The sequence below is a fragment of the Salinivibrio sp. IB574 genome, assembly GCF_001996205.1.
In the GTDB taxonomy this organism is placed as follows: Bacteria; Pseudomonadota; Gammaproteobacteria; order Enterobacterales; family Vibrionaceae; genus Salinivibrio; species Salinivibrio proteolyticus.
This window is the reverse complement of sequence record NZ_MUFN01000014.1, coordinates 57,672-115,342: the sequence shown is the minus strand read 5'-3', so window position 1 is coordinate 115,342 and position 57,671 is coordinate 57,672. Positions and strand designations below refer to the sequence as shown.

General features: G+C 50.1%; 51 protein-coding genes, 2 tRNA genes, 1 other RNA gene and 1 pseudogene (1 of these 55 only partly in view). 18 read left to right on the top strand and 37 right to left on the bottom strand.

From position 1 onward, the window contains the following. Window positions 1-661: the end of an HD-GYP domain-containing protein gene (locus BZJ17_RS08790; protein ID WP_077640480.1), read on the top strand. Its footprint begins 725 nt before the window's first position; 661 of the gene's 1,386 nt are visible here — the last part of the coding sequence; the start codon falls outside the window, past its left edge; its stop codon occupies window positions 659-661. Window positions 662-817: 156 nt separating this feature from the next. Then, on the top strand, window positions 818-1,294 hold the full coding sequence (locus tag BZJ17_RS08785) for a Dps family protein (RefSeq protein ID WP_077640467.1): 477 nt from the start codon (window positions 818-820) through the stop codon (window positions 1,292-1,294). 74 nt (window positions 1,295-1,368) lie between these two features. Here the strand turns inward: BZJ17_RS08785 and BZJ17_RS08780 are convergent, their stop codons facing one another. The 7 genes from BZJ17_RS08780 to BZJ17_RS08750 form a co-directional block, all read right to left on the bottom strand. Beyond that, window positions 1,369-3,630: a glycoside hydrolase gene (locus tag BZJ17_RS08780; RefSeq protein ID WP_108743797.1), complete on the bottom strand. Its 2,262-nt coding sequence runs from the start codon at window positions 3,628-3,630 to the stop codon at window positions 1,369-1,371. A 73-nt stretch (window positions 3,631-3,703) separates the two neighbouring features. Then, window positions 3,704-4,582 carry a DUF2861 family protein gene (locus BZJ17_RS08775; protein ID WP_077640465.1) on the bottom strand — a complete coding sequence of 293 codons (879 nt, stop codon included), beginning with the start codon at window positions 4,580-4,582 and terminating at the stop codon, window positions 3,704-3,706. Further along, window positions 4,579-5,223 carry a response regulator transcription factor gene (locus tag BZJ17_RS08770; RefSeq protein WP_069588018.1) on the bottom strand — a complete coding sequence of 215 codons (645 nt, stop codon included), beginning with the start codon at window positions 5,221-5,223 and terminating at the stop codon, window positions 4,579-4,581. The genes BZJ17_RS08775 and BZJ17_RS08770 overlap by 4 nt, the downstream gene beginning before the upstream one ends. Further along, window positions 5,220-6,617, bottom strand: coding sequence for a DUF3404 domain-containing protein (locus BZJ17_RS08765; protein ID WP_077640464.1), 1,398 nt, complete (start codon window positions 6,615-6,617; stop codon window positions 5,220-5,222). The genes BZJ17_RS08770 and BZJ17_RS08765 overlap by 4 nt, the downstream gene beginning before the upstream one ends. Window positions 6,618-6,790: 173 nt before the next feature. Next, an RNA gene (gene ffs, locus BZJ17_RS08760) (signal recognition particle sRNA small type) lies at window positions 6,791-6,887 on the bottom strand. 128 nt (window positions 6,888-7,015) lie between these two features. Beyond that, window positions 7,016-7,744: a hypothetical protein gene (locus BZJ17_RS08755; protein ID WP_069588015.1), complete on the bottom strand. Its 729-nt coding sequence runs from the start codon at window positions 7,742-7,744 to the stop codon at window positions 7,016-7,018. Window positions 7,745-7,785: 41 nt separating this feature from the next. Beyond that, window positions 7,786-8,205, bottom strand: a complete 420-nt coding sequence (locus BZJ17_RS08750; protein ID WP_069588014.1) for a YbaY family lipoprotein — start codon at window positions 8,203-8,205, stop codon at window positions 7,786-7,788. 99 nt (window positions 8,206-8,304) lie between these two features. On the opposite strand from BZJ17_RS08750, the gene tesB reads away from it, so the two are divergent. Continuing rightward, window positions 8,305-9,168 (top strand): acyl-CoA thioesterase II, encoded by an 864-nt coding sequence (gene tesB / locus BZJ17_RS08745; protein ID WP_077457642.1) that lies wholly within the window; start codon window positions 8,305-8,307, stop codon window positions 9,166-9,168. Between the two features lie 89 nt (window positions 9,169-9,257). Here tesB and BZJ17_RS08740 read toward each other — a convergent pair whose 3' ends face one another. From BZJ17_RS08740 to BZJ17_RS08730, 3 genes are read right to left on the bottom strand one after another with little or no spacing between them, the layout of a single operon-like run. Then, window positions 9,258-11,018 carry an ABC transporter transmembrane domain-containing protein gene (locus BZJ17_RS08740; protein WP_046073621.1) on the bottom strand — a complete coding sequence of 587 codons (1,761 nt, stop codon included), beginning with the start codon at window positions 11,016-11,018 and terminating at the stop codon, window positions 9,258-9,260. Further along, a complete protein-coding gene (locus tag BZJ17_RS08735) occupies window positions 11,011-12,771 on the bottom strand; it encodes an ABC transporter transmembrane domain-containing protein (RefSeq protein ID WP_077640463.1) in 1,761 nt (586 codons plus the stop codon). The genes BZJ17_RS08740 and BZJ17_RS08735 overlap by 8 nt, the downstream gene beginning before the upstream one ends. 42 nt (window positions 12,772-12,813) lie before the next feature. After that, window positions 12,814-13,281, bottom strand: a complete 468-nt coding sequence (locus BZJ17_RS08730; protein WP_077457637.1) for an Lrp/AsnC family transcriptional regulator — start codon at window positions 13,279-13,281, stop codon at window positions 12,814-12,816. 130 nt (window positions 13,282-13,411) lie between these two features. Between BZJ17_RS08730 and BZJ17_RS08725 the strand changes: the two genes are divergently transcribed. After that, entirely contained in the window at window positions 13,412-14,476 is a 1,065-nt protein-coding gene (locus BZJ17_RS08725; RefSeq protein ID WP_108743796.1) for a PLP-dependent cysteine synthase family protein, read from the top strand. Between the two features lie 63 nt (window positions 14,477-14,539). On the opposite strand, the gene BZJ17_RS08720 is transcribed toward BZJ17_RS08725, so the two are convergent. From BZJ17_RS08720 to dbpA, 6 genes are all read right to left on the bottom strand, one after another. Further along, window positions 14,540-15,004 (bottom strand): hypothetical protein, encoded by a 465-nt coding sequence (locus BZJ17_RS08720; protein ID WP_077640461.1) that lies wholly within the window; start codon window positions 15,002-15,004, stop codon window positions 14,540-14,542. A gap of 33 nt (window positions 15,005-15,037) precedes the next feature. Further along, window positions 15,038-16,693, bottom strand: a complete 1,656-nt coding sequence (locus BZJ17_RS08715) for an ABC transporter substrate-binding protein (protein ID WP_077640460.1) — start codon at window positions 16,691-16,693, stop codon at window positions 15,038-15,040. Window positions 16,694-16,761: 68 nt separating this feature from the next. After that, complete coding sequence (locus BZJ17_RS08710) at window positions 16,762-17,376, bottom strand: outer membrane beta-barrel protein (RefSeq protein ID WP_077640459.1); 615 nt, start codon at window positions 17,374-17,376, stop codon at window positions 16,762-16,764. Window positions 17,377-17,550: 174 nt separating this feature from the next. After that, entirely contained in the window at window positions 17,551-18,045 is a 495-nt protein-coding gene (locus BZJ17_RS08705; protein WP_077640458.1) for a DUF1003 domain-containing protein, read from the bottom strand. Between the two features lie 111 nt (window positions 18,046-18,156). After that, window positions 18,157-18,573 (bottom strand): nuclear transport factor 2 family protein, encoded by a 417-nt coding sequence (locus BZJ17_RS08700; protein WP_077640457.1) that lies wholly within the window; start codon window positions 18,571-18,573, stop codon window positions 18,157-18,159. 39 nt (window positions 18,574-18,612) lie between these two features. Continuing rightward, window positions 18,613-19,995 (bottom strand): ATP-dependent RNA helicase DbpA, encoded by a 1,383-nt coding sequence (gene dbpA / locus BZJ17_RS08695; RefSeq protein ID WP_077640479.1) that lies wholly within the window; start codon window positions 19,993-19,995, stop codon window positions 18,613-18,615. 243 nt (window positions 19,996-20,238) lie between these two features. Between dbpA and BZJ17_RS08690 the strand changes: the two genes are divergently transcribed. Then, a complete protein-coding gene (locus tag BZJ17_RS08690) occupies window positions 20,239-20,673 on the top strand; it encodes a thioesterase family protein (RefSeq protein ID WP_231637397.1) in 435 nt (144 codons plus the stop codon). Between the two features lie 2 nt (window positions 20,674-20,675). Here the strand turns inward: BZJ17_RS08690 and BZJ17_RS08685 are convergent, their stop codons facing one another. Next, window positions 20,676-21,200, bottom strand: a complete 525-nt coding sequence (locus BZJ17_RS08685; RefSeq protein WP_077640456.1) for an RES family NAD+ phosphorylase — start codon at window positions 21,198-21,200, stop codon at window positions 20,676-20,678. Between the two features lie 181 nt (window positions 21,201-21,381). Here BZJ17_RS08685 and queC point away from each other — a divergent pair, with 181 nt between their 5' ends. Further along, window positions 21,382-22,077 (top strand): 7-cyano-7-deazaguanine synthase QueC, encoded by a 696-nt coding sequence (queC, locus tag BZJ17_RS08680; protein ID WP_077640455.1) that lies wholly within the window; start codon window positions 21,382-21,384, stop codon window positions 22,075-22,077. A gap of 82 nt (window positions 22,078-22,159) precedes the next feature. Here queC and BZJ17_RS08675 read toward each other — a convergent pair whose 3' ends face one another. Together BZJ17_RS08675 and BZJ17_RS08670 are read right to left on the bottom strand one after the other, a co-directional pair. Then, on the bottom strand, window positions 22,160-25,309 hold the full coding sequence (locus tag BZJ17_RS08675) for a multidrug efflux RND transporter permease subunit (RefSeq protein WP_077640454.1): 3,150 nt from the start codon (window positions 25,307-25,309) through the stop codon (window positions 22,160-22,162). Continuing rightward, window positions 25,309-26,430 carry an efflux RND transporter periplasmic adaptor subunit gene (locus BZJ17_RS08670; RefSeq protein ID WP_077640453.1) on the bottom strand — a complete coding sequence of 374 codons (1,122 nt, stop codon included), beginning with the start codon at window positions 26,428-26,430 and terminating at the stop codon, window positions 25,309-25,311. The genes BZJ17_RS08675 and BZJ17_RS08670 overlap by 1 nt, the downstream gene beginning before the upstream one ends. 356 nt (window positions 26,431-26,786) lie before the next feature. On the opposite strand from BZJ17_RS08670, the gene BZJ17_RS08660 reads away from it, so the two are divergent. Then, a tRNA-Tyr gene (locus tag BZJ17_RS08660) sits at window positions 26,787-26,871 on the top strand. Between the two features lie 22 nt (window positions 26,872-26,893). Further along, window positions 26,894-26,978 (top strand) — tRNA-Tyr (locus BZJ17_RS08655). Between the two features lie 57 nt (window positions 26,979-27,035). On the opposite strand, the gene BZJ17_RS08650 is transcribed toward BZJ17_RS08655, so the two are convergent. Continuing rightward, window positions 27,036-28,010, bottom strand: a complete 975-nt coding sequence (locus BZJ17_RS08650) for a glutathione S-transferase family protein (protein ID WP_077640451.1) — start codon at window positions 28,008-28,010, stop codon at window positions 27,036-27,038. A gap of 242 nt (window positions 28,011-28,252) precedes the next feature. On the opposite strand from BZJ17_RS08650, the gene BZJ17_RS08645 reads away from it, so the two are divergent. Beyond that, entirely contained in the window at window positions 28,253-30,181 is a 1,929-nt protein-coding gene (locus tag BZJ17_RS08645; RefSeq protein WP_077640450.1) for a methyl-accepting chemotaxis protein, read from the top strand. 47 nt (window positions 30,182-30,228) lie between these two features. Here the strand turns inward: BZJ17_RS08645 and arsJ are convergent, their stop codons facing one another. The 8 genes from arsJ to BZJ17_RS08605 form a co-directional block, all read right to left on the bottom strand. Then, window positions 30,229-31,458 (bottom strand): organoarsenical effux MFS transporter ArsJ, encoded by a 1,230-nt coding sequence (arsJ, locus tag BZJ17_RS08640; protein ID WP_077640478.1) that lies wholly within the window; start codon window positions 31,456-31,458, stop codon window positions 30,229-30,231. Between the two features lie 73 nt (window positions 31,459-31,531). Then, a complete protein-coding gene (locus BZJ17_RS08635) occupies window positions 31,532-32,539 on the bottom strand; it encodes an ArsJ-associated glyceraldehyde-3-phosphate dehydrogenase (protein ID WP_077640449.1) in 1,008 nt (335 codons plus the stop codon). 11 nt (window positions 32,540-32,550) lie between these two features. Continuing rightward, complete coding sequence (locus BZJ17_RS08630; protein WP_021024015.1) at window positions 32,551-32,892, bottom strand: metalloregulator ArsR/SmtB family transcription factor; 342 nt, start codon at window positions 32,890-32,892, stop codon at window positions 32,551-32,553. A 106-nt stretch (window positions 32,893-32,998) separates the two neighbouring features. After that, window positions 32,999-34,060, bottom strand: coding sequence for an ACR3 family arsenite efflux transporter (arsB, locus tag BZJ17_RS08625; RefSeq protein ID WP_077640448.1), 1,062 nt, complete (start codon window positions 34,058-34,060; stop codon window positions 32,999-33,001). A 15-nt stretch (window positions 34,061-34,075) separates the two neighbouring features. After that, window positions 34,076-34,789 (bottom strand): arsenical resistance protein ArsH, encoded by a 714-nt coding sequence (arsH, locus tag BZJ17_RS08620; RefSeq protein WP_077640447.1) that lies wholly within the window; start codon window positions 34,787-34,789, stop codon window positions 34,076-34,078. Between the two features lies 1 nt (window position 34,790). Next, window positions 34,791-35,126 carry a metalloregulator ArsR/SmtB family transcription factor gene (locus tag BZJ17_RS08615; protein ID WP_077640446.1) on the bottom strand — a complete coding sequence of 112 codons (336 nt, stop codon included), beginning with the start codon at window positions 35,124-35,126 and terminating at the stop codon, window positions 34,791-34,793. 292 nt (window positions 35,127-35,418) lie between these two features. Next, the gene (locus tag BZJ17_RS08610) at window positions 35,419-35,988 is read right to left on the bottom strand and encodes a PIN domain-containing protein (RefSeq protein ID WP_077640445.1); all 570 of its coding nucleotides are present in this window, start codon (window positions 35,986-35,988) and stop codon (window positions 35,419-35,421) included. Further along, window positions 35,988-36,437, bottom strand: a complete 450-nt coding sequence (locus tag BZJ17_RS08605) for a helix-turn-helix domain-containing protein (protein WP_198534131.1) — start codon at window positions 36,435-36,437, stop codon at window positions 35,988-35,990. The genes BZJ17_RS08610 and BZJ17_RS08605 overlap by 1 nt, the downstream gene beginning before the upstream one ends. 570 nt (window positions 36,438-37,007) lie before the next feature. Between BZJ17_RS08605 and BZJ17_RS08600 the strand changes: the two genes are divergently transcribed. Then, complete coding sequence (locus BZJ17_RS08600; protein WP_077456188.1) at window positions 37,008-37,208, top strand: hypothetical protein; 201 nt, start codon at window positions 37,008-37,010, stop codon at window positions 37,206-37,208. A gap of 118 nt (window positions 37,209-37,326) precedes the next feature. Further along, entirely contained in the window at window positions 37,327-38,130 is an 804-nt protein-coding gene (gene xthA / locus BZJ17_RS08595; RefSeq protein WP_077456187.1) for an exodeoxyribonuclease III, read from the top strand. An 83-nt stretch (window positions 38,131-38,213) separates the two neighbouring features. On the opposite strand, the gene BZJ17_RS08590 is transcribed toward xthA, so the two are convergent. The 5 genes from BZJ17_RS08590 to BZJ17_RS08570 form a co-directional block, all read right to left on the bottom strand. Continuing rightward, the gene (locus BZJ17_RS08590) at window positions 38,214-38,891 is read right to left on the bottom strand and encodes an ABC transporter permease (protein ID WP_077640444.1); all 678 of its coding nucleotides are present in this window, start codon (window positions 38,889-38,891) and stop codon (window positions 38,214-38,216) included. A gap of 6 nt (window positions 38,892-38,897) precedes the next feature. Further along, on the bottom strand, window positions 38,898-39,638 hold the full coding sequence (locus tag BZJ17_RS08585; RefSeq protein ID WP_077456185.1) for an ABC transporter permease: 741 nt from the start codon (window positions 39,636-39,638) through the stop codon (window positions 38,898-38,900). Between the two features lie 38 nt (window positions 39,639-39,676). Next, window positions 39,677-40,453, bottom strand: a complete 777-nt coding sequence (locus tag BZJ17_RS08580; protein WP_077640443.1) for an ABC transporter substrate-binding protein — start codon at window positions 40,451-40,453, stop codon at window positions 39,677-39,679. A 76-nt stretch (window positions 40,454-40,529) separates the two neighbouring features. Then, entirely contained in the window at window positions 40,530-41,300 is a 771-nt protein-coding gene (locus tag BZJ17_RS08575; RefSeq protein WP_069589359.1) for an ATP-binding cassette domain-containing protein, read from the bottom strand. A 573-nt stretch (window positions 41,301-41,873) separates the two neighbouring features. Then, window positions 41,874-43,175: a hypothetical protein gene (locus BZJ17_RS08570; protein ID WP_077640442.1), complete on the bottom strand. Its 1,302-nt coding sequence runs from the start codon at window positions 43,173-43,175 to the stop codon at window positions 41,874-41,876. Between the two features lie 353 nt (window positions 43,176-43,528). Between BZJ17_RS08570 and BZJ17_RS08565 the strand changes: the two are divergent. Continuing rightward, a pseudogene (locus BZJ17_RS08565) lies at window positions 43,529-44,845 on the top strand (DUF3360 family protein); the annotation flags it as partial. 148 nt (window positions 44,846-44,993) lie between these two features. Beyond that, complete coding sequence (gene pflB, locus BZJ17_RS08560; RefSeq protein WP_077456182.1) at window positions 44,994-47,270, top strand: formate C-acetyltransferase; 2,277 nt, start codon at window positions 44,994-44,996, stop codon at window positions 47,268-47,270. Between the two features lie 180 nt (window positions 47,271-47,450). Here the strand turns inward: pflB and BZJ17_RS08555 are convergent, their stop codons facing one another. Continuing rightward, window positions 47,451-49,073 (bottom strand): methyl-accepting chemotaxis protein, encoded by a 1,623-nt coding sequence (locus tag BZJ17_RS08555; RefSeq protein ID WP_077456181.1) that lies wholly within the window; start codon window positions 49,071-49,073, stop codon window positions 47,451-47,453. Window positions 49,074-49,406: 333 nt separating this feature from the next. Between BZJ17_RS08555 and pflA the strand changes: the two genes are divergently transcribed. After that, complete coding sequence (gene pflA, locus BZJ17_RS08550) at window positions 49,407-50,147, top strand: pyruvate formate lyase 1-activating protein (RefSeq protein WP_077456180.1); 741 nt, start codon at window positions 49,407-49,409, stop codon at window positions 50,145-50,147. 53 nt (window positions 50,148-50,200) lie between these two features. Here pflA and BZJ17_RS08545 read toward each other — a convergent pair whose 3' ends face one another. Then, a complete protein-coding gene (locus BZJ17_RS08545) occupies window positions 50,201-51,106 on the bottom strand; it encodes a LysR substrate-binding domain-containing protein (protein WP_069589352.1) in 906 nt (301 codons plus the stop codon). 203 nt (window positions 51,107-51,309) lie between these two features. Between BZJ17_RS08545 and focA the strand changes: the two genes are divergently transcribed. Further along, window positions 51,310-52,767, top strand: coding sequence for a formate transporter FocA (gene focA / locus BZJ17_RS08540; RefSeq protein ID WP_077456179.1), 1,458 nt, complete (start codon window positions 51,310-51,312; stop codon window positions 52,765-52,767). Between the two features lie 92 nt (window positions 52,768-52,859). Here focA and BZJ17_RS08535 read toward each other — a convergent pair whose 3' ends face one another. Continuing rightward, window positions 52,860-54,047, bottom strand: coding sequence for an MFS transporter (locus BZJ17_RS08535; RefSeq protein ID WP_077640440.1), 1,188 nt, complete (start codon window positions 54,045-54,047; stop codon window positions 52,860-52,862). A gap of 230 nt (window positions 54,048-54,277) precedes the next feature. After that, complete coding sequence (locus BZJ17_RS08530) at window positions 54,278-54,943, bottom strand: energy-coupling factor ABC transporter permease (protein ID WP_077640439.1); 666 nt, start codon at window positions 54,941-54,943, stop codon at window positions 54,278-54,280. A gap of 172 nt (window positions 54,944-55,115) precedes the next feature. Between BZJ17_RS08530 and BZJ17_RS08525 the strand changes: the two genes are divergently transcribed. From BZJ17_RS08525 to BZJ17_RS08515, 3 genes are all read left to right on the top strand, one after another. After that, entirely contained in the window at window positions 55,116-55,616 is a 501-nt protein-coding gene (locus BZJ17_RS08525) for a YfbU family protein (RefSeq protein WP_069589346.1), read from the top strand. A gap of 143 nt (window positions 55,617-55,759) precedes the next feature. Then, window positions 55,760-56,608 (top strand): 23S rRNA (guanine(745)-N(1))-methyltransferase, encoded by an 849-nt coding sequence (gene rlmA / locus BZJ17_RS08520; RefSeq protein WP_077456176.1) that lies wholly within the window; start codon window positions 55,760-55,762, stop codon window positions 56,606-56,608. Beyond that, the gene (locus BZJ17_RS08515; protein WP_077640438.1) at window positions 56,605-57,555 is read left to right on the top strand and encodes a ChaN family lipoprotein; all 951 of its coding nucleotides are present in this window, start codon (window positions 56,605-56,607) and stop codon (window positions 57,553-57,555) included. The genes rlmA and BZJ17_RS08515 overlap by 4 nt, the downstream gene beginning before the upstream one ends. Window positions 57,556-57,671 lie beyond the last annotated feature (116 nt).

Here is a 57,671-nt window from a genome sequence, read left to right as displayed (position 1 = left end):
CCAACTAAAAGAACAAGTCCTATCGATGGCACCCGCTACCGCAACGATTTGGGTGGATGACGACTATCTCGATGCGATAGCCGCTGCCTTTGGCCGTGTTGTCGATGCCAAAAGCCCGTTTACGTCCGGACATAGTGAACGTGTCGCTGTGTATGCAAGTTTAATCGCAGACGCGCTTGGCGTGAGCGAGCAGGATAAAAAGTGGCTCAAGCGCGGCGCGTTGCTCCATGACATCGGTAAACTGGGTGTTAGCAACGATATTCTTGATAAACCCGGTAAGCTTGACGACGATGAGTGGGAACAGGTCAAGCAACATGCCGCATTGAGTAAAACGATTCTCTCGAAGATCCAGCAATTCGATGATCTCGCCCAATTCGCGAGCGCGCACCATGAGAAGCTCGATGGTACCGGCTATCCCGATGGAATACAGGGCGAGCATATATCGCTTTTAACACGCATCATTACTACCGCGGATATATTCGATGCCATCACTGCAGAGCGGCCGTATCGTGGTCCTATTCCCGTGGATAAGGCGCTGAGTATCATGCGCGAAGAGGTAGATACGGCAATCGACCAACGCTGTTTAGACGCGCTCATTGCCGGACTCGATACCCTGCCCGATCACTTTATGGTCCACGACGCTACGTCGATCACATCATAGGCACGCCCTATCAGCTATATAGGTTTAACCCATTTTCTTTTTTGATATCGGGCAGTTATCCTATTTTCATCATTTGAAGCGACACCGTTTCCAGTGCTTGGCGTTTGCTATCTGTAGACGTCAAACACATTGATTTTGCCACTAAGGAGGCATTAGATGAGTAAACAAGCAGCATTGATTGGACTAGACAGCAGCAAAGCCGCCGATCTGGGCGCGCGTTTGGATACGCTATTGGCGAACTATCAAGTGCTTTACACCAATGTGCGTGGTTTTCACTGGAACATCAAAGGTAACGACTTTTTCGAGTTGCACACTAAATTTGAAGAAATTTATACCGATCTTCAAACCAAGATTGATGAAGTGGCTGAGCGCATTCTCACCATCGGTGGTACCGCTGAGCACCGCTTCAGCGAGTATTTAAAAGTCAGTGAGATCAAAGAGCACGATCCTGAAGCGAATGGTCAAGCCGGCGTGCGCGCACTGGTCGAAGGCTTCAGTGTTCTGATCGCCCTACAGCGCGACATCATGAACCTAGCCGGTGATGCAGGCGATGAAGGGACATCTGCGCTGATGAGCGACTATATCCGCGAACAAGAAAAACTGATGTGGATGCTCAACGCTTATCTCAACTAATCATCAATCAGTAGGATTCAGCAAAAAGCCCGCGCAATGCGGGCTTTCTTATATCCTGTTAGCGCACCTTAATCCTACTCAGACACAGACCAAACCACTTGCGTTCCATCACTCAACTGCGCCACCAAACCTTTTCCGGGCACAGTGATGTCTGACATACCGACTGGTTGGTCGGTAAAGTTGGCGGTTAGCGTCGACCCATCGCTAAATTGGGTCTGCTGTACGCGCCCGCGTTCGTCCAACCAGCGAAAGTCCACCAAGGCTTTGTCCCAAAGGGCTTGATGAATTGGCATAAAGCCCTGTTGGTAATGTTTAATCGCACGAATCCGAGGTTGCGATGGCGACGTTGCTTCATCACGACTTAAATGCACCATGGCGGGCACATTATAAAGCATGGCTATTAAGTCTCTCTCAGCACGCACATTGGTAAACTTTAGGCTATCGCTATGCCAATGGTGGCTATTGATAACCTCATCATGGAACACCGCTTGATAAAGTGGAATACGATATTGCGGATCAAACAAAAGAGCTTGATAAAGCGGCTTCACTTTCGCCGGCTGAAAGAAAAAGGCAGGCTTGTTGTCCGGGTACCAAGGGCCGAGGTAATAGGGCGAAGAGCGATTAGACTTCATGTCTTCATCCCGCCATCCAAAACCAATCGTTTCTAAGCCATGTGCAAAGGCGATACCCTGCGTGGTCAAGCTATTACCATCTTCCGACCCCAACACCACCGCTTGACGATTTACGATCGATTTCATCCGTTGGTTGAACGCCGCGAGCATATCGACTTCGCGCGTATCACGGCGATAATCTTCTCGCGCCATCGCCGTCGCATCCACATCAATGAACAAACTATTAAATTGTCCATATTTAATAATATCGGCGACACGCTGCGCGACATAATCGGCATCACAGGCAGGATTGAGATAGAAGCCGTTGCCACGAAACCCTTTTTTCAAGTTGCCATTGCGCTGTTCAATCGCACACGATGTGCGCATCGCATCCGGTAATTGTGCAGTCAGCCAGCTATCGTTCCCCCCACGTGGGATCGCGGTATTGTAGGAGTCATAGGGACCAATTAAATAGCCCGCTTGCTTGGCTTTTTCGACGACGTGCGGCTGATAAAATGCCGGCATCCAATTGTCCAAGCCTAACCATAATTGACGGATACCCGCTTTTTGTAAGCTGTCGATCATCTCAGTGGAAAGCCCCTGCCCCCACTGTTTAGCCGGTTTAAGGTACTGTCCTGCGCGCGCCGCTAACCACTTTTTACGTTGCTGCGCGGCCTGATACTGCTGTTTGATGGTATTGTCTTTTTCCGTAGGCGCGGTCACCGGAAAGGTCTCTGCCAACGCACGATTAATGCCATTCACTAAGGTGTTTTTATGATATTGGCTAAACCAGTTTTGTTTACCGGAAAGCTCCCCGAGTGCAACTTGGGTCTCATCATCAAGCGGCAAGGATGATGCATTAAGCGCCCAATCTTTCAGCCCCCACCAATCCTTCACATCATCACGAGCAAGCGGTCCTTGACCAAATAAATACACATGGGTCGCACCAATTAGCTTGGCCGTTTCAGGGTTTTGCTTCACTTTTTGGGCCAATGAGGTTGCTTGATGCTGCTCTTGCCGCCACTGGCGATACCATTTAGCCCCATCCAATGGATGCTGACCCAGTTTAACCCTTACCACAAAGGGATCGTGGCGATTTAATGGTGTAAAGGTATGAACCGCGCCCATCGCAAGTTTGTCGTGTTTGCGTGCAAAAGTCAGTCGGTTATTGGTAGCGGTAACCAGATGGTAGCTAACATATTGGCGACCTATCTGAGCCGTCCAAAACGGCATCTTTAAATCTTGCGTGGTATTCGCGCCATCTCGGCTGGCTTGCAAGTAGTCAATCCATTGCGAATGTTCGGTAGGCACCCGCATCCCTTCGCTAAACGGCAATAATAAGGTCTGAGTGTCCTCGACAGGCAAATCAAACCAACGCAATGTAACGGGATGCTGGCGCGTCACTCGGGCGTTTTCATCCAACGACATAGACAAGGTCAAGGCGTCATCCAAGGTGGCAGACACCTCGATATCGGCTGGCTCCCAACGCCAGCGAAATTGATTGGGCGCTAGGTGACGTATATTCACCACCTGCTGGTGCTGCTGACCTACCTTCAAATTAGCATCATTAATGGGCAGGTTGCCCCAACGCATACTCAGATCGCTAGGATTAATAGTGACGTGAGTATCTTGATGGGTCAAAGTGAGAGGCGCTGCGTAGGGAGTTAAACTGAATAGCGTCAAGCTCAACGCAACACAAGAACAATAAAAAGATGATAGGTTCACGCGATGTCTCCTGTTGATATCAGCGCGCTATTAAATGCCAACCTCGTCCCTTATTTGTCACCTCGCTGTCTCTTTATTCGCTATTCACTGCGTCAGTGCGCTCGACAGCATTGGGTAGGGGGAGTGCCAATCGCTCAACATAGCTCACCTTGATCGCGCCTTGGTATTCAAAGTGACTCACGGTTGCACTCAAATGGCTTGCAGTAGCAGGCGGAGACGTCGGCAAATCAACCTTAACGGGTAATGCACCCTCAGCGGTTCGTCCAGAGGCATAAATCGGCGCTTGATCCACCCAACGATAGGCATCGTCCAGCCATAACCAATACGCCGTGGCAGGGGCACAGTTTTGCGGCGTTGTCGGCAAATCAATCACCAGTTGCATATCAGGATGCCCGGTGAGTTGTACCCAAGGACGACGCGGGAGTCCGTAAATCACTAAGCTGTAATGCTGATTACCTAGCTTGAGTTCGTAAACGCCCGGATCCACTTGGGTAAACAATTGACCCGACTCAATCTCTTGATAGCTGGCTTGCGCCGTGAGTGTGGCGCTTAACACCATTTGCCCACTCGGATCCATAAGCGTGACCCGCGTTGTGTTTGCCACCTGCTCCGCCGAGAGCTTGATTTCATAGCCCAGACTCGACGCCCMTGCGCGACGTATAAAAGAGATGGTCAAACCATGAGGGATCCCTTTGCCATTAGGCTCGGTCAAACGCTGTCCGCAATCAGTTTGATTAATAATGGMATGTTTTAGTGTCGCCCAATGCGACTCGTCAACGGGCGCTTGCGTCAGCGCAAACATCAACTCTTGCCAAGCCAATGTGGGCTGTTCGACCAGCAACGCCTGATAAGCCTCGCGCATGGGCGTATCTGTAAACCAAGATTGCTCAGCCTGCGCGCTGATGCTAGTCAAGCCCCACAGGGCTACGATACCGAGACGATGCCACATCATTGTGCTATCAACCTATACCCCACCCCACGGTGAGTCTCGATGGCAAGGTCCGGGAGTTTTTGCCGCAAACGCAAGACATGATTATCCACGGTTCGAGTCGTCGGAAAGGCTTGATAACCCCAGATTTTATTAAGGAGCTCCTCGCGGTGGAACACCCGACCTTGGTTTTGTAAAAGCAACAGTAATAAATCAAACTCTTTGGGTTTTAGCGTGACCGCTTCATTTTGCCAGTATACCGCGCGTGAACCGGGCTCGACCTTGATGCTGCCATACAGCAGTTGACTCTCTCCCAAAGGACGAAGCTGAGCATAAATGCGGGCCAACAGCTCTTGATGTGCAAATGGCTTGACCACATAGTCTTTAGCGCCCGCCATTAAGCCTTCAACCCGTTGTTCAACCTCAATTTTGGCGGTTAATACGATGACAGGTAACGCTTTCAATGCCAGCCAAGTAGGGAGATGCGCCAAGCTATCGCCATCTGCCAATTGGCGATCCAAAATCACTAAGTCCGCGTGATACCAATGCTTCTCAACCTTTGCGCTTTCCATCAACCAAGTACAGTTGAAACCTTGCGTTTCTAAAAACTGACGTAGGCCCTCACCCAATAATTTATCGTCTTCAATCAATAACACGTGGCTCATTGGGGTAACTCCAAAATACAGCAAGTCGGGTGCCGTTTTATCAATAGCTTTCCGCCCATTTGACGCATTAAACGCGCCACCAAAAACAATCCAATGCCCATATTGTGTTCCGAGGTTGGCGCCCGACAGCGCCGCCATAATCGCTGCCACCATGACGGAAACACACCATCATCGTAGACACAAACACGGACACGTTTTCCCACACACACACGAATCCATACGGTTTCCCCACCATGTTGGTGCGCGTTTTTAATCAAGTTTTCCAAGCAAATCGATAACCAATAGAAGGGTAACGTCAGCGTGCGATCGTCCTCGAGGATATAGTCAATATCAAAGGGGTCACATACGTGATCGAGCCAATCAGACAGCGATGCCGTTTGCGTCTTAAACTGTTCACTCTTATCCGTACTCAGATAACCTTTACTGGTTTCAGTCAATTGACTCAACCTTTGATGATCAGCCAACAGTCGCCACAATACATCTTGCGCATCTTCGCTGAGTTGATCGAATTGGTTGCGTAGCATTTCGACGGTTAACCCCAAGCTGGCAATTGGCGTGCGTAACTCATGCGTTAGCAGTTGAAGTATAAACTGTCGTTCACGACGCTGTTGATAACGATCATACACACTACGCGCAAGCCCGATGACTAAGGCAATACAGACCAGCACGAGTATCGCGGTAAATACACCTTGATAAGCCGGATGGAGTTGGTTGCAAATATTGCCATAGCGATAGTCACAGCCAGTCGACTCGGTCGACAAACTGAGTCGATAATGTTCTGCAATCGGCGACCACACAGATTGAGGCAATACCTTCCACCCCAATTCGCCATTCAACCACAGCTGGTGATTATCTAGATAGGCACGATAGCCACTCAGTAACGCGTCACGCCCTTGCGCACTCAGGTCACTCAATGATTGATGTAGGGGGTGCTGTGGGTTATCGAGAGTCAGCCGTTGGAGAATGTCAGATGGTGGTGATGTCATCGGATAGGCGGCAAGATAACGGTCCGCATAGCTGCCTCCCGCTGGGTGCAATAACGGATTTTCCACAAACCATGCTGGCGGTAATGACTGACCATTGSACAAAGCAAGTTCAAAGCGCTGCGCAATCAATAACTGAGGATCGACAATGCGGGGATTGGCTTGACACCGCTGCGTCACCTGATGCAATGCAACCAGATCTTGCCAGTTAAAATGCGTAAAATCGGGGTACTGTGCTTGGCTTTGCAGCAGGTTTTGCGAGTACGCATTGAGCGAAGGCTGAGCCACCACCAAATGACCGGCCTGCCACGCTTCATCATAAAAGCCCTTGAGTTGCGTTTGTAGCTCACTGGCCGCCACTTGACTGCTTAGTAAAGCGAACAGTAACGCGGCTAACGCTCGAAAACCCAATCGATTCTCCCCAGACCTATCATTGCGACTAATGATTAAATCATAGCTAAGCGGTAATGGGCTGTGTCACCCGAGTGTCAACATCAACGTTGTCAATGAAGCGTATCGCATAAATGGATTGAGGGGTACGCGACAAAGAATAAGAGAAAAGCGAAGAGTAGAAAGGGCGGAGGCCTCCCCAGCTACATCCCGGCACACACGTCCCAAGCGCGGGCTGCTTCCTTCCGGACCTGACCCAGTACACAAGATAGTGTTGCGGGAGAACCAAGGAGGCCTCCATCGATATGTCGTTAAGCTTGCTTAACTGCGGGGCATTATGTGGCATGGCTGGATGCAATGCAAGGAGGATTGATAGCTTCGCCGCTTAACTGTTGATCTTATGAGCAATATCCACCCAGTCAGTCGTCCGGCTCTTCCAAAAACAAGTATTCCCCGATCCAAATTGCCGCTAGCATCGTTGCCCACGCGACCAAAAGCGACATGGTAAGTTGTGAGGGTGTCACTAACGTGATCACCAAAAAAGGAACGCAAGGTAATACATGTAAAGCGATGGGACGCGAGGAAGCAAACCTTGGCGTCAGCCCTATCCACTGCAATAACCAGATCACCGCCACAACAGAAACACACCAAAGCGCAGTCGGCCAACCAAGCAGCACGGCAAGCACTGGTAGCAAAAGCCATGCACTTTGCCGAGGTGGCATGTACAAGCACCATTGCTGTAGCGCGCCCCATGCCACGACTAATCCCAGCAGCAAGACAGTGAATACCCAAGGTGAACCGGCGAGTTTTGCCTCCGATTGCAGCGCCATAATACCAGTCAGCATCGCAATCATCACTGAGCCCAGCAATAGTTTGACATGTAGATGCCGCAAGGGGTTCATCAACAATGACAAGGCGGGCAGCATCAGTAAACTGGTTGCACTGAGCAATGCAGGCAGCTGGGGCATGGCATAGGCAAACGCCCCCATCGCCAACACAAGTAACCAACTCGTGAGTGTCTCGGGGTAAAAGAAAAAAACAGCCGGGACGAAAATCGCCCAACTGGATAACGAAAAACCGGAGACCAAACTGGCTGCCGCTGCAATGGCGACAAGCAACGCAGGCCAAAGCAAAGAAGAGATCCGCATGCACACTCCTTGTGCTCCACTCACGCTTCTCAGTGTAGTGATTAGTTGCCGACTCGCACCAGTGTCAGGGTGGGATCAAAGGTATGATTCGTATCCGTGATCACCTTATTGATGGTATTGGTGATAAACAGCGGGCGTTCGTTCACATCAATTTGTGCCGTGACGACGTATGTGTGTGTTGGAGAAATTTGGCTCGGATCGTAATTCAGTGAAAAGTGAATAGGCACTTGCTGGCCTTCGGTTACGAATGATTGTCGGCTAATCTCTTTACCGGGTGAACCCATTTTTTTCATTTCTACCAAACGGACCGTGACGCTGGCATTCTCAGGTAAAGCAAGTCGCTCACGATACACTAAAGTGCCAGAAACACTCGCTAAATCATTAGGTTGACTATTCCCTGAACAGGCAGTAAACACTAGGGCAGTGAATAAGGCGAACAACAGAAACGATAGTTTCTTCATTAAAGAATCCTCACTGGTACGCGTTTGAATGCGGCAAAAACGCTAAGGTTATGATAGCTTGATCAATAACACTGGAAGCATAGCACGTATCAAGGACTTATGAGCCAACCACTGACAGAACTCTTACAATTACTGCAGCTTGAGCGGTTAGATACTGGCCTTTACCGAGGTCAAAGTGAAAACCTTGGACTGCCACAGGTGTATGGTGGACAGGTCATTGGGCAGGCCCTATCAGCCTCTAAAACCTCGGTCGACCCTGATCGCTTCTTGCATTCATTCCACAGTTATTTTCTGCGCCCAGGCGATCCTGAGCAGCCGATCATCTACGACGTTGAGATACTCAGAGACGGAAAAAGTTTCAGTACGCGACGGATAAAAGCGGTGCAAAACGGCAAACCTATCTTCTATTTGACGGCGTCTTATCAAGAAGAGGAAGAAAGCTTTGAGCATCAAAACACCATGCCGACCGACGTGCCAGCGCCCGAGACCTTGCGCTCGGAGCAGTCACTTGTCAATGATATCGCCCACAAACTACCGCCTAAGGTGGTCAAAGCGTTTGGGGGCGACAAGCCGATCGAAGTACGACCTGCCACGGTGATCAACCCACTGAAGCCCCATGCGGCGCCGGCTAAGCAATATTTATGGATCCGCGCCAATGGTGAAGTGGGAGACGATTTTCATGTCCACCAGTATTTACTTGGCTATGCCGCCGATTGGGGCTTTTTGGTCACGGCCTTGCAGCCTCACGCAGTGACGCTGCTTACGCCGGGCATGAAAGTGGCCACCATTGATCACTCCATGTGGTTCCACCGTCCGTTTAGAATGGATGAGTGGCTGTTGTTTGCGATTGAAAGCCCCTCCGCCAGTGGCGCGCGTGGCTTTGTACGCGGCGAACTTTTCAATCAGCAAGGCGATCTTATCGCCTCAGCCACCCAAGAAGGCTTGATGCGTAAGCTCTCCTAACCATCAGCGTCTCAAGCGTGAGCGAATCTGAGCGACACTAAAAAGGGGCGTTACGCCCCTTTTTATCTGTTTCACCTATGACTGAACCGCTACACCTGCGCCTCTTCCTCTAATGCGGCTAAATGCGCGCTAGCTTGCTGAAGTTGATACATCTGCCAGTAGCGGCCTTGCTGACGCAGCAGGCTTTGATGACGCCCTTGCTCAATCACGCGGCCACGATGCAAGACGAGGATGTTATCGGCCTCAGCAATGGTCGATAAGCGGTGCGCAATCACTACCACTGTCATCTGTTGACGTAACCTGTTCAGCGCCTGTTGCACAAGCTCTTCGGTGCCAGAGTCGATATTGGCGGTGGCTTCATCAAGGATCAGAATTTTAGGCTGACGCACTAACACGCGCGCCAGAGCCAACAACTGGCGCTGACCGGCAGAAAAGGTCATTCCGCCCTCACCAAGTAAGGTATCCAGCCCCGCTGGCAATCCTTTCACGTAATCTGCCAACGCCACTTGCTCGAGGGCATGCCAAATTTTTTCATCGTCCAGTGTCTGTCCCAGCGCGATGTTTTCTCGCAAGCTCCCCGTCAACATATGTGGGTCTTGTTGCACCATGGCAACGCCCTCACGCAAGCTTTGATGACTCAAGCTTTCAATTGGTAATCCACCCAGCGTCAGCGTCCCCTCACCTGCGCGATAAAATCCCATCAGTAACGACGCCAAGGTTGATTTACCGCTGCCCGTATGACCGACCAACGCTAGAAAACCGCCGGCAGGGACGTCTACATTCACGTCGGACAATACAGGTGTTTCACCATCATAGGAAAACGATACATTCTGCAGTGCAATGGCACCATCAGGGATCGGCGTGGTGTCATGGCCATATTGCTCAGGCGGCGTATCCATCATTTCAAAAAGCCGCTCACCGGCCGAGATAGCCTGCTGAAGCAGTGACAGTTGCTGCATCATTTCAATCAATGGCTCGGTGATCCGCCCCAAATAGCTTAAAAAGGCGTACAACACCCCAACTCCAATCACTGCCGTGCCGCTAAAACCGAAGATAGCCACCAAAGACAGCAACGCGGCCCCCGCCAATAAATCAATCAAAGGGCGGAGATAGATCCCGTTCAGGCGTTGAATAGTCACCATGGCATCCAAGTGATCCGCGGTCATATCACTGAATCGCGAGGAGAACGCCCGCTCTTGCTGCATTAGCTGGATCAAATTCATGCCGAGCACAGATTCATTCATCACCCCGTTGATATCTGCTAGCCGGTCTCGTGCTCGACGATACGCAGGCGCTGAGCGTTTTTGATAGCGCGCCATCACCAGCACCACACACGGCAGTAGCACCAACACCACCATTGTCAGTTGCACACTGAGCATTAGCATCGCCACCAGCATCACCCCAATCAGCGCAATGTTGCGTAAAAAGGTTGAAAGCACCGACACATACAGCTCTTTCAACGACTCGGTGTCATTGGTCAAGCGCGATACAATTCGTCCCATCGGCACATAATCAAAGGCTGACAGAGGCTGTTTAATCACGTTGGCGAACACCGCTTTACGGATGCGTTGAATGATGGCCACCGCCATAGTGTTAAAACGCAGCTCGTACTGATACTGAAAGCCGGCGGAAACAATGGTCGATACGATATAGCCCACCGCCAGTGCCCACATGATCACTGCCGGATAATGGTCTTTGGCGACATAGTTATCGAGAAAGATTTGTACCAAGTAAGGCCCCGTCACTTCCGCCACAGCCGCCACCAACAAGAAAATCGTGGCAATCACAAATTGACGCCTGTCGCGGCGCATGTAGCTTAGCAATCGAAATAAGATCTCTCGCTTAGTCATGGCGCGGCTCCTCATCGGCTTCCAATGCCGCTTCCAGCTGCTGATATTGGTGCATTTCTTGATACCATCCTGGCTGTTGAATCAATTGGCGATGCTGGCCACGCTCTCGGATTTGCCCATGACTGAGCACCACAATTTCATCGGCATTTTCGAGTGCCGATAAGCGGTGAGCTATCACTATCGTGGTACGAGTATGCTGATGCTGTTGCAGGTTCTGCAAAATGCGGTGCTCGGTGTCGCCATCAACCGCCGACAAGGCATCATCCAAAATCAAACACTCCGCTTCCACCAACAAGGCGCGAGCAATCGAAATACGCTGCTTTTGACCGCCAGATAAGGTGATCCCTTTTTCACCCACCGCAGTTTCATACCCGTGCGGCAGCTGACGAATGTCTTCATCGATGCAAGCAAGTGCCGCCGCCTGCTCGATTTCCGCTTGGGTCGCATCCGGACGACCCAGGGCGATGTTTTCCGCAATCGAGCGCGAAAACAAAAACGGCGTTTGCGTCACCACCGCGAAACGTTGTCGCCATGACGACAAATCAGCTTCCGCTATCGACACATCACCATAGCGAATATCGCCCTTTTCAAGCTGGGTCAGATGAAGTAGCAATTGCAATAAGGTTGATTTGCCACTGCCGACTGGGCCGGCAATCCCCAACATGGCTCCAGGCGGAAGCGTCACATGGATATCTTTAAGGGCAAAACTGTCATCCGGTTGCCACTTAAACTGCTCAATGGCCAGCGTCAACGGCTGCATGGTGTCAGGCAGCGGCGTGTCACCGCCAACAATGTCCGGCTGCTCTTGTAGCAACGCATCAATCCGCGTCCAAGCGGCGCGCCCACGCTCAATAATATTAAATAGCCACGCCACCGCGAGCATCGGCCAAATCATCAAGCCTTGATACAAGGTAAACGCGGTAAGATCCCCAAGCGAAATCTCACCAGTGGCGACCAAGTAGCCGCCGCCAGAGACGGTTAGGAAAAACGAGGCGCCAATGGTGCCTTGGATCACCGGCGAAAACAGCGCATCAACCCGCGCCACCGCGAGGTTTTTCTCCCCAGTGCGATCGGCGACTTGATTAAACTGATTCATTTGATGCTGCTCTAAGCCGAATGCACGTACCATACGCACTGCTGACAGTGAGGACTGACTCACCTCTGACAACTCAGAAAATGCCGCTTGTGATTCGGTGAAGGTATGGTGCAAACGACGGCCAAAGCGATTGACCAGCACCGCCATCACCGGCATCGGTAGCAACGCTAAAAGCGTCAGCTGCCAGCTGATTTGGCTTACCATCACAATGAGCACGGCCGCACCTGTGATAATAGAATCCCCCGCGGTCAGAACCCCTTCACCGGCAGTCATTACCACCGCTTTCACATCATTGGTAGAGCGCGCCATGATATCGCCACTCGGGTAGCGACGGAAAAAATGCGGGGATTGGCGAGTAAAATGATCATAAAGCCGGTTGCGCAGCACAGTACCCAGCTCGGCCGCGGCACCAAATAGCCACACTCGCCACACAATGCGTAGCACATACACCACCACCCAAATGGCCAGCATACCCGCGAGTAGCCACATCAGTAGCTCAGTCGAAATCTCTCCCGCGACCACGCCATCAACCACATGGCCCACGGCCATCGGTGGAATGAGCTCGAAGACAGAGACAAATACCAAAATAATCATGGCGCCGACATAACGACGCCATTCACGTTTAAAAAACCAGCCTAACTGCCAAAACACCTTCATGAGGTCTCCTTTTTATCCCCGCCTTTTTATCATCAGAACGACCTATCGGATCGGTAAGGCGGTGGTGTACTTAAGCGCTTCCATGGCGAATGTTGATGTCACATTATTCAGACTTGGCACAGAATTGACCAGCTTTTTATAAAAATGATCAAATCGAGTCATATCAGCTACCTGCACCTTCATCATGTAATCATACTCGCCTGCCATGCGGTAGAATTCCATCACCTCAGGGAACTCGGTCACCACCTCGGTAAAGGTCTTGTACCACTGCTCACTGTGATCATTGGTTTTGATATGGACGAAGGCGGTAAATGCGAGGCCAACGGTTTCGGGGTCAAGCAATGCCACCCGCCCGCGGATCACCCCTTGTGATTCCAGCCGTTTCAGCCGCTTCCAACAGGGGGTTGTGGTTAGATTCACCCGTTCTGCCAGCGCGGACACAGACCAGTTGGCATCTTCCTGCAGCGCCGCGAGTAAAGTGCGATCTATCTCATCTAAAGTGACAGTCATGAAAATTTATTTCCATTAAGTGTTATATGGGAGTTTATTTTTCTATTTTAGCGTCATTATAGAGCAAAAATAGCAAGGTTTTTATCCCACTCTTTACGTAAACTGGTGCTAATTACGTATTCGGAGATGCATGATGACAACCTCACATCCTTGCCATACTTGGGTCGGTAACGCGATTCGCCTGATTGAAGCCGACTTTAAACGCTCTGCAGATACCCATTTAATTAAGCTCGATCTCCCTAGCTTTACGGACATTGATATCTATTTAAAAGACGAGAGCACCCACCCGACCGGTAGCTTGAAGCACCGCTTGGCGCGTTCTTTGTTTTTGTACGGCTTGTGTAATGGTTGGATTGATGAGCACACCACCATCATTGAAAGCTCATCAGGTAGTACTGCTATTTCCGAAGCGTATTTTGCCCGTCTGCTTGGTTTGCGTTTTATTGCCGTAGTGCCCAAAAACACTGCGTGTAAGAAGATTGAACAAATCCGTTTTTATGGCGGCGAAGCGCACTTTGTCGAGCGGTCAGATCAGATCTATGCCGAGTCTCGCCGCCTTGCCAAAGAGCTAAACGGCCACTACATGGATCAGTTTACCTATGCCGAGCGCGCGACCGACTGGCGTAGCAATAACAACATTGCCAACCGCATTTTTGATCAAATGCAGTACGAGCGCTTCCCTATCCCTCGCTGGATTGTGATGAGTCCGGGCACCGGTGGCACCTCAGCGACCATTGGCCGCTACATTCGTTATCGTTGCCAACCGACTCAGCTGATGGTGGCAGATGCTGAGCACTCGGTGTTTCACGATTACTACCTCACTGGCGACAGTGCACTGACCACCGATAAAAGCAGCCGCATTGAAGGGATTGGACGGCCACGTGTCGAGCCCAGCTTTATTCCCGGCGTGATTGATAGAATGACCACAGTGCCGGACACTCACAGTATCGCCACCATTCATTGGCTAGAAAGCCAGCTTGGCCGCAAAGCCGGCGCATCCACCGGTACCAACCTATACGGCGTCTTGATGCTGGCCAATGAAATGCGCGCCAACGGCGAGAAAGGCTCTATTGTCACCTTGCTGTGTGACAGCGGCGAGCGCTACCTAGACACCTATTACAACCCTGATTGGGTACGCGAGCACATTGGGGCGCTCGACCAAGCAACCCATGATTTGCAGACCTTGTTGGGGTAACGCCAAAAGCAAAAAGGCTCTCATACTCGGAGAGCCTTTCGCATTCTTGTTATAACCACTCGTTCAGTACGTTGTGCAGATTTCGGAGTGAGTAATATCAGATTCAGTACAATAAGTGGTCTGAATGCGATTTTGACGATTTTGTTGTGTGATCGCTTCGAGACGTCGCTGCTGATGACGAAGGTTTTCCACGGCCGCTGTGTTCTGCTGGTCATAGTCTTCCAGCTCATGGCGCCATTGGCTCATAGTCACCAGCAGCTGCTGACAATCTTGCTTATCGTATTCATAACGACGCTTTGCCTTTACATACTGATGGTCTAGCTCACCTTGATCATATTGCCAGGTGTTTTTAACACGCCCTGCTAGATGATAAAACTCACCAAGAGTTTCTGGTCCAATCTCATCTCGACATTGTTCGGCTATCACATATACGCGAGCAAACTCACCGTACAGCGTTTCTGGCATGGTATTGGTCGTACAACCGGCAAGGCTTAACATCAGCATGCCAACGACACCTAATCGTTTCATTGTTACCTCTACGTTCCTAATTGATGGCTTTTATTAATTTTGCGGTTTTTCAACCCAAAGTTTTTTAAAATCGCTATACCCAGTGGCATTGATCCCAATGCCTTGCACTTGAGTGAGACAGCTTAGCTCCTCGACACCATTAAATAGCGCCACGCAAGTGAACTGGTCATAGAGTCGGTTCTCTATCTGCCTGAGCGCGGCTAAGGGTCTTTCTCGACCAGCACACTGCGCAACCTGATGACGATGTAAACTCAGCTGCTCGCGGTTAAGCGCAAACCTGAGCCCAGTTGAGATCATCAACCACTCATACACGCCATACTCCAACGGAAACTCAATCACCTCTTCAACCAGCAAAAGATCTGCACGACCTTGCCAATACTCTGGATTATTAATTTCAGTATATTCATGTACTTCAAGCTCTACGCCTGTAGCACGAATGCACTCATGTAACCAATTGGCTAAACGGCGCAATTGAGGAAGTGTCCATTGCGGCTCCGCTAACACGACTTTTCCCTGTAATGATAGGGGACGGGCCGGAATTAATCGTCGTTCGTAGTGACACGCTCCTTCAACCACATTTTCCGGGTCATAGTGGTATTTGCAGGCACGAATGTAGTCAGCAATTTGATACCACTGAGAAGGTGTGATCCCAGCGTTAGGCCGCGGACGATACGATAAATAGGAGTACGCGTTTATGCTGCTGACACTTTTCTCGCCCGACTCTTGATTAAAACTCATTGCACTGGTGATCTCTTCACCGGCATGCGAGAGAGTAACCTGGTCCAGCAATGCATTTTTTTGAAAGTATTGGGTATGCCGTTGTAATGTCAGTTTTTCGCTGTCCCATTCACTGACCTTAAAAGCACCAGTTCCAATATGCACATGGTGCTTCTTACTGAATGGGGTTTTCTCAGGACACAGAATGCTGGCATGCGGGGTAGCAAGCGCATACAGAAACAGAGGGTTTTTCTCGGCCAACTTGACAGACAAACTATGTTCCCCAAGTACCGTCACGGAGAGAATGCTCTGAAAAATAGGGGAAACGGGACATTGGGCATGCTTGAGCCGTTCAAGACTCCACGCAACATCAGTCACACTGAGATATAAACCATCGTGGCGCTGCACACGGTCGCGTAAATAAAAGATAATCTCTTGTTCTACCACCCGCCATTCATGCGCAACCCCCGCAACAATATTGCCGAACGAATCTTGCTGCACCAAGGTATCGTAAAGGCTGCTGATGATATGTAGCTCCGCGCGTCGAATTGTGACTGCCGGATCGAGTTCATCCACCCAAGGATAACGAGCAACCAATAAACGATTGTTACTCTTATTCACCGTATTTTGCTCTTCCACTGCACTGGCCAAAATCCGTGCGGCCAAGTCACCATACGCGGTGAGTAGCTTACTGATTAAGTCAAAACGCCCTTCATTAAGCTGCCGTTTGATCACATCAAATAAGGTGCTAGCAAATGTCACTCGAATAAAAAGCTCACTTGGTTTCCCCCTACCCACAGCAGGTGTCCAGTCAATCCAACCAAGACTATCGAGTTCTCTCAACACGTTGCTGGTATTACGGCGAGAAGTCGAAAAGGCCGACTCAAGTTCCTCGATTGTTACTTGATGAGCGTGCTGTACGGTATAGCGAGAGATTAACTGGTAGAGACGTCTGAGATTGTTTTCTTGCACGAAAAAATACTCGCTCTCAGCTAGGAGAAGAAACAGGGGCCCAGAGTCCCAAGCCCCACTTTTAGACTTCAGAAATGATAGCTCATCCCAACGGATAAAGTATTGATATCAACATCCGCAGAAACTGTCGCTTGTGCACCTTGATATAAGTCTAACTCAGGACGCATATAGTCCCACGAGGCGCGTACACTCAACTGATCTGTCATATAAAACTCAGCACCTGCGCTTAGCATGCCACCGACGGTATCATCCGAGACGGTACTGTTGCCTGATAAGCCGAAGATAGCATTAGAAACCGCCACTTCAGCCTCAAAATATGCTAAACCCGCTTTGGCGAATAAATTAAAACGGTCATTTAAAGGAAGGGTAAATTTGGGCTGTACCGCAAAGTACATCATGTCGCCAATGGAGTAGTAATCACCATTCAGCGCATCATAACCACCAAGGCTGACTTCTGCGCCTAAGTAATCATTAAAGGCATAACCGGCATAGATAGCACCGGCAGTACTGCTGGTATCATCTAGCTCCACATCTTGGGAAGCGCTGATACCAAAGGCCTCGGCATTTATAAAGGCATCATCAAAATTGCTTTGACCCACTGAAACACCAATATACGGCCCCGTCGCATGGGCCACAGACAAGGGTGCGAGCACCAGCGTCGCTAATAGAAACTGCTTTTTCATGTTTACATCCTGAGTGTCGTATTCTAAACGAGTGTTATCCGTCCCCCCTTGAGACTAAATAAGACCGGATCGTCCTTGTGGTGATAACGTGCTCAATTATGTTTATTCAATGAATAATTAAACAGGAAAACAGCAAGCCTCTTTTTACCTGGATTTAATAAAAAACATTCATTTTCAATGATTTTTTTCATCTACCCGCGCCTGCAGAGCATCAAACTTGTCGTGCAGGCGCATTAGTTCAAGCTCGAGTTTTAGATTGATTTCGTAGGTGGCTTTTTGCTCCATCCTATCTTTTGCCGCTTGGCGGTTTTGCGACATCATGATGATCGGCGCTTGGAAAGCCGCCAGACTGGATAACCCAAGGTTCAGCAAAATAAAGGGATAGGGATCGAATGACGCGTCTCCCACTAACCAAACCGTATTCACGACAATCCAGCCAATGATGAATGCGAAGAAAAGCCCGATAAATGACCAAGAGCCACCAAATGAGGCAATTTTGTCCGCCACCATTTGCCCAGTGGTCAGACTTTCGTGGAAGGACTTGTTGACGTTCTCAGACACTGCCGTGTTATTGGCAATGCTTTCAATGACTTTCTGTTCTCCCGAACTAAGGCTACCAAATGGCTGGCCGAGCAAAGCTTTGGCTAAGTTCTCAAAATATTTTTTCATCTATAACTCCATGCCAACGCGCACAATACCAACGGGGTATTATGTAGCGCTTATCATTAAGCGATTGAAATAGAGTAGATTAACGTAGGGACTCCGCAAGTGATGCCCTTCTTATCGCGATTGCGATCCGTGCTTAGAAAGATTCAGCCCATTGCCAACACGCCTCACCCAATTGGATCGCCATTCAGGTGCTGGCATGTCGTCAGGCCAAAACTCTTGTTGATACGCGATACGACCAGCCTTCAGTGTATGAAAAGTGATGACTCGATCGTTTACGACACCATCAGTCACTCCAACATCTGTCACCACCCTATCGCCTTCAGCGACGCAAGAGTAAACAGAGAATTGCCATAGACCATTTGCAGGATAGGCCGTGTTTAGTGCGACAAAGTCATCGCGCCCAACGATCAATTCTCCTGACTGAGGCCAGAAGCATTGATAGTCATCACTGAAGTACTCACTCGCTTTTGAGAAGTCATTTCGTTGCATGGCTTCCCAAAACGCGAGAACAACATCCTTGTTCGTCATGCTTATTCCTTGGTTATATCTTTGATATGTCCTTACAAACTAAATCCGGCGGGCGCGAATAGTGCGACCTTTAACTTTTCCATCATTGAGTTTACGCAATGCGGCTTTAACGCAAGATTGTGACACGGCAATAAACGCCACATTGTCGAGTACATTGATTTTGCCGACCTGCTTACCATCAATGCCCGCTTGGCCAGTCAGCGCACCTAAAATATCACCCGCACGTACTTTTTGCTTTTTACCTGAGTCAATCATCAAGGTTGCCATCTCAGGCTGGTAAGGCGCAGTGTCGAGCAAATGCTGCGGCGGCAGAGCTTCGGGGAGAAAATCACGATCATACTGATCGCCAATCATCGCCAGCTTATAGTGCTCGGCATCGTTATATAACGAACACGCCACCCCTTTTTTGCCAGCGCGACCGGTACGGCCGACGCGGTGTACATGAGTTTGCGGATCGTGGGCGAGTTGATAGTTGATCACCATATCCATGTCATCAATGTCTAAGCCTCGCGCGGCCACATCAGTGGCCACCAGCACGGACGCACTTTTGTTGGCAAATTTTACCAAGGTGCGCTCACGGCCACGCTGTTCAATATCACCATGCAAGGCAACGGCGCTAAAACCATCATCTTCTAGGTTATCGCAGACTTGTTGTGTTTGAGCTTTGGTTGTACAAAACACCACGCAGCTTTGCGGCTGAAAGTGCAATAAAAGTAACTTTAACGCTTGATAACGCTGCTTGTTGTCATCGACTTTATAAACGTGTTGCGTGATTGTGCTTTGCGTTTGCACCTCATCCACTTTAACGGAGACAGGGTGGCTAAGCACTCGCTGGGCAATCGCATTGATCGAGCGCGGGAAGGTAGCGCTGAATAACAAAGTTTGGCGATGAACAGGAACACGCGCAATGATAGCATCCAAGGTATCTTGGAAGCCCATATCCAGCATCTGGTCGGCTTCATCCAACACCAAAGTCTCAACGTCATCGAGACGCAAGGTGCCCTTACGTAAATGGTCATCCACACGCCCCGGAGTGCCGACAATAATGTGTGCACCATGCTCCAGTGAGCCAATTTGTGGGCCAATCGATACTCCACCGCACAGCGTCAGTACTTTGACATTATGACGACCACGCGCCAACTTACGCATCTCAACCGCCACTTGCTCGGCCAGCTCACGGGTTGGACACAGCACCAAAGATTGCACGCGAAAGCGTTTTACGTTCAGTTTGGCTAACACGCCCAGGCTAAACGCCGCCGTTTTCCCCGAGCCGGTTTTTGCTTGGGCAATAATATCTTTCCCACTAAGCACAGACGGTAAGCTCTGCGCCTGAATGGGCGTCATGTGCGTATAACCCAAGGTTGCTAAGTTATCGAGTAAATCAGCGGGTAACGCAAGCGAGGAAAAAGCGGTATCAGTCAAAGTCGTATCCACAACAAAAGTAAATCATGCCGCGCCCAAGCACGGCCAAAGGGGGCGTATCATACCAGAATCTGATTGCTGCCACATTAACCGATTAGCGCCACCCGCATTGAGAACCGCTTTGTCGAGTCATGTATTTTGTTACGTCATTGTTAGACAAAGCTCCGTATTTATACCTGCTCGACTTGTCTTGTCATTGGGCTTGGTGTGCAATCAAGGCACACAATTAAGGAGGATTGTCTTGTGGCAAATATCCCAGTAGAAAACTACCCGCTCTCTCATACGCAGGCGATTGTTTGGAATGACATGGATGCCCTGCAACATATCAATAACACCGTGTATTTTCGCTACTTTGAAGATGTACGCGTGGTAATGCTTGAAAAATTGGAAGTGTTCGAGCTAGCCAAACGACTGCATGTTGGCCCCGTAGTCGCCTCAACCCGCTGCGATTATCGCGCCCCTTTGGTGTATCCAGATACCATCACCACCGTCGCTTGGGTGGAGGATATTCAAGAAAAGCGCTATGCGATGAAGTATGAAATCTACAGCCACAATCAAGAACGCTGTGTGGCCGAGGGCGAGGCTTTGATTGTCTACTGCGATTTTAAAACCGGTAAAAGCTGCCCTATCCCAGCCGAGACGCTCGAAGGGTTAAAAGCCTTTGTGGCGAAACAGTAACTTTATTCCAAACTAATCTCTTCAGGCTCGCCCACTCTAGTCACAGCCGGCGCGCCTGGGGCGTTCCAGCGAAACAAGGTGATATGCCAAGTGCTGGGATCTTTTCGCGACGGGTCAATCAAGCCAATTTCATTACCACTTCTCAGTTTATCGGCCACCCACCAACTGGATGGAGATTCGCCTTTTGCTAAGGCCGCTTGCCAATCAACGCTGGATAAGGTTTTGTATTGCTGGAGTTCAGGATGACGCAAATCTACCAGCTCACAGGGGTCAACCTGATACCGCACAAGCAGGCGTGGCGTTGTGATCTGGCTGGCGTACTTTTGCATGGCTACGCGCGCACTCTCTGCACTCTCGGTTAAATACAGCGCGCTTTCACCCTGACGATTATACCGACCGTTCGGTCTGTCTTTACTTTCTCGCATCAAGACAGCGTCGATGTGCTCAGGGTGACATACTCTGACAAAAATACCCGAGATAGGCGTACGGCACAGGCTGGGGATAGCTTGCGGTTCAAGTCCGTCCATGACTTGTGAATGTCCTTTATAAATCAACCATCAAGGCGTAGCTTAGCAAACAAAGAGGGAACAAATTGCGTGCTGACTAACGGATTGCATCATCGCATCTGGCTTGCTGTCGATACCACACAGGGGTACCATCCGTGCTCTGTGTAACACTGGGTAAGTAGCACCGCCAAAGGACAAACCAATGAAAAAAGCCGTTGTGGTATTTAGCGGAGGACAGGATTCAACCACCTGTTTGATTCAAGCGCAAGCAGAGTACGACGAAGTGCATTGCCTCACTTTCGACTATAACCAGCGCCACAAGCAAGAAATTGATGTTGCTCGTGAGATTGCTGCAAACCGCAAAGTCAGTGCGCATAAGGTATTGGATGTTGGTTTGCTCAATGAATTGGCGATTAGCTCGCTCACACGCGACAACATTCCTGTTTCCAATGCACTGAACGAAAACGGCCTACCCAATTCCTTTGTGCCGGGACGTAATATCTTGTTTTTGACTTTGGCGGGTATTTACGCCTATCAAATTGGCGCTGAGGCAGTGATCACCGGTGTCTGCGAAACCGACTTTTCTGGCTATCCCGATTGTCGTAACGATTTTATTCAATCAATGCAGCAGGCCCTTGAGCGCGGCATGGACAGAAAACTCGCCTTAGTCACACCATTGATGTGGCTTAATAAAGCTGAAACGTGGGCACTGGCCGACCAGTATCACGCTCTCGATTTTGTGCGCGACCACACCCTAACCTGTTATAACGGCATTAAAGGCACTGGCTGTGGTGAATGTCCAGCCTGCCACTTGCGTCAGCGTGGCTTAGATGACTACCTCGCCAACCAAGCGGACGTACAAGCCGCACTGCAACGCAAACAAGCCGAGAACGCGTAACTGCGCGCATCTACTGGCAGCGACAAAACATAAAAAACCGCCTCGGAATGAGGCGGTTTTTGTATCGAGAATACAACAGCGGTTATTTATGCGGCTCATCATGCGGATGGGTATCAAACTCACCATGACTGGCCCGATGCACAGTTTCCACCGCGAGCGCTTTATCCAACTGCTGTGCCACATACTCAGGCGAGTGAGTATGAATAGAGAGCAGACGATACATCGCTGGGATCACCAGCAAGGTAACAAAGGTCGCAAAGGCCATGCCAGTGAAGATCACCGTCCCAACCGCGATACGACTTTCAGCCCCCGCGCCAGTGGAGAGGATCAGTGGGATCATCCCTGCCAAGGTGGTAAACGCCGTCATCAGAATCGGTCGCAAGCGACGGACTGACGCATCGATAATCGCTTTTTCAAATGCAATGCCGCGGTCACGCAATTGGTTGGCAAACTCCACGATCAAGATACCGTTTTTCGTCACCATCCCAATCAGCATAATCAGACCAATTTGGCTGTAAATATTGATCCCTTGGTTGGTAAGCCATAGGCCTAAAAAGCCGCCCAGCATCCCCATGGGCACCGTCAACATCACCACCAAGGGGTTGATAAAGCTTTCAAATTGCGCCGCTAACACCAAGTACGACACCAAAAGCGCCAAACCAAACACCACCAGCACACTGGTTTGGTTGTCACGAAAATCTTTCGACTCCCCTGAATAGCCCACCGAAATATCGGCTGGCAAATTCTCAGCCGCGACCTTATCCAGATAATCGAGTGCTTGTCCCAGCGTCACTCCCTCACCTAAGTGTGCTGATAGGGTAATCGATTTTTGCTTGTTGGTATGGCTTAAACGCTGCGCGGACGCTGTTTCTTCCACCGTGGTCACTGCATCGAGCGAAACCAACTTGCCGCTGCGGCTGCGCATATAAATACGACTGAGATCGCCTTTACTGCTAAAGGCCTTTTCATCGCCGCGTACATACACATCGTATTCTTCACCACGATCCACATAGCTGGTCTGTGCCCGGCCACCAAGCATCACCTCTAACGTATCGGACACATCCCGCACCGAAATGCCGAGTTCAGAGGCGCGACGACGATCCACTTTAACCACTAGCTCAGGGGTAGTTTGGTTGTAGTCATAATCTGGGCTATCAATCATGCCCGCCTCACGACCTATTTCTCCCAGTTTTTCCGCCCAGCGGTGAAGCTCAGGATAGTCTGGGCCACTCAATACAAACTGCACGGGCTCTGAGCTCCCCCCACCAAAGCCAGGCGCAAACGGAAACACTTGCACGTCTGGCACACCATTTAACACCTGACGGACTTCCGCCAAGATATCTTGAGCGGAGCGATCGCGCTCATCCCAGTCCGGCAATAGCATGATCACAAAGCCCGTTTGATCTCCCGCTCGACCGCCAAACGCTGGCGTCTGCAAGCTCACCGAACTCAAAGTGCCCGCTTCAACTAAGGGCATCAAGCGCTGCTCAATTTGCTCAATGTTGCCCACCATGCGGTTATAGGCGGTGCCTTCCGCACCACGGACAAACGCCAGCAACACCCCACGATCTTCTTGTGGCACTAATTGCGATGGTAAGTGCTGCATCAACACACCACTGCCACCAATACAAAGCAGAATGACCACAGGTGCCACCCAACGCCAGCGCAGTACATGCCCCAACGCACGGCGATAGTAGCCTTCAAGCACATCAAACCCACGAGTGATAACACGGTTTACGGGAGTCGATGCCACATTTAAGCGCAGTAATTTACTGCCAAGCACCGGCGTGAGCGTTAACGCAATGAGGGACGAACAGAGCACAGTGACGGCAAGCATCACGGCAAACTCGGTGAACAGCTTACCAATCATGCCATCCATGTAGGTAATGGGGAGGAACACCATCACCAACACCGCCGTGGTGGCAATCACCGCAAAACCCACCTCCCGTGCGCCACGGTAAGCGGCCACCAAAGGTGGATCGCCTTGCTGTAAGTGGTGGAAAATATTTTCGACCACCACAATGGCATCATCCACCACCAGACCAATCGCGAGAATGAGCGCCATTAAAGTCAGCAGGTTGATGGAAAAGCCCATCGCCGAGGCAACGATAAAGGCGGATATCAAGGACACAGGCACAGTCACTGCTGGGATCAAGGTGGCGCGCGCTTGGCCAATAAAGATATACAGCACTAACACCACCAATGCCCCAGTGATAAACAGGGTGCTGTACACCTCTTCAATCGAGCGATCAATAAACACCGTGGTGTCGTAATCGACCCAAAGGCGCGTGCCTTCGGGCAGGAAGGCCTGCATTTCATCGACAAGCTTGTGAGCGCGGTCAGAAATATAAAGCGGGTTGGCATCGGACTGTGGGATCAGCGCCAAACTTAAGTTATTGATACCGTTGTTTTTGTAGGTAGCATCTTCATTGCGTGAACCAATTGCCACCTCCGCCACATCCGACAGATAAATCGCAGTGCCATTCGCCGTAGTGCGCACCACCAGTTGTTTAAAGTCCTCCGCATCACGGTATAACCGATCACTACGCACTGGCATGGTCATCACGTCATTGCGGATTTCCCCGCCCGGACTTTCTAAGTTTTCATCCCGCAATGCATCAAGAATATCTTGGGTGGTAACACCGTGCCCCGCCATTTGGGTTGGATTCAGTTTCACATACATCACTTTATACAGCGCGCCGTATAAATCGACCGAGCTCACGCCTGAGATCAAACTGAATCTGTCTTCGAGAGTACGTTGGGCATATTCCGTCAGTTGGTTGCGGTCCATTTCTGACGAGGCCAGGTTGATATAAACCGCCGCTTCGCCGGTGCCGTTGTCTTTGTACACAATCGGATCATTGGCATCATCGGGCAGTCCTCCTTGTGCGCGTGCCACGGCATCACGCACATCACTCACCCCTTCGGTCAGCGGATGATCGAGTTTGAACTCCACCGTGATCCGTGATGAGCCATTGCGACTAACCGAGGTGATCTCTTCAATACCGCTAATGCCGGAGAGCTCATCTTCAATCAATTGCGTGACTTGGCTTTCCATAATACTCGCCGACGCGCCTGAGTAGCGCGTGGAAATACTCACCACAGGGCTATCAATATCCGGCATCTCACGCACTGATAAGGTCGAGAAAGAAACCGCCCCGAAAACACATAACAGCAAACTCAACACAATCGCCATCACTGGCCGTTTTACCGAGACATCAGACAACCACATTAGCTGGCCTCCGTCTCAGAAACGGTCTCAGTCACACGACTTTGATCATCAGCTTGGTTTTTACGCGCTTCCGCATTCAATACCGACACTTGTGCACCATCGCGCATATTCACCAGGCCTTGTACGACGATGTTTTGGCCCGGTTCAAGTCCTTTACTTACCACCACTTGGTTATCAATCCGCGCGCCAAGGGTGATTTCAGTACGATGAGCAATGCCTTCATCATCAATCCGGAAAACATAACGTCGTGTGCCGGAATATTGCAGAGCTTGCACAGGCACTATCACCGCTTGCTGCTCAGGCAAAGTCAGTTTTGCCTCCATCAGCATACCGGGCTGCAATTGGCGTTCAGGATTATCTAGCGCGACGCGCACACTGACTGATAGCGCGTCTTTATCCACCCGAGAGTCCACCACACTCACCGTGCCGGTAAAGGCCTCATCGGGATAGGCTTGCGACGTGACCGCCACTGGCATATTGGGGTACAGCAACCCGATATATTGTTCTGGTACTTGAATATCAAGGTTCATCTGCGAAAGATTATCGAGACTAAAGAGCGACTCGCCCACATCGACGCGCTGCCCGACACTTAAATCAAACAAACCAATGCGACCCGAAAAAGGCGCAATTAAACGGTGATCATCTAAATCAGATTGCGCCGATTGCAAACGCGCCTTGGCGATATTGACACTCGCTTGCTGTGCATCCAACTCGGTTTGCGTTAACGCACCACGCTGCGCCAGCTTGGTATACTCTTTTAGCTTGCGCTGCTCGTCATTGAGGTAAGCCGACGCTTCCAGCACCGCGGCTTGAGCTTTGGCGCGATTAAAGGTTACCAACGGCGCCCCTTTTTGCACGGTTTCGCCCGGCTTAACGTGAACAGTTTCAATGCGCGCCGACACTTCCGATTCGATATTAATCTGTTGGTGGGCTTTGACATTCCCCACCAAAGATAACGACGGCGCAATCGGTCTGGTTTCCACTTCCGCTGTCATCACATCCACAGCGCGCGCGCTTGGAGCGGAGGTTGCCGCATCTTCGTTCGTGGGCCCCGACCCACTCCATAACCAGAACGCAACGCCAGCCAATATCACGGCGCCCAGTAGCATCCCTTTTTTCATTGCATCACACCTTATAATTTGAATAGCACCAGTGTACTGATCTGCTTTGTTTTGTCCTTAAAGAATTGTAAAGACGCTATTTTTTATACTTATTACATCCAAATATGAGATTCGATCAGAACGTATAATTCCTTTTTGATTTATCTATCAGCGATATGCAGGATTATGATCTCCCACACATCATCGAAACTGGGCATAAGACTGCGGCAATAAGCAACGGTTTCAAAAAACGCATAAAATTCGATGTTGGCGGTCAAAAACGCCGTAAAGCGTTGAAAAAAACATCAACCGCTACACGGGATCAAGAAAATCCTTTACAGCACCAGTCGGTTTGATAATATTCGCCCCGTTCGCGTGGTGGGATTCCCGAGCGGTCAAAGGGATCAGACTGTAAATCTGACGGCTCAGCCTTCGAAGGTTCGAATCCTTCYYCCACCACCACTTTTACAAAGYAASACYCCGTGGTGGRRTTCCCGAGCGGTCAAAGGGATCAGACTGTAAATCTGACGGCTCAGCCTTCGAAGGTTCGAATCCTTCCTCCACCACCATCTTTAAGGGCCAGCATCTGCTGGCCCTTTTTCGTTGTTGTGTCGTTAACTGCCCTATCATTTCCCACTTGTTAGTGATGCCCGCCCATGCGGCGACCATAAATCTTGCTCCGGTCCTTTCGGTACAATTCGGGTTGGATTGATATTCCCGTGGCTGTAATAGTAATGGGTTTTGATGTGCTGCATATCGACGGTCTCAGCCACCCCTGGCACTTGAAACAGCTCTTTCATGTAGCAGAACAAATTGCAGTAATCGGCAATACGTTGCTTGTTACATTTAAAGTGGCCCACGTAGACAGGATCAAAACGAATTAAGGTGGTGAACAAACGCCAATCGGCTTCTGTGATCTGATTTCCGGCAAGGTAACGGTGACGACTTAAATGATCGTCCAATACCGTCAAGGCAGTAAATAACTTATCAAAAGCGTCTTCATAGGCCGCTTGCTCAGTGGCAAAGCCGCATTTATACACGCCATTGTTCACATTGGGATAAACAAACTCGTTCCACTGATCAATCGCTGCACGTAGGTTTTCTGGGTAATAATCGTCATGATTGCCCGTAATACCATCAAATGCCGAATTGAACATTCGAATTATGTCGGCGGATTCATTACTGACAATGGTCTCGGTTTGCTTGTCCCATAAAATTGGCACAGTGACCCGTCCGGTGTAGTCAGGTTTGGCTTTGGTATACAACTGGTGCGCGTAGTCAAACCCATATAAGGGCTCTGGCTTCGAAAACGTCCAGCCATGTTCTAGCATCTCAGGCGCCACCACAGTGACAGCAATATGAGGCTCAAGTCCTTTCAAATGACGCATAATCAGGGTGCGATGCGCCCAAGGGCATGCCAAAGAGACATAGAGATGATAACGTCCTGATTCTGCTTTAAAGCCCGCGCTCCCGCTGGGCCCTGCATCTCCATCAGGCGTTATCCAATGACGAAACCCAGCGTCTTCACGGATAAATCGGCCGCCGGATGATTGGGTGTCATACCACACATCGTGCCACACACCATCGATCAGTTTTCCCATACGTCCTCCTTTTTCTCTTTGCAGTATAAAAAGCCACAACGAGAAAGTCGGCCGTTCAGCTTGTTGGAGTTATTCGAAAAAGCTGTTCAAGTCGCTGATCGTCGCAGAATGGAAGGAGTACGAGGCCACCGAAAAATCATACGCCAAGGCGCACACCATAGTGTCCCCTTAGAGTGAAAACATGTCAGTTAGTAAAATTCCACTATATTGAATAGGTCCCACCTCAACTGAATAGGCGCCCAATGAAATGGATGTATAACCTTAAAGTGCGGCTTAAGCTGATGATCGCATTTGGTATTTTGGTGTTATTAACCGCATTAGTGACGCTGAACGCTGTCACCGGCGTGGCTCAGCTCAATAATGAAGTCTCGGCAGCTGATGATCTCAATCGAATAGTAAAATACATAAAAGAAGTACGGATTACCGAAAAGAATTTTATTTTGCGCCGCGACAACAGCTATGTGGCGGAAATTAAACAACTCACCGATACCATCAATCAGCAAGCGACCACTACAACTGCCAAAGTCAGTGATCAACAAACGAAAACGCTGCTCTCGCAAATCATGACTGAAAATAAAGCGTACCAAGCGGCGATGGATCAGTATGTGGCCCAGTATGATAAACTCGCGCAAGCGGAAACGGGGATGCGCGATCAAGCTCGGCGGATTGAGCAAGCGCTTATAGGCATTCGTCAAACGCAAAAGGATCGCGTCAATCGTTATCTTGCCCAAGGGCGCTCGCCGGAAGTGATCATTGATACGTTAAAAATTGCCGATGAAGCGAATCGCTTAATTAAATGGATGCTAGAGTCTCGTCGCGCCGAGAAGAATTATATACTATCCAGCGATGCGCAATTCACGGAAGCCGTTAACCAAAAGCTAGCCGACATGGACAAGCTGATCGATACCCTTCCAGATGAAATAGACACGTCAGCCGTTCGACAAGGCATCGCATCCTATCGAAACGCATTCCAAACCTACGTCAGTGCATATCAACAACGTCGAGCGATTAACGACACCATGTTAACCAAAGCGAGAGCGGTGGAAGATCTCGCTGAGAAAGGCCGTGACATGGGTAAACAAAAACTCGCTAAAAATGAGCAAAGCATGCTGATCACTAATATCGTACTTGCTGGCGTCGCCATTGCAATCGGTATCGGCGTCTCTTGGCTGATGACCGCCATGATCGTGCCGCCTTTACAGCGCGCAGTGGCAGCAAGTCAGAAAATTGCCAATGGCGATTTAAGCGTCAACATGGCGACCGATAGGAAAGATGAAATTGGTGAGCTGCTCGGATCCATTTCCACTATGTCGACCCGCCTAAAAACCATGATTGGCGATTTGTCGGACAACATTACCCGCATCGCCAATTCGTCAGAGGAATTGTCTTCGCTGACCAACGAAACCTCCCACGGCGTGAAGACACAGAAGCAGGATATTGAACAAGTGGCCGCAGCAGCAACACAAATGAGCGCCTCAGCACAAGAAGTGGCGCATAAAGCAGAGGCAACTTCGGACTCCGCCCATCAGGCGAACGATCAAGCACAACGCGGAAACGCGTTAGTGGGCACCACAGTCGCCGGTATTTCGACCTTAGCGGAAGCCATTGGACAGTCCGAGTCAGTCATTAACACAGTAAAAGATGACAGTGAGAACATCGCGTCTATCTTGGATGTGATCAAGGGGATTTCGGATCAAACCAACTTACTCGCACTCAATGCCGCCATCGAAGCCGCCCGCGCGGGTGAGCAAGGTCGTGGCTTTGCAGTAGTGGCGGATGAAGTCCGTTCACTGGCACAGAAGACCCAAGAATCGACCGTCGAGATCGAAAAAATGATCGAGACCCTTAAAGCAGGTGCCGAATCCGCCGTGAGTGAAATGGTGAAAAGTAAGCAACAAGTCGAAGAAGTGGTCGAGCAAACCGAACAAGTTCGTGAAGCGCTTGAGTCTATTTCAGCAGAAATTAGCAATATCACGGAAATGAACACCCAAATCGCACAAGCCGTCAAAGAGCAAGGGCACGCGGCGGAAGATGTCAGTCAACGCATGAATACCATTCAAGATGTGGCCGACCAAACTTCACAAGCCTCTGAGCAGACCTCGGTAGCCAGCCAGGACTTGGCATCCGTCGGTGAAGAGCTGCGTCGCCTCAGTACCGTGTTTAAATGGTAATCAAAATGCCACCCAGCCTGCTGGGTGGCATTTATCTCACTCTGCGCTTATGACGAAGGCTGCAGCGGTTGTGGTTGACGGTTCGGTAACCCCAGCGAAATGACCGTGGTTACGGTGAGAAACCCAAACGATACCCAAAGGCATGCCGCCAATCCCCATACTTGGAAAACCCAACCGGATAACACGGTGCCAATTAAGCGCCCCATGGCGTTCGCCATATAATAAAATCCTACATCCAGCGACACGCCGTCGCCTTTGGCGTAGCTGACAATCAAGTAGGAATGCAGTGACGAGTTAATCGCAAATATCGCCCCAAATACCATGAGTCCAACAATAATCACCCCTTGCGGATACCACTGTTCGCCAATCGCGTAAGCAATAATACCCGTCACCACCGCCAATAAACCTGCCCAACCTAACGCCGCTTTACCGCCCGGCGAATGGCCAGCTTGGCGCCCGGTAATTTTCGGCGCAATCCCTTGCACCACGCCGTAAGCGATCACCCATAGCGCAAGAAAGCCGCCCACCGCACTGTGGCTCCAACCAAATGTGGTGCCAAGATAAATTGGCAACGCCACCACAAACCACACATCTCTTGCCCCGAAAAGAAATAAACGTGCTGCCGAGAGGATATTCACGCTGCGAGACTTGGAAAAGATTTCCGAAAACTTAGGCTTACTCTTCGCTTTCCCCAACTCCGCATTGAGCGATACCACACTGCCGATAAACACCAAACTCAACACACCCGCCATCGCCGCCACCGCATACTGAAAGCCAATCAATGAGAGCAAGGCGCCACCGACAAAAAAGCCTACGCCTTTGAGTGCATTCTTCGAACCGGTCAAGATTGCAATCCACTTAAACAGCGCTCCCTGTGCGTTGTCAGGCACTAAGGTTTTAATCGCGCTTTTAGCGCTCATCTTGTTCAGATCCTTTGCAATTCCAGACAAGGCTTGAGCCGCCATCACCCAAGGAATGGTGAGCCAACCGGCTGGCACGGCTAACATGGCAAGCGCGATAATTTGCATGCCAAGGCCAATATTCATGGTGCGATTAAGGCCTAAACGCGCACCGAGCCATCCACCGATAAGGTTAGTGACCACCCCGAAAAATTCGTAAAACAAAAACAGCGAGGCGATTTCTAACGTGCCGTAGCCCAACTCATAAAAATACAGCACCACCAGCATCCGCAGTGCACCGTCGGTGATGGTGAAATTCCAATAATTAAAGGTGACCAGCATATACTGGCGCACAGATTGGCTTAATTGAGCAAACATAGTGGTCATCGATTCACATACCCAAAAGGGCGATGCGGCACTGGGCACACATCGCTACCCTATAAAAAAGCGATTACTGATCAACGCCGCCGACGTTGCGCACTAACTCAGCGGTGCGCGTGGCATACCCCATTTCGTTGTCATACCACGCATAGATTTTGACCATACGCTTACCCACCACCATGGTGGATAAACCATCGACAATGGTGGAGCGCTGATCACCACGGTAATCTATCGAGACTAAAGGACGCGCCTCAAAGCCAAGAATGCCCTTGAGCTCGCCATCCGCGGCTTCTTGCAACAGTGCGTTCACCTCGTCGGCGGTGGTATCGGTTTCCACATCAAAGATCACATCCGTTAGCGACGCATTGGCAAGGGGGACACGCACTGCATGGCCGTTAATCTTGCCTTTTAGATCCGGGAAAATTTCTACGATAGCGGTCGCCGACCCTGTAGTAGTCGGGATCAAACTCATGCCGCAGGCGCGGGCACGACGTAAGTCTTTATGCGGCGCATCTAAAATCGTTTGGGTATTGGTTAAATCATGAATGGTAGTGAAGGTCGACTGCGCAATCCCCAGATTTTCATGGATCACTTTCACAATCGGAGCCAAGCAGTTCGTGGTACACGACGCTGCGGTAACGATCCGATGTTTGCTCGGATCAAAAATCGCGTCATTCACCCCCACTACGATATTCGCCACACGCTCATCTTTGACCGGCGCAGAGACCACCACGCGCTTTACGCCTTGGTCCAAATATTGTTGCAGCAGATCCGCGTCACGGTGTTTTCCGGTTGCCTCAATCACCACATCGCAGCCTGACCAATCGACGGCATCAATCGCTTTTTCTTGGCTTGTCGTCAGTGTTTGGCCGTTAATCTGTACGCGGTTGCCTTCTACACTCACCGCGTGATGCCAGCGTCCTTGCACCGAATCAAACTCCAGCAAATGCGCCAGCGTTTCGGTATCTCCCGCCACATCGTTAATATGCACAAACTCGAGCTCTGGCCAATCAAATGCTGCCCTTAATGCCAAACGACCAATACGGCCAAACCCATTGATTCCGACTTTAATTGTCATTGCTTTCTCCTTTACACGCAGCAGGTGGGGCGTGACGCCATTTTGGCCAGCCGCGTGATATCTTCTTGATAAGTGTCTTTTAGGCAGTTGGAATCAACTAACCCCTGAATTTGTTTGCGCATCCAGCCGGGTAAGTCAGCGGCTAAGCGATAAAACACCCATTGCCCTTGGCGCGTATCAACCAACACACCACTGGCCCGCAGTTGCGCCAAATGACGTGAGATCTTCGGCTGCGAGGTGTCCAGCGCTTCGGTGAGCTCGCACACACATAACTGCCCTTCACGGGCAATAAGCAGTAAACATCGCACGCGCGTTTCATCGGCCAATAATTTAAAAAACTGATGAGGCAACATAGGCTCTCTCACTACACTCCGCTAAATGCATATATGGATATACGCATATTAATAAACCTAAGCCGGCATGCAACCCTCACAGACAGGGATTCATAAAAGCTTCATATTAAGTCGTATAGCGTCGCTTCATTCTTAGCGCGACATTCACCAAGGCAATCAACACAGGCACTTCCACCAGCGGCCCAATCACCCCTGCAAAGGCTTGATCTGAGTGAATACCAAACACCGCTATCGCCACCGCAATGGCTAACTCAAAGTTATTGCCGGATGAGGTAAACGCAATTGACGCATTGCGGTCATACGGGATCCCCAGTTTTTTGCCCACAAAAAAGCTAATAAAGAACATCAGCACAAAGTAGCTTACTAGCGGCACGGCAATGCGTAACACATCAAGTGGCAGCGCAATAATCGCTTCCCCTTTGAGGCTAAACATCAACACAATGGTAGCCAACAGCGCGATTAACGTCATCGGGGAAATACGTGGCAAAAAGACGTCTTCGTACCATTGTTCACCTTTTTTAGCGACCAGCACGGTACGTGATAGATAGCCCGCCAAAAAAGGGATACCCAGATAAATCAGCACACTTTGTGCGATATCCCCCATGGTCACATCCACCACAAAACTTTGTAAGCCCAGCATGGGGGGTAAAACGGTGATAAATAGCCATGCCATCACACTGTAGGTCAGGATCTGAAATAAGCTATTCATGGCCACCAGTGCCGCGCCATACTCTTTATTACCGCCACTGATATCGTTCCACACCAAGACCATAGCGATACAACGGGCAAGGCCAATCAATATCACTCCCGCCATGTAGCCTGGCTCATCACGTAAAAACAGCACCGCCAGCGCGAACATAAGAATGGGACCCACGACCCAGTTCATAATAAGCGACAGCGTGATGGCTTTTTTGTCGCGCGTAACCGAGCCCAGTAAGCGATAATTTACTTTCGCCAGTGGCGGATACATCATTAAAATCAAGCCAATCGCCAGCGGCACATTGGTGCTCCCGACCGATAAGCGCTCACTGAGGGTCGCCACTTCTGGATAAATCCACCCTATACTGACCCCAATGGCCATAGCGAGGAAAATCCACACGGTTAAATACCGATCGAGCCATCCCATTTTTTGCGCGGCCGACGGTGCACAGGTATCAGATTGAGTCATCGCGATATTTCCTTTTTATATCTGACGTTGATTGACACGTGCTGATAGTTCATCGGCACTCTCAACGCGCTCAGAGTAGCGATCAACGAGATAGTCTTTGTTGTCACGAAGTAAGAGCGTAAATTTCATAAGCTCTTCCACCACATCAACAATGCGTTGATAAAAAGGCGATGGCAGCATCCGGCCTTGTTCATCAAACTCTAAATAGGCTTTGGGCACTGATGATTGGTTCGGAATGGTAAACATACGCATCCAGCGGCCGAGAACACGGAGCTGATTAACCGTATTGAATGATTGGGAGCCCCCACATACTTGCATCACTGCGAGCACTTTGCCTTGGGTTGGTCTCACGGCCCCAAGACTTAGAGGCACCCAGTCGATTTGGCTTTTCATGATACTGGTCATCGAACCGTGTCGTTCAGGCGAACACCAAATCTGCCCTTCAGACCACATCATCAGCTCGCGCAATTCCGCCACTTTCTCATGTGAAGGATCTACACTATCGGCCGCCGGCAATGCGCTAGGATCATAAATCCTCGCCTCGGCCCCCATCGCCGTCAGTAGGCGCGCCGCTTCCTCAACCACCAGTCGGCTGTATGAACGCGCCCGCAAGGAACCATATAGCAGCAAGATACGAGGGCAGTGGCTCGAGCGCTGAACAGCAAACTTATCAACCGACGGAATATCAAACGCATCGGCCGTGATATTTGGGAGTTCGTTATCATTCATATTATTGTTTTTCCTCACAACAAGTCTGGTTTAAGGCCGTTGGTTCAACAGGTGGCAACATGGCAGGATTGTGTTTTACCGTGGTCAGTAAAATACCGCGCATCCACTCCGGTAAAGCTGGATGCAACCGGTAATAGACCCACTTACCACGACGCTCTCCTATCACAAAATCATGTTTACGTAGCTCCGCCAAATGTCGAGAAATCTTGGGTTGACTCAGGGCTAACGCCTCCATCAGATCGCATACGCATAACTCACCATGCTGTGAGAGTAGCAATAGGGAGGTCAGCCGAGTGGGCTCGGATAAGGCTTTGTAAAAAGTGAGTGTGTGACACATCTGCATTTTCTCTTTTCGACATATACGATAAATCATATATGTGAAAAAACATATGTCAATTAAAATACTGAGCCATGATAACCATATGAAAATAATAGCTTCGTCAAATTTTTGATTGTTTGCTCATGAAAAAGTGAACGCGAATTCAACCGCGAAGTACAACACCCTCGTCTGCAGCCTGGCATAACTTTTTAAAGACAACTCGGCTTTACCAAGCAACCTTCGCTGAGCGTTGCGTGGTAGGTATAACGCTAGGCAAGCACTGACGCTTAATATTGATGTACGAACTCGACTAAAGCATGCAGCTGAAGCTTCTTAGTTTTGAGACAAAGCTAGGCAGTTTTTGCCGTTGCAAACAGGCTAAAAAGTCATCTGAAGTCATGGGAGGCTTCTTCAGGCCATGCCTTTGTTGTTGAGCAGCCTTAACGCAAGCGCTGCTATCTAGTTCAAACATGTCGCATAGGAATTCGTCTGGATGTATGGCAGATAAACCAAGTGGATCAAGTGCCTCTGAAGGGAAGTCTTTTAAATTGAAGGTGATGATAGACTCTGCTTGCCCTTTAATGGCAGCGGCAACAACATGTCTATCATCTACATCAGGTAACGTTAACCCGTCTATTAGTGGCTCATATCCTTCAATCAAGCAGTCAGGAACATGCGCATTCATCAACTGTTTGGTTCTCTCTAATCGTTCTGGGTCGATATCTGGATTATTTTTGAGAAGATTTCTGATCCATTCATCATGTATTTGTTCTGTCCATCGTGCTCTAAATAACCCCGTGTTGGACAAATACATCAAATAGCTACGAAGCGGCGCGGGGTACATAACACATGCGTCTAAAATTACCGTATAGGATGTCATCAATACCCCATATCCATTTCTTGATCTAATGCTGATAGTTCAGCAAGTGCTGCTAGCCGTTTATCTTCTAAGCGATTCTTATATGCCATCAAATCGGCATAGGCCACCTTCCTACGGTTACCTTTACGACTATATGGGATCTCATTAGCATCAAGCAGCTTGATAAATGTCGGACGAGACATATTGAGCATGTCAGCCCCTTCTTGCGTGGTAAGCTCAGCATGAATAGGGGTAATACTCACTGAGTTACCATGGCCTAATTGCGTCAGCACCTCAATCATCATGTTTAGTGCACTTGATGGAATAGTGACTTCATGACTCTGACCAGACTTATCGACGACATGAATTTTTTGCGCTTCACCATTGGTTTCTATAACGGCTGATAACGCTTGGCTACTAAGCTTAGCCAGTGTGATTTCTTCGGCACTTGGCAGTGTTGTCATATTCATCGTATTTTTCTCGGCTTCGATTTCAGGCGGTATAAGCCTATGTACTGTTCAGTATCTGAAATATTCGAAAATTTGTCAACATTCGAAATTTTCGAAAGACATTCAAACGCTCATTGCCGATTGAGTCGAACACGAAACATGAAGGCACCGGGTTTCTAAAAAGCCCTTTACATCCGCATAAAATGCTGTAGTGTRACTAAAGCTCTAGWTACGGAGCATCAAAAGACATCAAGTCAAAGTCGAGACAGACCACGCTATTTCCCGCATAGACTCTCTGCAGTAATCCACTTTCGCTTTTTTCCTAGATTGATAACCCGTTAACCACCCCTTTTGCTATCACTCATTGGTGGGTATCACTGTATTGATGGTGTTCGCTCATTCCAAAGGGACCGACGCATTTGCGCGGCTCATGATGGATAACCACTGAGGGGGCAGAGCAATAATCATTTAACTCACGGAGATAAAATATGGCCGCTACTAACGGCAGACTGCGTCACTGGTATCATTTACGCCGTGCGCAAACACAAACGAAAACCGCTAGCAACACAAATAAAACAGTAAGGAACGCCATTGATAGTTAACTTTTCACTTCCTAGCCTCGCCAACTGGCAGGTCGCGATTCATCAATTTAATGGGGATATTATCCTCAAGCACTTGCTCCATCGCCTACCGACATTATCCCAACCGACGCTACAGTTTGATCCTTGCACCGAGCTTGGCACCATTTTTAGCCAAGGCGAATGCTTGGGTGAGTTTTCTCTCGCACACTAACGCTTAGCGCATATCGCACGTTTCCATAACCGGTAGAAATAGAGGCCGCCTTTCCGTTCATTGAACGAAGCTGGTAAAGTGTCTTGCTATTAACAAGACAACAAAGGCAGCCTCACACGTGAAAATCATTTCATTCAATATCAATGGTATTCGTGCTCGTTTGCATCAATTGCAAGCCTTAATTGAAAAACATCAACCTGACGTGATCGGATTACAAGAAACCAAAGTCCATGATGACGCCTTCCCGCTCGCGGATGTCGAAGCGATGGGTTATGAAGTGCACTTTCATGGCCAAAAAGCCCATTATGGCGTGGCAATGCTATGCAAAAAGTCCCCTATCAGCGTGCAAAAAGGCTTTCCCACTGATGACGAAGACGCCCAACGCCGGATGATCATGGCGACCTTTGAAGACGAAAACGGCAAGCCAATTACTGTGCTCAACGGTTACTTCCCGCAAGGGGAAAACCGTAGCCATGAAACCAAATTCCCCGCCAAGCGTAAGTTTTATCAAGACTTAATGACCTATTTAGCTGGCCGTGATCCCAGTGAACAGTTGGTGGTGATGGGCGATATCAATATCAGCCCGAAAGACGATGACATCGGCATTGGTGAGCAAAACGCCAAACGCTGGCTACGCACCGGTAAGTGCTCTTTCTTACCCGAAGAGCGTGAGTGGCTGGGCACTCTGATGGATTGGGGGTTTGTTGACACTTTCCGTGCCCTGCATCCAACCGTGAACGATCAGTTCTCGTGGTTTGACTACCGCTCACGCGGCTTTGACGATAATCGCGGCCTGCGTATTGACGTGATTTTGGCCACCCCAGATCTAGCTAGCCAATGTATTGATGCCGGCATTGACTACGAGCTCCGAGCGATTGAAAAGCCATCAGATCACGCACCGATTTGGGCAACCTTTAAGTAGGCCCCAAGGCACACGCGCTGGTTAAAAAAACGCCGCAGATGATCAGGTGATCACTGCGGCGTTTTTATTGCAGATTGAGCCGATTAGCTAAGCGGCCTTAAATGACGTAGGAAGCGGCGCTCTGCTAGGCGGAACATCCAAAGAATGCTAAAAGTCAGCGCCATATAGAACACACCCGCAGTCAAAAACGACTCGAACGGCGCATAGTAGCGAGAGTTAACAATCCGAGCGGCACCGGTTAAATCGACAATGGTGATAATCCCAGCCACCGCTGAGCCGTGTAGCATAAACACCACTTCGTTACTGTACGCGGGTAACGCACGACGCATCGCACTCGGCAATACAATGCGCGAAAAGGCTTTATAAGGGCTCATGCCATAAGCGATCGCCGCCTCGACTTCCCCTTTAGGAAGGCCATTAATCGCGCCACGAATGATTTCCGCTGTATAAGCGGCTGTGTTGAGCACAAAGGCCACCAAGGCGCAGAACCAAGCATGCTGCCACAAGGTATCTTCAACATTTACTACCTGACTTAAGCCGTAGTAAATCAGATACAACTGAATTAACAGCGGTGTACCCCGGAAAAAATAAATAAACGCCCACGCGGGATAGCGCCATAAAGGAAATTGCGCGTTGCGTGCTACCGCTACCGGCACCGCCACTACTAAACCAATTACCAATGCCAGTGATACCAGCCATACAGTGGTCCACAATCCCTCGAGGTAGATGGGCCACGTTTCCAGAACAAGTGAAAAATCCATAAGCACCTACCGCGTGTGAATACTAAAGCGACGCTCCATCCAACGCAGTCCCGTGGTCGATATACTGGTGAAGAGCAAAAAAATCAGCGCGACAGTAAAATAGAAGGTAAATGGCATTTGGGTGGATCCGGCCGCCAACGCGCCTTTTCGCACCATGTCATCAAGGCCAATAATCGACACCAGCGCGGTGGTTTTAAGTAGCACCAGCCAATTGTTACCGAAGCCGGGTAACGCGTGACGGATCATCTGCGGCAAAAGAATACGGCGAAACGCTAAACTGCTGCTCATGCCATAGGCACGTGCCGCTTCCATCTCTCCTGAATCCACCGCCATAATCGCGCCACGGAAGGTTTCCGCCATGTAAGCGCCAAAGATAAACCCGATGGTTAGGATCCCGGCGATAAATGGGCTGACATCGACGTAATCCGGCAAATAAGACGTCCACTCATGGCTGGGGTTCTGGCCTGCCATATACTCATTAATCCACTCATTCATCCCATACAGGCTGTTATTGAGTAGCATTTGTCCGCCATAAAAAATCAGCATCATCAAGACAAGGTCAGGGATACCGCGGATCACTGTCGTATAAAGGGTGGCCACACCACGCAACGTTGAAAATTTTGACAGTTTTGCCAACGCCCCGAGCATACCCAGCAACATGGCAAGACCTAACGAGAGCAGCGCAACCTGAAGGGTCACCCATGCACCTTCGAGCAGGGACCACTCGTAACCTTTCAAATCAATCATATGATTCGGGCAGCACTTTCATGCTGCCCGCCTGCCTATTACTCGCCGTATACGTCGTAGTCGAAGTACTTGGCTGCAATCTCGTCATACACGCCTTTTTCGCGTAACGAATCGATCGCTTGGTTAAGCTTCTCAGTCAGCGCTTTATCTTGCTTGCGTGTCGCAATGCCAAAACCTTCACCAAACCACTCAGGATCGGTTAATGACGGACCAATAAACTCAAATGCATCACCGCCTTCTTTATCAAGCAGGCCTTGTTGCAGTGCTGACGCATCGCCAAGAATCGATTCGATACGACCTGCTTTCAAATCAAGGTAAGCTTCATCGAAAGTGCCATAGCGAACGATATCGACCGCATCGCCATAGTTATCCGTCAGGTATTTATCATGGGTGGTTGCGCGCTGAACACCGATTTTAACGCCATCTAACCCCTCTTTGGTAAAGGTCAGATCCGTGCCTTTTTCGGCCACAAATTTGTTCGGGATGAGGGCGTACTTGTTGGTGAAATCGACTTTCTTTTTACGCTCTTCGGTGATAGACATCGCCGCGATGATCGCATCGTATTTACGCGCCAGCAGTGACGGAATGATCCCGTCCCAATCTTGCGCGACGATCTTACACTTGGCCTGCATTTCCTCACACAGCGCATTGGCCATATCGACATCAAAACCTTTGAGATCACCTTCGTTTGTGGTCCAGCTAAAAGGAGGGTAGGCGCCTTCAATACCAAAACGTACGACCTTCCAATCCTTGGCTGCAACGGAGGTTGACCCAACCGCGGCCATCACGGCGGCGGCAACTAGCCATTTTTTCATTTTCCTTTCTCCTGTCGTTATTACGATGTTGTGCGGGCTACGCCCATTTGCATGGTTATGCTATTGATATATTTAATTAATAGATGGATGAGATAAACTGCTTCAGGCGTTCTGATTCCGGGGCATTAAACAACTCTTTCGGGTCACCCTGCTCCTCAACCAACCCTTGATGTAAAAACATCACATGATTCGAGACATCACGTGCAAAGCTCATCTCGTGGGTAACCACCAGCATGGTGCGTCCTTCTTCAGCCAGTGAACGCATCACTCCCAGCACCTCACCGACTAACTCAGGATCCAGCGCGGAGGTTGGCTCATCAAACAGCAAAACTTCTGGCTCGACGGCGAGTGCACGCGCAATCGCGGCACGCTGTTGCTGACCACCGGATAAATGGCCTGGGTAGTAGTCGCGCCGCTCATACAATCCAACGCGATGCAACAAGGCCTCAGCTTGTTCAATGGCTTCAGCCTTGGGCACCCCCAATACATGAACAGGCGCTTCAATGACGTTTTGCATCACCGTCATGTGTGACCAAAGATTGAACCCTTGAAAGACCATGGCAAGACGCGAGCGAATGCGTTGCACTTGTTTGTCACTGACGGGAACAGGCTCACCAGCGCGATTGTTTTTCATTTTGATCAACTCACCATTGACCCAAATTTCGCCACCGGTAGGCGTCTCAAGTAAATTGATACAACGCAGAAAGGTGCTTTTCCCGGATCCGGAAGAGCCAATAATAGAGATAACGTCGCCACGGTGGGCGTCGAGAGAAATGCCTTTGAGCACTTGGTGCTGCCCAAAGCTTTTTTTGAGTGACTTAACCTGTAGCGCTACAGCTTCCGTCATGCGCTAGCTCCTATCATCCATGAAATCTGTTGTGTTTACGTACTGCCCACATCAAATGCGCGCTTATTATTACTCACTGCTGGGTGAGTGCCTGGCTCCTCACCATCGTTGGTGATTAATTCGACATCTTGCAATCGAAAATATCACCCCTCCACCTGATGAGCAACATTTTGTTAACCTTGAAAAGGGAATTATTATAGTCAATATTATTGCATAAAAAGTCAAATGCAAAATTTACTGCTGAAAAAATAACCAGAACATTCGCCACATCGATATCGTCGACATACCAACACAGTTACAACTGTCATCTTTCTCTACCCCGCTCCCAACAGCCAACCGTCGGCAGTATGTGCGAGATACACAAGGGCGAACGTGCGATATCGTTTAACAATAAGCATAGCGCAGCGCATTGTTTTTAAGGAAATAAAGTCGGCACTGAATAGAAACCCATACTCTCACGCACGGGTTGTGAAAGCTTTTCAGTGTTAATGCGCACCAAGAAGTAACAAAACTGTGAAGGGGCGAACGCTAAGACCATGATGGCAGACAAAAGCGCCCGCATTGTAAGACAGGTTAGGAGATAGATAGATCAGACAAGCTCGCGCGACCTGCTTTAAGTAATTCCAATGTTTCTCGCCATCGTTCTGCCAAGCCTGAGGTATCCCTTGCCTGCCACTCATTTAAGGCAAAGTCAGCCAACGCATAATCTCCCGCTTTGATGGCGCTAATAGATAGCCACTGCCAAAGCATCCTATCTTCTTTTAGACCATGAGAAAGCGCCACTTGGGACGTATCAATCACCTCTTGCCAGCGCTTGAGCTGATACGCCAACATCACTTGCAGCTTAAGGGTTTGTTTATCAGGCGCGCTTAGGTTGATCTCGCTGACCCGATTAAGTGCCGCGACACGCTGGTTGTCTTGTAGCAGACACTGCACCAACAGCAGTTGCTCATCTCGTGTAGGAACGCGATCCAGTTGGCTTAACCCTTGCTGCCAATAAGCCAGGGCTTCTTGAGGTTGGGTTTGTTCGAGTTGCTCTAACGTCAACGTGCGATATAAAGCAATATCGGCTCTCGCTCTCGCTAAGTATTGACGGGCTTGAGAGTGCGATCCGACATGGGCATGTGCTCGCGCAGCCTGAGCCAACCATTTCGGCGCAACATCGTCTTGCTGAGCCAATACATCAAAGGTACGTGCCGCGGCGGAAAACTGCGACAAGGCCATTTCGCTCAACCCTTTGGTTTGCAGAGTAAACGCATCCGCATTACCGCTCTTTTGTAGTCGCGACGCATAGTCTATCGCCACATCATAGCGAGATAATGCGTAAGCAGACTGCATCGCCAAGCGGCTGGCATGCGGCAGTAATTCATGGTGGTCGGCCATTTGCCGCGCATAACGGAGCACTTCATCATATTGCTTAACGCGGTAGGCTAAGGTAATCACTGCTGATAAGGCGTCCGCTTCGCTGTCTTTACTTAATGCGTTGAGCGCGAGTGCCTGACGATAACTGCGATACGCCTCTGCCCGTTGCTGTAAATACAAATGCGCTACGCCTTGCAGGCGCAACAGCTCGGCACGCGCCGAACTATCCAGTGCTGCATCATCCTCCGCGGTCAGCAACGTTTGGCTATTTTGCAACGCCTGCTGATACGCCCCTTGTTGAATCAGACCACTGACTGCGTCCACACTGGCGGCTTGTTGTCCGTACGCGGGTGCCAACACCAACATACTTGCCAGCATACAAGCGTGAATCCCCTTACTCGAAAAAGCACTTCCTAAGCTCGAAATCAGTCGCCGCACCAAACTTATCCATTGTTCAACCATGATGGGATGACTATAACGTAATTTTTCTTTGTCAGCAGCGCTTGCCGTCATGCTGTCTACATTCCTTGGCGTATGATCGCGTTCCTCGCGTCAGTCATCCACTTTCATCCACGATATTCGCCTGTTTTGTAGCACATTTTAGGCGTGATTTTTGGTAAAAAAATTACAAAACTCCGACATGGGTGGCTTTTTAGGCACATTTGGCGCGCTAAAAAGCGCCGATAACCGGCCGTGGCACGTAAAAAAATTACACGGTAATGATCTAAGTCAACATTCAGAAAATCCTCTATTGTTAGCATGCTGATAACGAAACAGAACACGGCCACAAGGCCAGCGTACAAACACTATAAAGACTGGCTAAGCCACTGTTTCGAAAGCTTTTGCTTTCTGTAGACGAGGAAATTATGGCAACACATGCTCAAGACCGCAGTGTGAGTCACGAAGAAAAAAGCGAATATCAAAAGAAGCACAAGCCGGCTTCATCGTTCGCCTCCCGCGCTGACTACCTGAATCACGAACTACAAATCATGCGTCCGCGCCGCTGGGGGCTAAACCTGCCCGGCCGTGACTTCCGTTTTGAACTTGAAGATCTTGTTCCCGCGCTAGCAGGTACCATCGGCATCATCGCAATGTATTCTGCGGTAATGATGTCATGGGCTGAGGGGCTTACCGCAGCGTGGGATCACATCACACTTGGTAAAGCATTTGCTGTCGAGGTTGCTCGCGTAGAAATGTTGATACCGGCTTTATTGTTTTGTGTGTTACTGTGCGGCTTTATCAACCCCCGCGCGAACTTAGCCGGTAACCACGGTCCGATGATCCCATTGGTAGGAACCATCGCCTTGGCCGGTGCTCACCCACTTGCTCTTGGTATTCTGATCGGTGTATTTGGCCTGACCTTAAGCTACCTCAAAGGCGGATCCAAACTGGTGAACCTCACCAGTCAGGGTGTGGCCGGTGGTTTGCTGATTTTCCTCGGCTTTGGTGGCGCAAAAGGGCAAATTGAGAGCCTGTTAGCATGGGGCGCAGAGATCAACATGGGCTATGTCTCCATCTTGATCCTTGCCGTGTCGATTGTGATTTATGCCTTCTTGGCACGGATTGGTAAGCGCTGGCTGGCGATCCCGGTGTGTGCCATTACTGGCGGTTTAATTGCTACCGCGCTAGGTGCGGGCTCGTCGTTAGAGTTCGTCACCCAACCCGGTATCCCGAACCTCAACCCTGTGTACTGGTGGGGATCGACTGAACAAGGTTGGCAGCTAGGGTTGCCTAATGTATCGCACTTCTTAGCGTCATTGCCATTTGCTTTGCTCGCGGTTGCGATGTGGTCGCCAGACTTCCTTGGTCACCGTATTTTCCAGGAACTAAACTATCCTAAGAAAGCCGAAAAAGTACTGATGGATGTGGATGACACCATGACAGGCTGCTCAATTCGCCAAATGGTCGGCGCCTCTGTGGGTGGCGGTAACATCACCTCATCATGGGGCACCTATATGATCCCGGCCGCGATTGCTCGCCGCCCTATCCCAGGTGGTGCCATTATTCTCGGTTTACTGTGTATCGGTGTGGCTTTGATTGGTTACCCAATGGACGTTGCCACTTGGCCTCCAGTGATGACTATTGCACTGCTTTCAGGGGTATTCCTGCCCTTGCTTGAAGCTGGTATGCAGATGGTCAAAGACGCCAAGTCAAGTCAGTCAGCCGGTATTTGTATTTTCGCCTCCATGGCTGTAATAACTCAGCCCCGCTACGGGCGGGGTAATCCGGATTTAAATCGATGGGTCGCAGGCGTCAGCCATACTGACAAACACTATGACTGAACCTGGTCCCGATAAACTTCTTTTTGAAAAGAGTACAGGTAGGTGCAACATGTCTGAGCACGTTTCTAATGCATGGGAAGGATTTGTTGAAGGTAACTGGAGCAAAGCCGTTGATGTTCGCGACTTTATCCAAAAAAACTATACCCCTTACGAGGGCGACGAATCATTCCTAGTCTCTGAGCCAACTAACGCGACTAGCCAGCTTTGGGCTCGCGTGATGGAAGGCATCAAGCAAGAGAACGCGACGCATGCACCGGTTGACTTTGATACGTCTGTGGTTTCTACCCTGACTTCTCATGACGCCGGCTACATCGAAAAAGATCTGGAAAAGATTGTTGGTCTACAGACTGACGCGCCGCTAAAACGCGCCATGCTGCCTTACGGCGGTATCCGCATGGTAGAAGGTTCTTGCCACGCTTATGGCCGTGAGCTTGACCCACAAGTGAAGAAAGTTTTCACCGAGTATCGTAAAACCCATAACCAAGGCGTTTTCGATATCTACACCCCTGAAATCATGAAGTGTCGTAAGTCTGGCGTATTGACTGGTCTTCCTGATGCCTACGGCCGTGGTCGTATCATCGGTGACTACCGTCGCGTCGCGCTATACGGTATCGACTTCTTGATGAAAGACAAAAAAGCGCAGTTCGATTCTCTGCAAGAGAAATTCGAAAACGGCGAAGATCTGCAAATGACCATGCAACTGCGTGAAGAAATTGCAGAGCAGTACCGTGCACTGGGCCAACTTAAAGAAATGGCAGCGAAATACGGCTGTGATATTTCTCGCCCAGCAGAAAACGCGCAAGAAGCCATTCAGTGGACTTACTTTGGCTACCTCGGTGCAGTGAAAACCCAGAACGGTGCAGCAATGTCACTGGGCCGTACGTCAACCTTCCTAGATATTTATCTAGAGCGCGACATGGCCGCTGGCAAACTGACTGAAGAACAAGCGCAAGAGCTGATCGACCACTTCGTGATGAAACTGCGTATGGTTCGTTTCCTGCGTACGCCTGAGTATGATGATCTCTTCTCTGGCGACCCAATTTGGGCAACTGAATCAGTAGCCGGTATGGGTCTGGACGGACGTACTCTGGTATCTCGTACCAGCTTCCGTTTCCTTAACAGCCTATACACCATGGGCCCAAGCCCAGAGCCAAACATCACTGTGCTTTGGTCTGAAAAACTGCCTGAAGGCTTCAAAAAATTCTGTGCCAAAGTGTCTATCGATACCTCGTCTATCCAGTACGAGAACGATGATCTGATGCGCCCAGACTTCGAGTCAGACGACTATGCCATTGCATGTTGTGTATCACCAATGGTGGTTGGTAAGCATATGCAGTTCTTCGGTGCTCGTGCCAACTTGGCGAAAACCCTGCTTTATACCATCAACGGTGGTATCGATGAGAAGCTGAAAATCCAAGTTGCGCCTGAACACGCACCAATGACTGACGAAGTGTTGGACTATGACAAAGTCATGGACCGCATGGATCACCTGATGGACTGGCTGGCGAAGCAATATGTGACTGCCCTGAACAGCATCCACTTCATGCACGACAAATACAGCTACGAAGCGGCGCTGATGGCACTGCACGATCGTGACGTACGTCGTACTATGGCGTGTGGTATTGCAGGTCTATCCGTTGCGGCTGACTCACTGTCTGCGATCAAATACGCAAAAGTGAAACCTGTTCGTGACGAAGACGGTATTGCAATCGACTTTGAAATCGAAGGCGAATACCCAACGTTCGGTAACAACGATGAGCGTGTTGACCAAATCGCTTGTGACCTGGTTGAGCGTTTCATGAACAAAATCCGTTCACTGAAAACATACCGTGACGCTGTCCCAACACAGTCTATCCTGACTATCACCTCGAACGTGGTATACGGTAAGAAAACCGGTAACACACCAGATGGTCGTAAAGCGGGTATGCCTTTCGCACCAGGTGCTAACCCAATGCACGGCCGTGACGAAAAAGGCGCAGTTGCGTCGCTGACTTCTGTTGGTAAGCTGCCATTTGCCCACGCCAAAGACGGTATCTCTTATACCTTCTCTATCGTGCCAAATGCTCTGGGTAAAGATGAAAACACCCAGCGCGCTAACCTTGCCGGTCTAATGGATGGTTACTTCCACCATGAAAGCGGTCAAGAAGGCGGCCAACACTTGAACGTGAACGTGATGAACCGTGAAATGCTACTCGACGCGATGGAACATCCTGAGAACTATCCTCAGCTGACTATCCGTGTTTCTGGTTACGCGGTACGTTTTAACTCGCTGACCAAAGAGCAGCAGCAAGACGTCATCACTCGTACCTTCACCTCTTCACTGTAAGAGATGATCAAAAGCCCTTCGCGCAAGAAGGGCTTTTGAAAAGAAAAAACCGCCGGCAATGCTGGCGGTTTTTGTTTATCACCTGTTACCCTTTAACGATTTAGTCAGCAACGCATCTGTAACCCATCTAAGTTCCAACCAAGGCACACCCGTTGCCAGACTCGCTCGTTTACTCAGGAGCTAGGCCACCTCAAAGTGATCGAGTTTGCTATCCAACTCTCGCGCGGAATCAGCCAATAGCTGGCTTTGTTCGGCAAGGTGAGTGGCCGCACCGCTCACTTCATTGGCCGAGTTATGAATGTTACTCACATTCTGGTTCATTTCTTCCGAGACAGTGCCTTGCTGCTCTGCGGCCGCCGCAATTTGCACCACTCGATCGTTAGACTGATACAAGGCCGCTACCATGTCTTTAAGCTGCTGCTGAGTTTCGAGCGCTGTCGCCACACTTGCTTCACTGGATTGATGGCTCGAAGTCATCGCTTCGGCTGCTTCAATCGCGTTATTGGTCAGCTCCTCAATGGTGCCTTGAATTTCAGTGGTCGACTTCTGGGTGCCTTGCGCCAACGAGCGCACCTCATCGGCAACCACCGCAAAGCCACGGCCTTGCTCACCCGCTCGCGCCGCTTCAATCGCCGCATTCAATGCCAACAGGTTGGTTTGCTCAGAGATGCCTTGGATCACTCCCGCCACATCACTGATTTGCATCACACCTTGTTTCACTTGGTTCACTAGCTTATCGGCACTGGCAATACGCTCCGCCACCTCGCGAATACTCGCCACCGTACTGTCTAATTTGTGGTTACCCACTTCGGCCATATCGGCAATTTCATTGGTCGCTTGAGCCGTTTGCTCTGCATGGTCAGCCACATCCGCCACCGTTGCCGTCATTTCGTTCATCGCTGCTGCCAGTTGCTCCAGTTCAGCACGCTGCGATTGGATACTTTGCGCACTTTGCTCGCTGGCCGAGGCAATCGACGACGCCATAGTGGACGATTGTTTGGCTTCATCATGCGCGATACGTAACGCTTCACGGACGCTGGTCATCGCCGTATCCATTCGACGTGCCAATTTGCCGATTTCATCCTCGCGTGTGTAGCCACATTGTACGCGCAAATCACCACCGGCAATTCGGTCAAATTTCTCCACCAGCTCATCAAGCGGCATCACGATATCACGGCTCACAAACGCGCCCGCCACCAATAAGATCACCGCCGCGATCAACGTCATACCCGCGATCTGCCACGCTGAGGTAATAAACTGCTCTTCAATATCGCTGACGTGCACGCCTGAACCAATGATCCAATTCCAGCCATTTACGCGCTTCACGTAAGAGATTTTGGGTTTTAACTCTCCTTCTGGCGAGCGCCACGTATAATCCAGCACGCCACCCTCCGGCGGCTGACTCACTTTTACCATTTCACGCCAATGAAAGCGGCCATCACCGTCGGTGATCGCACTCGCACTGGTCCCGTTCAAATTCGGCTTGATGGGATGCGTTACTATGGTGAGATCAGGCTTCAACACCCAAAAATAGTTATCGCCGTCGTAACGCAGTTTATTTAACTGAGCAATCGCCTGCGCCTTGGCGGTTTCTTCACCCAATTGCGCCGCTTGCTGGCGATAGTAGTTCACCACACTTTCAGCAACCTCCACGTTATTACGTAACGAGGCAGTCCGCTCGGTATACGCTTGGTCTTTTTCTTTTGAAATGGTGTAAGCACTGATTGCGCCAAGTAATGCAATGGCGACTAACATAAGTGCAATTAGCTTGTTCTTTACCCTTAAATCACTAATTTTTTTCATTATTGATTCCCAACTTTTTCGGCTTCAACACGTCAACGCAGCAAGCCCTCGACGTATTCACACACATCCTTACCCGTCCATGTCAGTTTTCTCGACGTGTTGCACGTTAGTTTGGGCAGACATAAGAGTTACCTCAATATCGATATGGTTTTTTCCTCGGTGTGATCTCATTGTGATAAGACCAAAAAATGGAACTGTGATCTAAGTTGGTAGGCACTGCAAACGGTGATTCAGACAACTTACAAAATCGCGAAAAAGACGCGAATTCCCTTACGTTGAGGCGGGGTTTTGTAATAAAATAACGACATAGCAATTCGCAGTCTGGAGACACTTATGTCGGCAGTTGGTCGCATCCACTCGTTTGAATCCTGTGGCACCGTAGATGGCCCCGGAATCCGTTTCATTGTCTTTATGCAAGGCTGCTTAATGCGGTGCAAATACTGTCACAACCGTGATACATGGGACACGCATGGCGGCAAAGAAGTCACCGTCGATGAAATCATGAAAGATGTGCGTGCCTACCGCCACTTCATTACGGCATCGGGCGGCGGTGTGACCGCCTCAGGGGGAGAAGCCATGCTTCAACCTGAGTTTGTGCGTGACTTTTTCCAAGCCGCGAAAGCGGAAGGGATCCACACCTGTTTAGATACCAATGGGTACGTGCGTAAACACACTCCAGTGATTGATGAAGTGTTAGACGCCACTGACTTGGTGATGTTAGATCTCAAACAACTGAATGATGAGATCCATGAGAATTTAGTTGGCGTATCAAACCGCCGCACGCTCGACTTTGCCAACTACCTCCATAAAATTGGCCAAAAAACCTGGATTCGTTACGTGGTTGTCCCGGGTTACACCGACGATGATGACTCCGCCCACCGTCTCGGCCAGTTTATTAAAGAGATGGATAACATCGAGAAAGTGGAATTACTGCCCTACCACCAGTTGGGGGCGCATAAATGGGAAGCACTCGGCTACGATTACGAGCTGCAGGACGTTGCTCCACCATCTAAAGAAGTGATGGATAACGTCAAAAACATCATTAGTAGTTATGGGCATACGGTCACCTACTAATTAAACCGTGGATAGACCACGAATAGCCGGCCATTTTGGGCCGGCTTTTTGTATTACATATCACGGCGACGCGCTTTGGTCATCCGTGTCGCTTCGCGAATAATGCAGTCGCGTAACGGGTTCGCTGCCGCATCCGCGCGCCAAATAAACGAAAGCGTCCGCCGCATATTCAGCTCAGGTACATTCAAAGCCACCAGCTCGTCGCGCTCGATCCATTTCTCTACGTCCAAGTAAGGTAAGCAGCTGAGATAACTCGAGTTTGCGACCAAGGTTCTTAGCACAGGCACTTGCTCATACTCGCGGCGCACATCTAGATCTTCAATCACACCGTGAATCGCACTATCAAAGCTATGTCGCGTCCCTGCGCCGGGTTCACGTAACACCCATTGCGCCTGCTCGAGTTGCGCCAAGCTAACGTGATCAAGCTGCGCATAAGGGTGATGCTTTGCCGCAACCACGACAAGATGGTCATGGCACCAAACTTGTTGCTTTAAGCGGCTATCGTCACAACGCCCCTCGATGATCCCCAAATCATGTTGATACTGGCGCACACTGTCGATCACCTTCTGGGTGTTTTTCACCGTAAAGTCGATTCTAAGCTCTGGAAAGTCACTATCAATAATACTGATAAGGTCAGGAATAAGATGCTCGGCCGCCGTTTGACTGGCAATTAAGGCAATATCGCCACTGACCACATGCTGGCCGTCAAACCCTGCTTCAATTTGCTGCGCATCAAACAGTAACTGGCGCGCCTTCGGACGTAGCCACGCTCCCCAGTAGGTCAGCTGCATTTGCTTTCCCTGCCGTTCAAACAGCGGCCGACCCAATAATTTTTCCAACTGTGACAAAGCCATACTGGTTGCTGATTGCGTCAGTGCCAATTGGTCGGCGGCTCGACTCACACTGCCACTGGCTGCAACCGCTTCAAAAACGGCTAATTGCTTCAGTGAGTAGCGCATGTTTTTTACCCTTCTACGATGCCTGATTTCAATGACACCACACTATCAACTTTTGTGATTATTACCCTAAGCAATATCAATTTTACTCCTTATATCGCGCCGTTTAGTCTGGATGCATTCACAATCCGTCTAAAAAGGAGTACAACCTGTATGTTGATATGTCTTAGCCCTCGGGCAGAGTGTGCCGCCAGAGGAGACAGCCAATGGTGAGTGCAACTCAAATCAAAAAGCCCGAAGGACCCGCGGCGTTACTCGCTCAAGCTGAAGAGTATGCGGTGAGTAAAACCCGCAAATCCACCCGGATGGCGATTGGGCTTGCCATGATGGCCGGTTTGTTTATCGGGTTGGCATTTGTGTTTTATCTCACGGTTACCACTGGCAGCAACGCTGGCTGGGGGATCACCCGCTTGTTGGGTGGATTAGCATTCAGTATGGGCTTGATTCTGGTGGTACTGGGCGGCGCAGAATTGTTTACCAGTACCGTGCTCTCCATGCTGGCGCGTGCCAACGGCAAAATCTCAACCGCGGGCTTACTGCATACTTGGGCGAGAGTCTATCTCGGCAACTTACTCGGCGCCTTGTTGCTGGTGTTGATCGTGATGACGGCGGGGTTATATCAGCTTGATGATGGCCAATGGGGACTCAACGCGCTGCACGTTGCCCAACACAAGCTCCATCACACGTGGATCCAAGCTTTTGCACTGGGTGTGCTTTGTAACTTGCTGGTTTGTCTTGCGATTTGGATGACGTTTACCTCGCAAAACCCACTCACCAAAGCGGTGATGGTGATCTTGCCCGTGGCCATGTTTGTCAGTACCGGCTTTGAGCACAGCGTCGCCAACATGTTTATGGTGCCGCTGGGCATGAGTATTGCCACCTTTGCCCCTGACAGTTTTTGGCAGGCGGTGGGAGCCAGCCCAGACGCATTTAGCGATTTAAATTTGGCCCGATTTATCAGCGCCAATCTGATCCCTGTCACCCTTGGCAATATCCTTGGGGGCGCAGGACTGGTCGGCATGGGCTACTGGCTAATTATTAACCCTGAAAGAGAAAAGAAAACAGCGCAGATTGCTTCACTCGCTCTGCCTTCGGCTTCCTATTCTGAGAGTGCGATTATGACCCAAGAAACATTAACCATCGAAAAACACATGAAACCCGCTCAGTGCGCATTGAACGCACGCCAGTATGTTGCCGATGCACTAGAAAAGCTTAACCAATATCAGTTATCCGGCGCACCGGTTCTCGACGATGACGGTGATCTGGTAGGCTTTTTCTCGGTACAAGATGTTCTCGTCGACCTGTGGTGGAACGATTATCAGCCGGATATGGATGCCAAAGTTGAATCCCTGATGCGCACCGAGGTACAAACCGTGGATGCCGAGCAATCAGTGATTGAACTGGCGCAATATATGAGCATTGATAACAAAGTAGTTTATCCGGTCAGCGATACCGGGATCGCCACCCACTTTACCAATCAATCCGCGCTAGAGCGTGCGAAAACACAGACGGTCTCGCGCCCTTACATCTATCCAGTGATGCGCGATAATCAGCTGGTTGGCGTGATTACCCGTGCCGATGTGGTCCGAGCGCTAGCGCCCTTATATGGTAATGCCATGGATATCTTGCCAGCAGACGCCAAAGAAGGACTCGTCACCGCGTAACAGACAGAGACGCTAAGCCTCATACAACAACGCCCCAGCCAATGACTGGGGCGTTTCTTTATCGTTTGTTGCCTTATCGGTTCTGAGCGATGTTAAGCCGCACTGAGGTCGGGCATTTGACGACGCTCTTTTACATACATTACCAACATATAAACCGCCGTACTTAACAAACAAACGGCTAAATAGGTCATCAAACCATTGGTGCCAGAAAACGCGTTATCTGCCAGCAACGGGCCTGATACGGAGCCGACGCTATACGCGAGCAGCATTACTTCGGTGGCCGCCACGATTTTCTCAGCGGCCAGCCCGACACAGGCATAGGTAATCGCCACAGGATAAATCGCAAACACAGCGGCACCCAACACAACTAGTCCGATACCCATTTGCCATTGACTGCCCGCCAAAGCAATTAAGGCGACAGCCGCAGTGCCAATCACACATAGCCATGTCATCAGCAGCACTTTACTCATTCTTGCCGATACCAGACCAATAACGGGCTGTACGGCCATCCCGCCGACAATGACGAGCGCCATCATAGCGCCCACTTGTTGGTGATCACTGACTCGCTCAGCCAAATACAGTGGTAATAGGCCATAAACGGCACCGAGTGTCAGTCCAGACACCAAGCAACCAATATAGGCCGCTTTACGCAAAGATTTGAGCGAGCCTAAACGTGCACTATGGCCTTCCTCACGGCGAGGTTCCCCATGACGTGCAAACAAAGGCACCATGATCGCAAGCGTAATCAGTCCACCAATAAGCCAATAAGGCTGATTGCCAGTCACGCCGACATAGCCCACGCCGAGCTGCCCTAGAGCATTACCACCGTACAAAGCCGCCATGTAAAAACCTAATCGCTTCGCACGCTGGCGATCAGAATCGGCCATCAGTAACCAAGACTCAACCACCACAAAGACACCGGCAATGGCAACACCGGCCACAAAGCGCGCAAGCAACCAGACGCCCTGCCCTTTAATCGCCGCCATGGCGGTAATGGAGAGCAGCACAATACCCAAAAACATCACCAGCGCACGGCGATGCCCCAGCGTCGCAACAATACGTGCACTGAACGTCGCACCCAATAACAAACCGGCGTAAAACGCACTGGCTAGCCATGCGGCTAGATGCGGCGCCAACCCCAAAGGTGCAAGGGCAAGCGGAATCAAGCTCATCAAATAGCCACTGGCAATCGCAAAGCCGGTTAAACTCACCAACGGCACCCAAGGGAAAGCCGACGGAGTCACGCAACCACCATGAGACACAGAGGAAGTCTTGTTCATTTAAGTACGCTCATTATATTGGAGAAATCAGGCACGAACGGGCCGAGACGCGCGCACTATGACGCCGCTTTTCGCCAAGGTAAAGCGAGTAATTTCTTTGCTGATGATAAAAAATTTTGATGGAAGGATTCACGGGCGCCTATAGATAAAAACGCCATAAAGTCAGAGAGATAAACGTAACACCTGCCCGCTTTTTTTAACGACTTTGTCAGCAGGTGTCACGTCTTTTTTTATCGCTCAGGCGATAAATACTCGCGATCATAAAAGGTGCGTAACCAATGCGGCCGATACACCGCCATCACGGTCACCGCCATCCCATTTAGTAGCGCTTCAGGGAACCACATCAGCAACGCAATTTGCAGATAATTGTGCACAATTTCTTGCCAGCTATAACGGTCCGCCGCCCAATACCATAGCGAACTCACCGACAGCTGAAACACAATGGTCAGCGCAGCGCCCAAAAAAGCGGCAATAAAAATGTAGATAAATAAATGGCGCGTTAAGTAATGATAACTCAGCGCAAAAATGGCATAGCTAAACAGAATGGGGAGCACGGCTGTGGTCAAGGCCGTCATACCAATATCGCCAAGGGGCACAAACCCAAACACCGCCATAAGCGTCAAAGGCACCGTGGTAATCCAAATGGCGATTCGCCAGCCGTGGCACAGAGCCAGTGTCGTGACACCTAAAAAGTGGATATCGAGCCCTTCTTTGATCCCTGCTTGCAAGGCCCAAAGCACAAACAGTACAACCGCGGACGAAAACGCCAAATGCTGGTAGCCAACTTCCTGACGGAGTTTAGGGAAAAGCTCCCGTGGGTAAGTGACATAAAGCACCGCCACAAACACAATCCAACCCAGCCATTGCCAGCCACTTAGCGCGGCTAAATCACTCATATCGCATCCTTACTAAAGGCAAAATCAACAATTGCACATGAGCGGGTGAAAAACGTGCTACGGACATGGTCCAGATCAAGATTTGCCCATCGCGCAACTGATAATCTTCTCTTATTGTTTGTCATCTTTGATAGACGCTATTTTACCTTTATTAGTGAAGAGGCCAACCGCGATGGATATGACCCCTGCTCAACGTCTTATTTTATCTAACCAATACCAATTGATGTGCCACCTCGATCCCTCAAACAGTGAAAAATATCGCCGTTTGCAGACCATTATCGAGCGCGGCTACGCATTACAAATGGCAGAGGTGATCAGTCAATTTGAAGCACTGTGTGAAACCCAGTGCCGTGAAGTGATTGATATTATGGAAATGCACCACGCAATGCAGGCCTCTTACAACCTATTGGATGACGCTAGCCAAGCCGCGTTGTCACCACGCCGCGTCCAATTCTGGGGCTTTGATGCCGCCACGGAAGGCGCGTTAGTGCACTACGTGCGCTTCTTGGTTGATACCGAAGGGCTATATACCCAGTTCGATCAAGGCGAGCATCGCTTTAATAGCCAGATGCCCATGCTGGAAAAATACCGCCGAATGCTTGAAATTTGGCGCCACTGCCCGCGCCAATTCCACTTAAGCCTGACCGAGATTGAGCGTATTCTCAACGCGTAATGTCTCGCCGCTGAATCTCAGCATCAAGCCGCCTGATTGGGCGGCTTTTTGATGGATTGTCCCCTTGGTTGGCTTATCTGGCTTGTCGAACCGTTAACAACGCCGTACCCTAAAGCGCATCAAAGCCAAGATTCTGACCAACCATGATTTATCGATGCCCACTGTGCCAACAAACCTTGCACACTAACGCGCGTGGTGTTCACTGCGACGCCAACCACCAATTTGATCAAGCCAAAGAAGGCTACCTGAACCTACTGCCGGTTCAATTTAAGCGCTCCAAAGATCCGGGTGACAACAAAGCCATGACGCAAGCGCGTCGCGCCTTTCTTAATGCAGGGCATTATGCGCCGATGCGCCAAGCGATGATTGATGCGCTAACCCAAGCGCTGGATGGCGAGCACAAGGCTATCTTGGACGTGGGCTGCGGCGAAGGCTACTACACCCACGCGATTGCCGACCAAACCGCAGATAAACACTGGTCCGTGCACGGCCTTGATATCGCCAAAGTGGCGGTCCGTTATGCCGCCAAATGGTATCCACAGTGTCAGTTTTCAGTGGCGTCCTCACAGCGACTGCCCTTTCACGACAACAGCCTCGATGGCGTCGTCCGTATCTACGCGCCCTGTAATGGCGAAGAGCTCGATCGCGCAGTGAAACCGCAAGGTGTGGTGGTCACCGTCACCCCCGGCCCACGTCATCTTTATCAACTCAAAGCGGGGATCTATCAGGATGTGCGGTTACATGAAACACCGCCAGAAACGCTGCCCAACTTTGTGCTTGAGAAGGAGCAGTCGCTGCACTACACCATGACGCTCGCCGGTGAGCAAGCACTCACCTTACTGCAAATGACACCATTTGCGTGGCGTGCTAGTGACGCATGGCGTGACACCTTAGCGAACAGCGACGCCTTCGAGTGCGAAGCAGACTTTACATTGCGCGTTTATCGTCACCAAGGAACGGACAGCCACTCAGAGGAGACCCCCAAGCCATGAACCGAACGTTTGCTACAAAAGCGCGTGGTTGGCTGTTAGCCGCGAGCTTGGCTTGTCTGGCATCAACAGCCAGCGCCGCCCCACAAGCGCTTAACACCCTATTTGATTATCAAGTCAGTACGCCCGACGGCAAAGCACTGACCTTGGCAGAGGTCGCCAAACACGTGGATGATGCGGATATCGTCTTAATCGGTGAATGGCATGGTCACCCCGGGGTACACCGCTTTCAAACAGAGCTGTTGCAAGCCCTGTCCAAGCGTCATGCTGTTGCGTTGTCTATGGAACAATTTAGCCGCGATGCCCAGCCTGTGCTCAACCGCTATCTGGCTGACGAGCTGGGCGAAGATAGCTTTAAACGAGAGGCCAACGCATGGGATAACTATGATGGCAGCTACCGCCCACTGATTGAATTTGCCAAACAGCATAATATCGACGTGCTTGCCGCCAACGCCCCCAAACGCATGGTGAGCTGCATTGGGCGACAAGGGCTGAGTTATCTCGAAACACTTCCTGCGGCGCAACGTGCATGGTTTGCAGACACCATCGACACCCGTGACTCAGCGTACAAATCGGTTTTTAAAGCCAATATGCACCACGGCACCCCGAGTCAAACCGAATCGCAATACGCGGCCCAATTAGCTTGGGATGCCACCATGGCCGAAAGCATGGTGCGCTATCACCAAACGCATCCTGAGACACAAATTGTCCATGTGGCTGGCCGCTTTCACATTGCCGAAGGGCTTGGCACCGCACAACAAATTCGTCAGCGCAACAACAAGCTGCGTATCGCATTAATCACCCCCGTCAGTGATGAGGCGCCGCTTGCCGATAACGTCCCAGACCTCCGCTTGAAGGTGCAGCCTCTACCTGCACGCTGGCGCTCAATGGATGAAATGCGTGAGGCCGTTAGCGCCATGAAAGGCACCTCTTCCTCGGTGTGTGAGTAACGCGTCCTCACGCTGTTGTTCCGCTTAGGCTAGCTATTGGTCAGCGCCGGCTATACGCAAAAAGCCATTGTGTTGCAAAGCGCCTGGCTACCCAAAAGCACCCCATAAAAAACGCC

What these genes read in the sequence shown, in the direction of transcription:
- BZJ17_RS08785 (WP_077640467.1), top strand. Translation starts at nt 818, where the DNA reads ATGAGTAAACAAGCAGCATTGATTGGACTAGACAGCAGCAAAGCCGCC.
- BZJ17_RS08770 (WP_069588018.1), bottom strand. Translation starts at nt 5,223, where the DNA reads ATGAGCCACGTGTTATTGATTGAAGACGATAAATTATTGGGTGAGGGC.
- BZJ17_RS08755 (WP_069588015.1), bottom strand. Translation starts at nt 7,744, where the DNA reads ATGCGGATCTCTTCTTTGCTTTGGCCTGCGTTGCTTGTCGCCATTGCA.
- BZJ17_RS08750 (WP_069588014.1), bottom strand. Translation starts at nt 8,205, where the DNA reads ATGAAGAAACTATCGTTTCTGTTGTTCGCCTTATTCACTGCCCTAGTG.
- tesB (WP_077457642.1), top strand. Translation starts at nt 8,305, where the DNA reads ATGAGCCAACCACTGACAGAACTCTTACAATTACTGCAGCTTGAGCGG.
- BZJ17_RS08740 (WP_046073621.1), bottom strand. Translation starts at nt 11,018, where the DNA reads ATGACTAAGCGAGAGATCTTATTTCGATTGCTAAGCTACATGCGCCGC.
- BZJ17_RS08735 (WP_077640463.1), bottom strand. Translation starts at nt 12,771, where the DNA reads ATGAAGGTGTTTTGGCAGTTAGGCTGGTTTTTTAAACGTGAATGGCGT.
- BZJ17_RS08730 (WP_077457637.1), bottom strand. Translation starts at nt 13,281, where the DNA reads ATGACTGTCACTTTAGATGAGATAGATCGCACTTTACTCGCGGCGCTG.
- BZJ17_RS08725 (WP_108743796.1), top strand. Translation starts at nt 13,412, where the DNA reads ATGATGACAACCTCACATCCTTGCCATACTTGGGTCGGTAACGCGATT.
- BZJ17_RS08720 (WP_077640461.1), bottom strand. Translation starts at nt 15,004, where the DNA reads ATGAAACGATTAGGTGTCGTTGGCATGCTGATGTTAAGCCTTGCCGGT.
- BZJ17_RS08710 (WP_077640459.1), bottom strand. Translation starts at nt 17,376, where the DNA reads ATGAAAAAGCAGTTTCTATTAGCGACGCTGGTGCTCGCACCCTTGTCT.
- BZJ17_RS08705 (WP_077640458.1), bottom strand. Translation starts at nt 18,045, where the DNA reads ATGAAAAAATATTTTGAGAACTTAGCCAAAGCTTTGCTCGGCCAGCCA.
- BZJ17_RS08700 (WP_077640457.1), bottom strand. Translation starts at nt 18,573, where the DNA reads ATGACGAACAAGGATGTTGTTCTCGCGTTTTGGGAAGCCATGCAACGA.
- BZJ17_RS08685 (WP_077640456.1), bottom strand. Translation starts at nt 21,200, where the DNA reads ATGGACGGACTTGAACCGCAAGCTATCCCCAGCCTGTGCCGTACGCCT.
- queC (WP_077640455.1), top strand. Translation starts at nt 21,382, where the DNA reads ATGAAAAAAGCCGTTGTGGTATTTAGCGGAGGACAGGATTCAACCACC.
- BZJ17_RS08675 (WP_077640454.1), bottom strand. Translation starts at nt 25,309, where the DNA reads ATGTGGTTGTCTGATGTCTCGGTAAAACGGCCAGTGATGGCGATTGTG.
- BZJ17_RS08670 (WP_077640453.1), bottom strand. Translation starts at nt 26,430, where the DNA reads ATGAAAAAAGGGATGCTACTGGGCGCCGTGATATTGGCTGGCGTTGCG.
- BZJ17_RS08650 (WP_077640451.1), bottom strand. Translation starts at nt 28,010, where the DNA reads ATGGGAAAACTGATCGATGGTGTGTGGCACGATGTGTGGTATGACACC.
- BZJ17_RS08645 (WP_077640450.1), top strand. Translation starts at nt 28,253, where the DNA reads ATGAAATGGATGTATAACCTTAAAGTGCGGCTTAAGCTGATGATCGCA.
- arsJ (WP_077640478.1), bottom strand. Translation starts at nt 31,458, where the DNA reads ATGTTTGCTCAATTAAGCCAATCTGTGCGCCAGTATATGCTGGTCACC.
- BZJ17_RS08635 (WP_077640449.1), bottom strand. Translation starts at nt 32,539, where the DNA reads ATGACAATTAAAGTCGGAATCAATGGGTTTGGCCGTATTGGTCGTTTG.
- BZJ17_RS08630 (WP_021024015.1), bottom strand. Translation starts at nt 32,892, where the DNA reads ATGTTGCCTCATCAGTTTTTTAAATTATTGGCCGATGAAACGCGCGTG.
- arsB (WP_077640448.1), bottom strand. Translation starts at nt 34,060, where the DNA reads ATGACTCAATCTGATACCTGTGCACCGTCGGCCGCGCAAAAAATGGGA.
- arsH (WP_077640447.1), bottom strand. Translation starts at nt 34,789, where the DNA reads ATGAATGATAACGAACTCCCAAATATCACGGCCGATGCGTTTGATATT.
- BZJ17_RS08615 (WP_077640446.1), bottom strand. Translation starts at nt 35,126, where the DNA reads ATGTGTCACACACTCACTTTTTACAAAGCCTTATCCGAGCCCACTCGG.
- BZJ17_RS08610 (WP_077640445.1), bottom strand. Translation starts at nt 35,988, where the DNA reads ATGACATCCTATACGGTAATTTTAGACGCATGTGTTATGTACCCCGCG.
- BZJ17_RS08605 (WP_198534131.1), bottom strand. Translation starts at nt 36,437, where the DNA reads ATGAATATGACAACACTGCCAAGTGCCGAAGAAATCACACTGGCTAAG.
- BZJ17_RS08590 (WP_077640444.1), bottom strand. Translation starts at nt 38,891, where the DNA reads ATGGATTTTTCACTTGTTCTGGAAACGTGGCCCATCTACCTCGAGGGA.
- BZJ17_RS08585 (WP_077456185.1), bottom strand. Translation starts at nt 39,638, where the DNA reads ATGATTGATTTGAAAGGTTACGAGTGGTCCCTGCTCGAAGGTGCATGG.
- BZJ17_RS08580 (WP_077640443.1), bottom strand. Translation starts at nt 40,453, where the DNA reads ATGAAAAAATGGCTAGTTGCCGCCGCCGTGATGGCCGCGGTTGGGTCA.
- BZJ17_RS08575 (WP_069589359.1), bottom strand. Translation starts at nt 41,300, where the DNA reads ATGACGGAAGCTGTAGCGCTACAGGTTAAGTCACTCAAAAAAAGCTTT.
- BZJ17_RS08570 (WP_077640442.1), bottom strand. Translation starts at nt 43,175, where the DNA reads ATGACGGCAAGCGCTGCTGACAAAGAAAAATTACGTTATAGTCATCCC.
- pflB (WP_077456182.1), top strand. Translation starts at nt 44,994, where the DNA reads ATGTCTGAGCACGTTTCTAATGCATGGGAAGGATTTGTTGAAGGTAAC.
- BZJ17_RS08555 (WP_077456181.1), bottom strand. Translation starts at nt 49,073, where the DNA reads ATGAAAAAAATTAGTGATTTAAGGGTAAAGAACAAGCTAATTGCACTT.
- pflA (WP_077456180.1), top strand. Translation starts at nt 49,407, where the DNA reads ATGTCGGCAGTTGGTCGCATCCACTCGTTTGAATCCTGTGGCACCGTA.
- BZJ17_RS08545 (WP_069589352.1), bottom strand. Translation starts at nt 51,106, where the DNA reads ATGCGCTACTCACTGAAGCAATTAGCCGTTTTTGAAGCGGTTGCAGCC.
- focA (WP_077456179.1), top strand. Translation starts at nt 51,310, where the DNA reads ATGGTGAGTGCAACTCAAATCAAAAAGCCCGAAGGACCCGCGGCGTTA.
- BZJ17_RS08535 (WP_077640440.1), bottom strand. Translation starts at nt 54,047, where the DNA reads ATGAACAAGACTTCCTCTGTGTCTCATGGTGGTTGCGTGACTCCGTCG.
- BZJ17_RS08530 (WP_077640439.1), bottom strand. Translation starts at nt 54,943, where the DNA reads ATGAGTGATTTAGCCGCGCTAAGTGGCTGGCAATGGCTGGGTTGGATT.
- BZJ17_RS08525 (WP_069589346.1), top strand. Translation starts at nt 55,116, where the DNA reads ATGGATATGACCCCTGCTCAACGTCTTATTTTATCTAACCAATACCAA.
- rlmA (WP_077456176.1), top strand. Translation starts at nt 55,760, where the DNA reads ATGATTTATCGATGCCCACTGTGCCAACAAACCTTGCACACTAACGCG.
- BZJ17_RS08515 (WP_077640438.1), top strand. Translation starts at nt 56,605, where the DNA reads ATGAACCGAACGTTTGCTACAAAAGCGCGTGGTTGGCTGTTAGCCGCG.